The sequence below is a fragment of the Paenibacillus sp. RC84 genome (assembly GCF_041260495.1).
Lineage (GTDB): Bacteria > Bacillota > Bacilli > Paenibacillales > NBRC-103111 > Paenibacillus_F.
This window is the reverse complement of sequence record NZ_JBGBYL010000005.1, coordinates 402,647-460,317: the sequence shown is the minus strand read 5'-3', so window position 1 is coordinate 460,317 and position 57,671 is coordinate 402,647. Positions and strand designations below refer to the sequence as shown.

Sequence of the window (57,671 nt, the reverse complement as noted above, 5' to 3'; positions counted from 1 at the left end):
CTCGGTAACGCAAAAATCACGAAACAACTGTTCTTTCACCTGCCGGACAGGGTAATGCTCGGGATAGGTCGAGATCATCAGGGAAATCCCGTGGATGGCGGAAGAAAAATGAAGCGATCTGATTTCGGGTTCGGGAACTCCGAGTTTACGGAACATCTCACATTGGAGCTGAAACTGCCGGGCCATTTCCTCATTGAGCATCTGGCTGTACCGGGACAGCAGCAGATCTTCTTCGGGCTGAGTTTGCAGATGCAAATAAAACCGGTAAATTTTCGGGTGCTGGAGCACATTGTCGATAGCGCCGTCGATGATATGTTTCAACTGCTCGGACGGGGTGCCCAGAGACGCCGCTTTGTGCATGACGTCTTCGATTTCTTCTATCCGGCTTTGTACCATGTCGCCGAGAAGTTCTTCTTTTCCTTTATAATAATTGTACAAAAGTCCTTTAGAAACCCCCGCTCTCTTCGCTATATCGGCAATAGAGGCGTTATAGTAGCCCTTCTCTATAAAAACTTGCATGGCCGAAGTCCGGATGTTTTCTTGGGCAAGCTGGCGGACGCGCTCGTTTTCTTCTCTTGAACGCGGCATCAGACAAGGTCCTTCAGGAACTGTTCGATAGAACCGGCAGTTTCCGCGGGATGAGTCAATGTCAGCATATGGTCGGCACCTTCTATCCGGATGATTTTACACGAAGGCACACGCTTATATTCCTCCGCAACGCGTGCCATATCCCCCCATTCCACCGTTCCTTGCAGAAACAAGGTTGGCGCGCTAATCTCCTCTAAACGCTCGATCGCGGGAGGCTGAGGCCAGTTTACTTCGAAACTCTTCCATTCCGTAAAGACTCTGCGCATATAGTCCGTATGCATCTCAATCAGAAAATCACGCTGCGGACTCGACATGACGACCCGGTAATTAGGCCCGGCCAAGGAAGTGCCGATCATTTTGTCGAGATCGGGGGCGAAAGAGTTTACTTGGGCCAGCCATTCCGTAAATTCTTTCGAGTAGGAAAAACCGGAAAGCGAAGGGGCGAGCAGAATGAGCTGGCTAACCATGGAAGGATAAGTCAAAGCGAAATCCGCTGCCGCCTGTCCGCCCATGGAATGACCGATCAGGACAGCCTGTCCGATATTCAAATGATCAAGCAGGCGCTTCAGATCTTCGACCAGATTGACCGGAACGGTCGGAGCCGGGGATTTTCCGGTCCCCCGGCCGTCGAACGTGATCACCTGGAACGACTGCGCCAAAATCGGAGCGATGAACTTCCATTCGCGAGAGTCTACACCGGGACTGTGAATGAGCACGACCCGAGCGCCTTTTCCCTGTACTTCATAATACAAATCCATATACATGAACTCCTTTCTGTAGGTAAAATATTCCGTTCAGTACCTTTATTTTATTATTGAATGAACGTACAGTCAATATAAAATCTAACGTCGGCTGAAACAACGAGGTGGCCGGGCCTGTTTCCATCGTAACAAAAAGACCCTGACAGCTATGTGTCAGGGTTCTTTTTAGTTACAAGAAATGTTAATAGATGTCCCGCGCATCGGGAGCAAGAAGTTGAACTTGCCGCAAATACGGTTTGATCTTCTCCGCTTCTTCCGCAGGATAAACATATCCGAATTCCGCCGCCACTTTAAGGGCAGCAGGTTCAAAAAGCTCTCCCATCACATACAAAGCGTTCCAAATCTGCTCATAACTGCCGTTTTCATAGGTCGACAAAAGCTTGTTCCAAGATTCTTCATCCAGGTACCGCTTTAAAAATTTGCCGTTCTTCCCGATACTGAGCGAGAAGCCGGTATCAATTCCGACCTTCCATTCCAGCATTTTGAGCAGCATCGCCCGGACCAGGTTCAAATGATCGATCGCATACAAAATCTCCTGTCTCCACAAACCTTTGGCGACATAGGTGGACACCCACCAGAATTCGTTGCAGCAATCGGCGTAAAATTCGGCGCTGGGACGCTGCACCCAGTAGTCTTCATCGGTCGGAGGCGGTATGACCGGCATAGCGTTGTCCTTGTCGAGCAGGATCACCGTCAGCTTGTCTTCCCGGCAGTACATCTCTTTCTCCTCAAGAGGAATAAGCATCAGGTCTATCCGATTCCCGTCTTCAAATAACATGAGATAGGTAAAACGGTTTCCCAGCTCGTTAGGAAACAGAGCCATCTCTTCCGGCGTCTGCATAATCATCCGTTCCCCGAAAACGTTCACCCATTCCGGATCGTTTAGAAAAGACTCCATATCCGTGACGAGATAGACGATATCGTAATCTCTGAAAATGTCTTTGGGAACATTCGGATTCGTCCTCGAACCGTTCAACCCGACCGCCCTTACACGGCTGTCATTCTCCGCCACTTTCAATACCAGATTAAATATTTCTTGTTCCGAACGCATGGATCGGCACCTCCTGAGTTTTCATGTTCACATTTTGAAAGGAAAACGTTTCAAGGAGGTCCCCGGATATTCGTTAAACGGAGTTATATAAAATGTTCCGCAAATGTCATCAGCTTATCCTCCCGAATAAAAATTGTAAGACAGGGCCGTTTAAAAGCCCGATTCAGTTGCATATGTATGTGACGGCTTTCTTGCGTTGGCCCGGTGCTAAAAAGCCGGCCGTATCTTAAATGCGCTGCGCCAAATTTGCGGCAGTTAGGTTGAAAACCGACTGTGCAGCTTCTAATATATTTTACTCTATTTGTGGGACGGATGGAAATTTTCCCTTTTTGAGATGGGAGCTGTCGCTGAACAAGACTCTTACCTTTATAGGTGAGGGTTAGTGGTTCGAGCTTTCAACTGGTCATAAAGAGAAATACGAATGAATAAAAAGAACCCGCTTCCCTTATAAAACGGCAGCGGGTTCTATTTTAATCAGGCTTAGGGATCGGGCAGTTCTGCCCGTAAGCTCTGTCTGTTTACGCCCGTTTACGCGACTCCGTATTTACCGTGAGGCCGAGCATCGGCACGTTCCGCGGCGGGCTGCGCCCGTTCCGGCTCCTCAGCCGTATCCACCGTTTCATTCAGCCGTTGCATAGCGGCCAGGCCTGCCGTATTAAGGAGGTTCCACGGTTTGTTATAGTGCGGCTGGAAGAAGAAATCCACAAAAGCAAGCTCCTGAACGGTCATCCGGTTCTGGATGCAAACCGACAGCGTATTGACGGCCTGAGTCAAATCCGCTTTCGACATCACTTGCGCTCCCACCAGGCGGCCGCCTTCCGCTTCGAAAACCAGTTTGAGCATCACATCGTCATAGGTCGGCATAAATTCCGGCCGGTTGTTCTCATGAATGACGACGGCCTTCACATTCATGCCCGCCGCAGCCGCGGCTCCTTCCGTAAGTCCTGTCGAAGCGATATTCCAGTCGAACAGCTTAATGGCCGACGTGCCCTGGGTGCCCTGATACCGGACGGCCGGCTTCAGCAGGTTCATGGCGGCCAGCGTTCCCATGCGGACGGCATTCGTCGCCAGCGGGATGTAAGCCGCTTCGCCCGTCGGATTATACCGGACGGCACAGCTGTCTCCGGCGGCCAGCACGTCGGGATGGCTCGTGCGCATATAATCGTCCACGAGGATAGCGCCGCCCGGCAGCATATCCACCTGGCCTTTGAGCAGATCCGTTCCGGGACGGAATCCGATGCACAGCACGACCATGTCGGTCTCGAAAGTGCCGTCGGTCGTCACGACTTCGCGGACCTTGCCGTCCGTACCGCGGAATCCTTCGACGGTCCGTCCGAGTGCGAGCCGTACGCCCCGTTCCCGGAGTTCCTTGTCGGCCAAGCCGGTGAACTCGGGGTCCAGGTACTTAGCCATGACGCGGTCCATGTTGTCGATCAGCGTCACATCTTTGCCCAGATCGCGGAACGCTTCGACCAGCTCGATGCCGATATAACCGGCTCCGATTACCGTGATGCGCTTCGCGTCCGCCGCACGGGCGATGATTTCACGGGCATGGCCGTAGTTTTTGCACAGCTGGATGTTCTCCAGCCCGATGCCTTCCATCCGGGGAATAACCGGCCACGAACCTGTCGTCACGACCAGTTTGTCGTAGGTGTCGCCGAACTCTTCCCCGCTCTCCAGGTTGCGGGCCCGGAGCGTTCTGGCCTGCACATCGACTTCCAGCACTTCGTGGCGCATCCGGGTAACGACACCGAGCCGGGCAAGCTCTTCCGGGCTGCTGTAGAAAAGCCCCTGCGCATCCCCGATCACTCCGCCGACATGAAGCGCGATTCCGCACGAAAGGAACGAAATAGTATCATTGCGCTCGTAGACCGTGATTTCCGCGTCGGGATATTGTGTTGCAATGTTTTTAACAGCGGCGGTTCCTGCGTGTGTGCATCCGATTACGGCAACTTTGAATGTCATGATGATAGCCTCCCAAAATTTTAATTAGTGAATTAATTCACATACTTTCTTTAAAAAAGAGCTGTTGGCGATTAACCAAAGCGGATAAATGAATAAAAACGGATCAGGTTTAGTCTGTGAAATAAATCACAATGTCTTCATGGCCTTATCTTACACTTTTGCTACAAAAGATGCAAGAGGTATTTATGCCGGTGCGCGATGCCTGCCACAGGTATACGGCAAAAAGCCGCACCTGAGTGCGGCATGCAATTATCATTTTTATCTCTTGTTCTTGTTCTTGTTCTTGTTCTTGTTCTTGTTCTTGTTGTTACCCTCGCCTTGCCCTTGCCTATCTCTATCTCTATCTCTATCTCTATCTCTATCTCTACCTCTAACTTGCTATCCCTATCTCTTACTGTTAGCGATCCGTTCGGCTCCGGTTGTCTTCATCCGTCTCGGCAATCCTGCCCGTAACGGCCCTTATCATCAAAGCGTGCGGAACGTAAGTCCCCGGCAGTCTACGGGAATGACAAACGCCTGCTCCGCCCCGCTGTTGCTGCGGATTGTCACATTCAGAGTGAGACGCTCGGGAGCTTCCTCGCTCCACGCACCGCTGCTCAGCCAGCCATATCGCTCCTTGCCTGGCTGGATCACCGCCTGCTCGAAATCCGGGTTAACCTGCGCAGCACGTACCTTCTCCGAGTGCCGGCCCGGCAGGCCTTCATTCGTAACGACCGAGATGCTTGCCAGATCCGGCGCGATCGACTCACGGTCCGAAAGATTCCGGATCGTCACCTCGAAATCCGCCGTGTCGGCCTTCAGCCTGACGGCATGCACGGTTATTTCGATGTTATTTGCGGTTTGTGTCACGGGCAGCTGAGCGTAAGTCTTCTCGCCGCCGGATTCAACGTTTCCGGCAGGCACCGGCACCTTAATATCTGAGGTGCCGCCCGCTCCCGGAAGAGCCGCCTTGCCATCCGCCATACCGGAATCCGGCAATGCGGGCTGCACGGCCGTTCCGTTCAGCATCAGGCTTCCGGAAACAATCAAAGATCCGAGCAGCACGCTAACGATCATTTTGTTCATCATAAAATTTCCTCCCTCTTCCCTTACCGAGGACTCTTCCAACTGTGTACCGTTAGTTCCAGCCGGCCGTCAGCTTCTGCCTTGTAAAAGCGCGTAACCGCCTGTCCGGCCTGATCCGCTTCCACGGCTCCGTCCCCCCGGCTGATCCGGTACTCAAAAGCCGCAAAAAGGGGAACGGCGAGACGTGCGGAATATACGGCGGGTTCGTCCGCTTCTCTGTGAAGCGGAATCCAGGTGTACAAGGCCGCGGTTTCCGGCGTATCCGCAGGCACGTGCACAAGCAGCTCAAGCGTGACATGCTCCTTGAGCTCTCCGGCGACACGGATCGGCCGTGTAGCGGACAGGCCGCCGTAACTCACCTTAACGGCGGTCTTCCCTTCACGCCCGGGCACCAGGGTGCCGTCTTCACGCACCTCCAGAATCGTCCCGTCTTCGGCCGCGTAATCCGCCCTTAGCAGCGACATTTTAAACCCGCTGTCAAATTCCGCGATCGGATTCAGACGCATTCCCGGCCCCCGGATACCTGCGATTCCTTCTCCCTCCAGGCTGAGCTTGGCAGGAGTTCCTTTTTTCCCGAACATATGCAGAAGCGGAGACGCCACTCTCGCGGCCCAGTCCTTTTCCGAATGAGTGCAAGTCGGGTCCAGGTAATAAACGAGCTCGTCATCCGGTTTATAGCCCAGCCGCAGAAGGCTTTCCGTCGCTTCCCGCACATGCTTTTCCAGAATCAGCGTCCCCTCGCAGTTTCCCAAATCGATCCAGATCCGGGATAACGGGACTTTGTCCGTCCAGGTATGATACTGACGCGCTTCCTCCAGAGTTACGGGATCGACGCAGTAAAAATAGGGCGACAGGATGGCCAGCTTCCCGAACAGGTCCGGCCGGCGCATACCGATGTGGTAGGTCACTTGGCCTCCCCGGGACGATCCCATCATAGCCGTGTGCTCCGGCCCTTTTTTCGTGCGGAACAGCGAATCGATATACGGCATCAATTCATCGGTGATGAACTGTTCGTAAAGCTGCCCTTTCGGCCGGATTTCCACTTTGTCGCGCAAATAATCGACGCCTTCCAGCTCGTGAGTGAATTCATCCGACCGCTGCATGCCCATATTCGCGATGCCGACCACGATGATTTCTTCCATCAGGCCGTTTTGAACGAGCCGGTCCACCGTTTCATGAAGGTTCCACGAATAGCCGTTGAAGGCAGGATGAAAAATATTTTGTCCGTCATGTACGTACAATACCGGATAACGCCTGCCGCTCTCTTCGCTGTAACCGGGCGGAAGATAAACGAACAGATCGCGGCGGTTGTTCAGAAAGGCCGAATAAAACTGTTCGATTTTCAACAAACTCGACAGACTCTTCATCCGTTTGCCGCCTCCTTTGCTTCCGTTACTGGCGGAACGTCTACCCAGTGTTCCACTTGGTAAGACAGCTCCAGCCCCTCGCGGGCCGTAAATTTGCGGTAAGGTATTTCCTTTCCGCTTGCGTACGTTTCGTGCTTGCCGAGGCCGCGCGAAATGCGGAACTCGAAGGAAATCCCCCGCGGCACTTGGAACGTGCCTCCGTAGAGCCTCTCTCCGATCATCGGCAATTCGATACCCGCATAGAGCGTATCCGTCTTCGGCGTGCAGACCGGCACTTCGACGAACATCGTAACGCTGACCGTATCGGAAAGATGCGGAACCACGGTCAAGTCCAGACTCGCCGTCAGCCCCTGCCCGTTGTAGCGGACGGTGACGCTTCCTTCCCGCTTAGGAAGGAGCCTGCCTTCCGCCGTCACCTCGACGATACCCGGGTCCGTTACTTCATAGTCCGCGTCCAGATCGGTCATCATAAAGCCGCTGTCATAATGAACGACAGGATTAAGCGCGCAGGACGGACCCTGCAGACCGATTCTTTCCGGGCCGTGAAGATCTATGCGTACAGGAGTTCCGATTTCGCCGAAAAAATACAGAAGAGGCGCATGGACCCTGGCCGCCCAGTCTTTCTGCGAATGGCCCGAGCCGACGGCGAAATAGTACATGAAATCGCCGCCCGGCTTGTAGCCCGCGTCCATCAGCGTATCCGCGACTTGTCTCACATGCTTCTCCATAACCGTGAAGCCTTCCGCGTCCCCGACATCCATCCATATTTTCAGCGGTTTTTTATCCGTATAGACGCAGCTCAGCCACCGGTCTTCCATCGTGGCCGGATCTACGCTTACGAAGAAAGGGCACAACGCTCCGATCATGCCGAACGTTTCCGGCTGCCGGAAGCCGATGTTGTAAGATACAAGTCCTCCGGCGGACGAACCCATCAGAGCGGTATGCTCTTTCTCCGTCAAGGTCCGGTAGGTGGAATCGATGAACGGCTTCACTTCACGGACGAGAAACGTTTCGTATAATTCGCCTTGATTCGTGGTGTTAAAAATGTTGTGGCCGTCCGGATTGGCGTGCATATATTCGGCGATGCGGGCGTCTTCCACATGCGAAACGGCGACGACGATGATTTCTCTCATCCTGCCCTGCGCAGTCAGCTCGTCGACGGTGAGATGAACATCCCAGGACTCGCCCTTCCGGTCTTTGAAAAAAACATGCTGGCCGTCCTGCATATACAGGACGGGATACCTTTTCCGGTCGTCCGAGTGATAGCTTGGCGGCAAATACACATAAATCGTCCGCTCGTTTTTCAAGGTATGAGAATAAAAAGGATTGATTTCAATTAACCGCGATGAACTCACCGTGAACTCTCCTTTGAAACGGATCGTTACGGAGTGCCGGACAAGTAGTAAAATTTTTCAGGATCTACATAGTCCGCATCTTGAATGTAACGATCCATTTTATGAACTATTTCCTGATAGTCATTCAAATCGAACGTAATCCTCCCTACCGTACCGGGGAGGACCTGCGGACAATGGCACGTGCATACGGCGGCAATGCGGGTCGTTTTTTTCAGCACTTCAAGCGCCAGAAATTCGTTGATCACAATCCCCGGCTTCCCTTCAAAACGCGCCAGAAAATCGTTCAGCTGTTCCGGACTGTCATACGCGCAAATCCGTTCATCCTCCAAGCCGGACTGTTCCCGAATGAAACCGGCAAGCTTCGCGTTGTTGTAAGCATCCGTGACCAGAAACTCCGGCCGGCCGCCAAGTGCAGCCTCGCAAGCCCGGAAGCTTTGCGCGAAATCCGGAATGATTTTGTGAAACAGCGAATCGTCGATATAACTGTCGATGACAAAAACGGGTATACCGAAACCGAAATAATTCGAGATCGTGCCGAACCGTTCCTGATCCGCATTAAGAAGGAAAACGCCGTCCAAATTCCGCTCCATGATCATTTTGTAATCCGAAAGCTGGCTTCGGACCTGCATAAAAATGATATGGTATCCGAGTTGTCCGCAAATCTGTTCGATTTTGCTTACTGTTTTGGCATATTTAAAATCGGACCAGTACTGGTCTTCGTGCTCCTGAAACAGCAAAATGCCGATCAGGCCCGTTTTTTTGATTTTTAACGATTGCGCGGTCCGGTTCGCCACGTATTTAAGCTGCCGGGCGGCTTTCATCACCTTGACGCGCGTTTCGTCCGAGATGGACTGGGTCTTCACATCGTTCAAAATATACGAAACGGTGGCAATGGAGACGCCCGCCGCTTTGGCTATATCTTTGATGGTTGCTTTCTTCATCCTAATCGCTCCTACTTAAACGTTTAGGTTGATTAAAGCATATCCCCTTGTCCGGTGTCAAACCGCCCCAGGGGCACCGATGCGACCAGCCAGCCGAACGGCGGCAGCGCTGCCGAAAGGCCGTTCTCGGTCCGGACAAACGACCCCTGGCCGAGAATCACTTCGGCTTCCGGCCGGATGCGGCTGCCTCTCTCCCGGCCAGGCAGAGGCCCGCTTTGCGCATCCGCCGCGGAAGAGCCCGGCTCCGGCTCGAAAACGCGGCAGGACGCCTCCCGGCTGCTGTTGTTCACGCAGATGTAAAGCTCCTCCTCCGCGTTCTTTCTCAGCACGATAAGCTGATCCTTCTCCGCGTAAACAAACCGGAAAGTGCCTTCACTCAAAGCGCGGCGTGTCCGCCGCAGCTCGATCAGCAGGCGGTAAAACGCGAGGAGGCCGTGATTTTGCCGGTCCGTATCCCACTGCATCGGCTTCCGGCAATCGGGGTCGGGCCCGCCCTGCATTCCGATTTCGTCCCCGTAATAAATGCAGGGAGTTCCGGGGAGCGTGAACTGGAGCAGAACCGCCAGCTTCGCTTTCGCCTCGTCCGGTATCCGGGTCAGAAGCCGCGGGGTGTCGTGGCTGCCCAGGATGTTGAAGGCCGCCTCGTTCACCTGCTGCGGATAGGAAGCGAGCAAGCGGTTTATCCGGCTGCCAAGCTCACGGGCATCGATTTCGCCCTTGGCGAAATAGTCGAGAATGGCGTCGGTGGCGGGATAGTTCATGACCGCGTCGAACTGGTCCCCCTGAAGCCACGGCATCGCATCGTGCCAGATTTCGCCCAGGATGTAGAAATCGGGCTTCAGCGCTTTCAGCTTCTTGCGGAATTCCCGCCAGAACTCGTGATCGACTTCGTTGGCCACGTCCAGCCTCCAGCCGTCGATATCGCACTCCCGCACCCAATACTCCGCCACGTCAAGCAGATAGTTTCTGACCTCGGGATTGGCCGTATTGAGCTTTGGCATGTGGGACTCGAACGCGAAGCAGTGATAAGACGGTCTCGGTTCCGTCCGCAGCGGATATTCCTTGATGTGGAACCAGTCCCGGTAAGGAGACTCCTGACCCTTCTCCCGCACATCCCGGAACGGGGCGAATCCTTCTCCGCTGTGATTGAACACCGCATCGAGGATCACGCGGATGCCTCTTTCGTGGAACGCGGCAACCAGCTTTTTCAGCAGCGCCGTATCCCCGAAAGCCGGATCGACTTTCCTGTAATCGGCCGTATCGTACTTATGGTTCGTCGCCGCTTCGAACAGCGGTGTAAAATAGATCGCGTTTACGCCGAGCGAAGTCAAATAGTCGATGCGGTCGTACACTCCCTGCAGGTCTCCGCCGTAAAAATCGTACGGCCCCGGATCGGAGTCGCTCCAAGGGCGGACGCCCGGGGGATCGTTGGCCGGATCTCCGTTCGCGAATCGGTCGGGGAAGATCTGGTAGAAGACGGCTTCCTTCACCCAAGCAGGCGGCTTCAGCACCTCTTGCGGCCACAAAAACGGATAATCGAAAAAAGTGAGCGGATCCTGCGATTTTTCCGTGCCGAACCCTTTCTCCGTCAACCATACGACCTCTTCTCCCGAAGTCAGTTTAAAAGCGTATCTCAATCTGTAATGCGGCGGGACAAGCTCTCCTTGCCAGTAGTCGAACAACTGGTCGCTGCCCGTTTTGTACAGCCTTGTTTCAAGAGCTGTCCGCTCCCAATCGTATTTGTCTCCGTGCAGCGCGTGCACGGCGTCAACATCGTCTTTTTTCGTGCGCAGCCGGATATGCACGGTACGCTCGTCGTAGGCATAGCAGTAAGCCTGCCCCGACCGGTGGTCAATCGCTTCCAGTAACATGGTCTGCTCCTTTTTCTCCTAGTATTCCGCTCTATTCTCTATCCTTTGTCCGCCCCTGCCGTAATTCCGTGGATCAGATACTTCTGGAAATACATGTACAGGCACGTAATCGGAAGAGCCACAAGCACGGCTCCGGCGGCGAACAGCGTAAAGCTCGAATTCGTCTCAGTGGCTACCATGCTGTACAAGCCTTGGGCCAGCGTCATTTTTTCCGAAGACCTCAGTACGATTTGCGGCAAAATAAAATCCATAAACGGCGTGATGAAACTGTTCAGGGCCACGAAAGTAACCGCCGGCAGCGACAGGGGGAAAATGATTTTAAAAAACGCGTCGGCGTGGCTCCCCCCGTCTATGAATACCGCCTCCTCCAGGCTCTTCGGAATCGTATCGAAATGCCCCTTCATCACCCAGGTTCCCATCGAAACGGAGCCTCCCGCATAAATGAGAATCAAGCCCATGTGCGTGTCCAGCAGCTTCGTCTGAAGCAGCAGAACAAATAGGGCCATGACCGATAAGAAGCCCGGAAACATTTGCAGGATAAGCAAGGTCATCAATCCCTGCTGCCGTCCCTTGAACCGGAACCGGGAGAAGGCATAGGCCGTCGCGGCCACAAGCGTTGTCGAAACGACGGCGTTCACCAGGGCGATCTTGACCGTATTGCGGTACCACAGCACAAAGTCCGTCTGCTTGATCAATTCGGCATAGTGGGCGAAAGTGGGATGATCCGGGATCATCCGGCTGACCAGGAGACTCTGCCCCGGATTCAACGAAGTGCCGATCACCCACAGGATCGGGTAAACCGTTGCGACAAGCAGCGCGATAAAAACGAGATAGATCCCCGTAACGGTCAGATTGTCTTTAAATTTCCTCATGCAGACCCATTCCTCTTCTCAAAGTGCCTTCATCCGTCTGTAATTCCATAAGGAGAACAGGGCAATGAACACAAACATAATGATGGAGACGGCCGAGGCCATATTGAACTGGCTCTGATTCAGCGTCATTTTGAAAATCCACGAAATCAGGATATCCGTACTTCCGGCGTAATAATAATCGGGATTGTTCGGCTTCCCGTCCGTCAGCAAATAAATCAGATTGAAGTTATTGAAGTTAAACGCGAACTGCATAATAAAAATCGGTGCCGTGGCGAGCTTCACAAGCGGCAGCGTAATGCCGAAAAATTTCTGCGCCGCGGTAGCCCCGTCCACATCCGCCGCTTCGTACAGATCGCGCGGCATCGTCGTCAAGATCCCCGCCATCAGCGCCATCAGAAAAGGAGTCGAGAACCACAGATTCACGAGCAGAATCGACGCTTTGGCCATCGTCGGATCGGACAGCCAGGATACCGGCGGCAAGCCGAGGCTGGCCAGAAACCCGTTGACGGGACCGAACGAGCCGTTGAGCAGCACGCGGAACACCAGAATCGAAATGAATTGCGGTACGGCCCAGGGAAGCATAAAAGCGGTTCTCCAGAACTTTTTGAAGCGGATACGCGGGTGATTGATCATCATCGCCAGAAGGAGTCCGCTAAAAAAGACCGTAATCGTAGAAGCCGCCGCCCAGACGATATTCCACAGCGAAATGCCAAGGAAGGTCGACCGCCAAGCTTTCTGGGCGAACAGGTCGTAAAAGGTCCGGAGTCCGGTCCAATCGACCAGCGAACGGTCCGGAATATGGCCGGGCGCCGAATAGTTCGTAAACGCGATCATCACGTTAAACACGAGCGGGATCACCGTTACGAAAAGGACAAACACGAACGCGGGCAGCAGAAGCAGGTACGGGAAATGCTTGAACTTCGCCTGCTTCACCGACGCCCGAAATCCGGGAACGGGCTTGCCTTTATCCCGAAGCTCTCCGTTCTTCCATGCGTCCGCAATGTTCAGGGCGTAGAACCCGATGAACAACAGCACGATTACGCAGGTCATCACTCCGTTGATCATCAGAAAGATGGAATGGTCGCCGGGTATGACTTTGCCCCGGACCACTTTGGTCGGCACGTCACCCAGGCTGATCAGTCCGGCGATTCCCCGCAGGGCCAGCGGGCAGTAGCTCCAGATAAACAGCTGTGCCGAAAGGAGAAACAGAAGCCCTTTGACAATCTGCCTGTTGTAGAGCTGCCCCAGGCCGATGAGTACCGCCGAGCCCGCAGCGGCCCGTATCCGGTGCCGGCGATTGTTTGGATTTACTTGCATACGTCAGACCGCCTAACTTAGGTTTTGATGTTCCGCTTATTTCGTTGTTTTCATCGCGGTTTTGATTTGTTCCACGGCCTTCGTCAAAACGGCGCCCGGGTCCTGGTTCTCGTTCCACAGCGAGGAAATAGCGGTTCCGGCCGGCACCCAGACGTTGCCCATCTCGGGAATCGAAGGCATCGGCACCGAATGCTTCGCCTGCTCCAGGAAAGCGGGCGCGTAAGGATCGGAGGTAAGGACCGGGTCGGCCATGACGTCCTGCCTCGGAGGGAGCTGCGCCGTCATTTTAAACCGCTCGATCAGATGGTCTTTGCTTGTCGCATAGCTTGCGAACAGCTTTGCCGCATCGGGGTACTTCGTGTACGAATTGACGTACAGGGCCCGGATGCCGGAGAAGCTTACGGGATGCTCCCCGTTTGGCAGCAGCGGCAGCGGAGCGACGCCGAACTCGAAGTCGGCTTTGGACAAGCTGGAAATAAGCCAAGACCCGTTAATGACGGAGGCTGTTTTTCCCTCCTGGAAAAAGCCTGTGATGATATTGTCGTTGATATCGTGGATATTCAGCGGCAGAATCTTTTTAAGCGATTGCAAATACTTGGCTCCTTCGACCGCTTGCGGGCTGTTCAGCCCGATATCGTTCGGATCGGTGCCTTTGCCGCCGAAAACATAACCTCCGTAGCCGGCAAGGAACGAATACGACTGGTACAACTGTCCGACGTCCCACATCAGGGCGAACTTTTTGTTCGCCGGATCGTTATAGGTTTCGGCGAACTTTACGATCTCCTCGTATGTTTTCGGAGCTTGGGGCATCGCTTTTTTATTGTAAAAAAGCGCGTACGTGTCGATGGCCGTCGGATATCCGTAGAGGGCTCCGGAATAGCTGACGCCTTCCAAAGCCGAAGGCAGCAGCTGCTTTTTGTCCTCTTCGCCGAAAGCGTCATTTTCCAGCACAAGGCCGGTCATGACGGCATTGCCGAGCTGGTCGTGCGGCGCGGAGAAGACGTCGGCTCCGATTCCGGCCGGACCGTCGGTGGTCAGCTTTTTCACGGTATCGATGGCCGGGACGGGTTCCACCTTTACGGGAACTCCGTATTCCTTCTCGAAGCTTGCGGCGACGGTTTTTAAATAATCCAGTTCGGGACCCTTCGATTCCCATACGACGAGTTTGGCACCGCTTTCGGGTTTGAGCTCCTTCTGCTGCGCATTTCCTCCGCCCTGTTCCTGCGGCTGCGCGGAAGGCGAAGGCTGATCGTTTCCGCAACCGGTTAAGCCGGTCACGCTCAAGAGAACGGCAATTCCGGCGGAAAATAAGCGTTTGGACATGATGTTTCCCCCTTCATTTGAGTGCTGAATCGTTTAAGTACTGAAACGTTTAAGTAAAGCTTAACCACATCATAAAGGGTAGCTTTCCAAGGAGTCAATGATAAAAAATGGTAAATGCGTATGCCCTTATTCATAGGGTGGTCTTCCTTGCAACCGTTCAAACATTTTTGATCGTCATAAATTTTGACACCCCCATAGAATTTGGTTTACAATCTATTCAAATTGTTCTCTTCGCATGTATAAAGAAAGGGGTATCCGATCCATGAAGAAAAAGTCTTTGGGGTTTCTTTCCGTCGGTTACGGATACTCTACCGCTGTTTTTTTCTAGAATTCACTTTTACGGGTGAAGTCTGTCCAAAAGTGAGTAGTGAAAACGGCAGGTCATTTATAGAATGCGAGGTCATATAAAATGGAAAACTCCAAAATAACTAGAAAAAATCCGGCAGGCGTGTGCAGCCCCGTAGGCAACTACACTCACATTACTAAAATTCCAAGAAATTCAGAGCTGTATGTTACTTCCGGTCAAATCGGAGCGGATCCGCACGGTAACATTCCCGATAGCATGAACGAACAAATCCGGAATACTTTCGATAATATCCGAACCGTCTTGCACGCTGAGGAGTTATCATCCGAACATATTATTAAAGTCAATATATGGGCTACCCAAAAAATAGATTGGGATTTTCTATATGAAAAATGGGCCGAATTATTCGGCCTCAATTATCCCGCCATGACGGTCGGCTATATCTCGGAATTAGGATTGCCCGAACTCAAAATTGAAATTGAAATATGGGCGGCTAAAGTCTAACCCCGTTCCCCCGTTCCCTTCATCTCCCTCACGCAAATGATCATGGCGTGGGGGTTTTTTGTTGATTTTAAGGCCGGACGGACACGTTTCTTCGTAAAAACTTGCGTCAGTCTGAGCTCTCGCCATCTTTCGTCTTACGCCATTCCTCACACCACATCATTAAAATAAAAAGACCGCGGTTATCGCGGTCCTGTAAGTGTGAATCCTGCGGTTTCGCCGGTATTTTCAAGGGAACTGCATCCTGTACAGTTCTTTATACCTTCCGTTTCGGCGAAGAAGAACATCATGCTTTCCATATTCCACAATTTCTCCATGTTCCAGAACGACAATCTGATCGGCATTCTGAATCGTGGATAGCCGGTGGGCAATGACCAGACAAGTCCGGCCGGGAAGAAGGCGTGACAGCGCCTGCTGGATTTTTTGCTCGGATTCCGTATCCAGGGCTGCCGTCGCTTCATCCAGGATGATCAGACGGGGATCTTTCAGGAAGGCTCTGGCGATAGACAGCCGCTGTTTCTGTCCGCCGGACAGTTTGACGCCTCTTTCCCCTATCGGAGTGTCGTAGCCTTGCGGCAAAGCGGTTATAAACTCGTGCGCGTTCGCGGCTCTTGCGGCCGCTTCGATTTGTTCGCCCGATGCGGCAGGCTGTCCGTACGCGATATTTTCGCGGATCGTGCCGTTCAGCAGAATGACTTCCTGCGATACGATTCCCAGTTGGTTTCGCAGAGACTGCTGTGTGACCGCCTTCAGCGGATAGCCGTCGATGTAGATATCTCCCCGCTGCACGTCGTACATACGGGCGATCAGGTCCGCAATGGTGGATTTACCGGAGCCCGACGAACCGACCAGAGCCGTCGTCTCATTCCCGCGAAGCTTCAAAAAGAAGCTTTCGAGCACAGGCTGCCCTTCGTCATAAGCGAAATCAACGTCATAGAAAACGATTTCGCCTTTAACGGGCGGCAGCACAATCGCGCCTTCCTGATCGCGGACCTCCGGAACCGTCTCCAGAATATCCCGGATACGTTCGAAGGCCGCTGCCGATTGCTGGATTTTCGTAACCAGCCTGCTGAAGGAACGGATAGGCGCCTGCAGCAGGCGCAGGTAAGCGAGATACGCGACGACTTCCCCCACAGTCAGGTTACCCTGCATCGTCTGCCAGGCGCCGAACAGAAGAACAAGCGTCATCCCTATATAATTGAGCCAATCGGTCAACGGTGAAAAGAGCGCCGAAAGCCGCGATGCCGAAACCGCTGCGATCCGGTTCCGGTCGCTCAGTGTCACGAACTGCTTTTCTTCGTTTTCTTCGCTTGCGAAAGATTTGATCATGCGGATACCGGACAGGGTATCCTGCAGGAAGTTGTTCAGCTCGGCGGAGATTTGACGCACCCGTCTATACGCGCTTTTGATCCGCAAGCTGAAAAACCGGGACGATATAAATAAAAAAGGCAGGGTCACAACCGTCAAAAGCGCCAGCTGCCAATCCACATAAAACAGATAGCCGCATATCGCGACGAAAGTGACAAAATCGGCAAGAATGGATAGGCTCTCGGCTGAAACCAGCTCCTGAAGCTGGTTAACGTCTCCGGTCAATCTCGCCATAAGATCCCCTGTCCTGCTGCGGTCAAAAAACTTCACATCCAGCCTTAGCGTATGGGTGTACAGTTTATTGCGCAGCCCGAGAATGGCCTTCTGGCTGACAACGGTCATAACGTAATTTGAAGTAAAATGAAGGAGTCCGAGCACGAGAGCCGTCAGAACAAGCAGCCCGCCCGTTTCCAGCAGGGCGTCTACCTTTTTGCCTGGAATAATGTCGTCGATAACGGTTTTTGTCAGCTGCGGAATGATAAATTCACAGAACGAAATGAACAGGACGGCCAGCGCCCCGGTCAAAAGCAGGCCCCAGTGGGCCTTTGTGTGTACAAACATCTCTTTGAGCATGCCGCGTACGCTCATGATAGAGTGTGACCGGTCCGGCCGGTCTGTTGTCTGCTGCCTTTCTTTCATGGAGATCACGTACTTTCAACTATATTTAATTAGATTATCTAACTATAAAAGCACAATTTTCTTCACCTCTCTTCATCCCGCTCTTTTTTAGTTAGATAATCTAATCACATGTCCAATATAGCTCATTGCTCCGAATATTGCAATTCCTGTCCTGCCGTTCACCGCCCGCTCTCCCGGATGAAGAGACCCGGCAGCCCCGCATCGGACGAGGTCTCCCGGTTTAGTCATCTCCTCTGAATGAATCCTTTCCAAGACGCGTTTCCAAGTAAGTTTAAGCGTTTTAATTTAAAAACAGTTATGTACTCCATAAATTTGAGTTCCGGCTTCTCCCGCTTCCGCCGTTTAAACAAAGCCGCCTTTCCGGTAATCCGAAGGCGTGTAGCCCAGCTCTTTTTTAAAAGCGCGGATCAGGCTCGTTACATCGTTGTAACCGACCTCGCTGGCAATCTGCGGCATCGGCTTGTCGCTTTTAAGCAGCAGCTCTTGAGCCCGTTTCAACCGCAGTTGGGTACGGTAGGCCATGTAAGAGATCCCGGTTTTCAGTTTGAACAGATAGCTGAAATAAGGAGCGGAATACCCCACGGACGAAGCCAGTTCTTCCAGCGTGATTTCCTTGTTGTAGTGCTGCTGGATATATTTCTGCGCGTTATAGATCATGCGCTGGTTATCCGTATAAGCCGCCAGTTTCACGGCATGCTGCAGAGCTTTGAAATCGGCTATGATCCACTGCGTCAGCTCGGCGCCGGTTTGTCCGTGATAAGGCTGCAGCGAGCACTCGACCTCTCTTTCGAGCTTGGCTGCGGCGCTCTGCAGAAGGATGCGGTGAAAGGCGCTGTGCCACTTCAGGCACAGATAAGGGGGCGCCGCTTGCAGTGAAGCCAGCCATTTGCGGCCCGTCATCTCCTGGACCGGGCGGTTCTCCTGAAGCACCGCTTCGACCCAGGTATCCGCAAGCCCTCTCCATCTGTCCGAGGTCTCGCCGATAGTATGAACCGTTTCCGGCAGCTCCTCCAGCGTCCTGCGTACGGAAGACAGAAAGCGGTCTTTGCACAACGGCTTCAAGAGGTAATCTTTCACTCCGCAGACCAGCGCCTCTCTCACGTATTCGAATTTATCGTGCTCGGACACGATGATGGCGGGCGTGTACCGGAACTCCCTGGAAAGCTGACGGCACAGCTCCAGGCCGGTCATATAAGGCATGCTTATGTCGGTTACGACAAGATCGGCCCCGTACTCGTGCATCATACGGAGCGCCTCTTTCCCGTCGGAAGCCTCCAAAATGCGCAGAACCGGAAACCTGGAATTCTCCAGCATATAACGCATCAATTTAATCGTCGTTGATTCATCGTCAACCAGTAAGATTGTATACACCTTACGAATCCCCTTTTCTAATGTCGGAGTATCCTGACGGACCCGTTTACAACCGTATCTTAGCGCCATTATAGGCTCCTTCATCCTGCAGAGGCTATCATCAGAAGCTCGAATGAATCATTAAAATACGGAATAGGGCCGCTCAGGTCATGAAGCGGAAGATCCGGCCGGCAGTTTCACCGGTTATTCGTTCAGATACGCATTCACACGATCCTGGATCTCCTTGGCCGCTTCTTCCGCCGACTTCTGTCCGGCGAAAAACGCTTTGGACTCTATAAGCAGCGCATCCTCGACCATGGAGGCATTCGTAGGGATCGGGTGGCTCAGCCCGGAAATCAGCTGCTTCTGGTACTCGATATCCGCAGGGTTAACGTCCACGGTTCCGCCTTCCTCGGGACCGTCCTCGATCTTGACTCTGCCGTTCTTCAACACTTGATCCAGCTGCCTGCCGTAAACGTCCTTGTTCAGCGGAAACCCGCCTAATCCTTTGACATCCTGTATGTCATCGGACAGCATAAATTTGATAAACGCCCAGGCTTCCGTTTTCACAGCGGAATTCTCATTAATGCCGAGGGTCTGATAAGGCAGAAAGAATCCCCCCGGCTTCTGCCCGACGGCCAGCGGACTCCGATAAAGCTTGGGCTGCTTGTACAAAGCCCGGGGAAAACTGAAAAATTCCTCGGGATTTTGAATGTAGATGCTTTTGAAGGAAGCGTCTGCCGCCTTGTCCGCCATCACGTTCCCGTCGAATAACGCCTTAACCTCGTTAAGCAGCTTGATAAAAGAAGCTTGATCGAATTTCGTCTTCCGGTTCGGTTCATCCACAAAGGCCGGATAATCGGCTTTGACCCTCGCATTCAGCATCCTTGGCGGGCTTGCGGTATAGGCTGCCGGAGAACCGCTTTTTTTCATAGCCTTGGCTGTCTCGGCAAATTCATTCCAGGTCCAGACGTTATCGTCTATGCGGACCCCGGCCCTCTTGACCGCCCCTTCATCCCCGACCATGGCTTCCAGTACGAAACGCATCGGCATTCCGTAGAGGGCTCCGTTTATGGAGAGATTGTCCAGGATATTGCCGAAGTACAGGTCTTTATGGAAAGAAGGATCTTGATCCATGAGCCCGCTCAGATTAGCAAGCACGTTATTGCTCGCATATTTCCCCATAGGCAGCGGGTCCAAAACGAGTACGTCAGGACCTTTGCCGGACAGCATCTCGGTGTTCGTCGATTTGACGAACTTCTCCCGATCGCCTTCTTTCCAGTTGTCTTTGGTTTGAACGTACGTAAGCCGAATCTCGACATCCGGATGCTTTTGCTCGAATTTCTTTTTCGCTTCCCTGAACACCTCATCAAGAAAAAGCATCGAAACGACCACGGTCTTTTTACCGTTCTTGTTTTCTCCACGTGAAGTGCCGCCGGAATCCGGGGCTTGCGTCCGCCCCCCTCCACCGCAGGCAGCGGTCGTCGTAAGAAGCAGCAGGGTCGCGAGCAGCAGAAACATTCTTTTCATTCCGGCATCCTCCCCCATCCACATTTCTTCCGCCGGCGCTAGCGGGTGTTATCTATAGTTATAAGCCCGGCTTGTAAAAGAAAGCTCTCTAACTTGTAAACAAAATGTTTCCATTTTGGAAATCCGTGCCTGAACGAAAAACTCCCTGCACGCCGTCGGGGCGGAGACAAGGGATTGTCTTAGTCCATGAAAGAGTTAAACATGCACAGCTAAAAAAGAAAATTGAAGTTCTTGAATAGTGGAATTCAAAGCTTCTTATTTTATCGGAAATCCATTTAACTTCTTTTGATGAAATCATAAAAAGTAATTGATGGCTTTAAATCCATTCTTAATGTTCATTATCTTAAACGATCAACTCGTAAAAGTGCCTCAGAGCCTGGAACCTTTTGCTTCCCATGAATGGCGTATTCAATAGCACGCCTTGTATTCTGTACACGAGGCCACACCGGGGTTTCGCCAGGAGCCACTTCCCACCCATCTTCGTGATCCATGCCATTGAAAGATATCCATTTTTCTAATAGGCGAACTGCTCTGTTTCGATCCATTTAGATGTAATCTCCTCCAGTTATCTTGGAAAGCGGGGTATTGTGCTTTTTGCAGTCATAAATAAAACACGAACCGGACCATAAGGTCGGAATTATATGGTATTGTTATCTTGAATCTATTTAATCCAAAGGAGTGAGTAAAATAGCTACTACAACATTTAAGGCATCAGCACACTTGCAAGAAGGTGTTGTTGTAAAAGTTAGTTCAAGAAATTTTGAGTTTACTATTGACGAACCTAAAAGTCTGGGAGGAACGGACACTGGGATGAATCCAGTTGAAGCGCTCCTAGGTTCGTTAGGTGCCTGTCAGTCAATAGTAGCCCGAGTTTATGCGAAAAAGTTTGATATCAATCTTGAAGACTTTCGAGTTGAGGTGGAAGGGGATCTGGATTTGGATGGGTTCTTTAAAAAATCCGATGTTCGTCCAGGCTATTCTGACATTCGTTATACTTTTTATATCAAAACAGACGCACCCAGAGAACGAGTTGAAGAATTTATTCAATTTTTAGAAGAAACTTGCCCTGTTGGTGATTCAATTGCAAATTTGGTCAATCTCAAATTAAACCGTATTGTAATCGAAAATTAATCTTAAGATAAATTTACTTAGCACCCTGTTTGGGTGTTTTTTGTTTCCTGTCTATTCTATAAAATTTGAGAGTGGTGGATTAGTCAATTGGTTACTTTTCTTAAAAGGTGTCGATAAATCCAATTGGGAGGTGCTGACGATGAACGAGCCTGTATTGAAAAAAGCAATGGACACATTGGAATTTCTTAGTCAGGATGCCGAGGCACGCCGATTGTATGAAGACAGGCAAAAGTATCTGCATGATGAAGCTTCTATGATTGAAGGGGCTCTGGCTGAAGGGGAAGCTCGCGGCGAGAAAAGGAAAGCGATCCAGATGGCTCTGGAGCTTCTCAAGCATGGGGTGGATACAGCTGTCATAGCTAAGTCCTCCGGGCTGTCTGAGGAAGAAATCATCGCCTTAAGAAAACAGTGATAAAATGGATAAAAGGACCCGGCGATATGAAAGCTAACGACGGACTTACTGTTGTCAACGTAAAAGAGTTCGTTGTCCCCGCCCAATTTGCATACTCTAATAAAATGAAATGAAATGAAAATAGGACAAAATTTTCCGTGAAATAAGCACCTCTCCCTCATGCTAGCGTAGCATTTGGAAAGGTGCTTTTCTTGTGTATATCACCACGAATTTGTCCGCGAAGGAGGTACGTTTCTTTGGCGCTCCATATTGGGAGAAGCTGATTCTATTTGAATTCGATCACAAGCGGAGTTTGTTCCGGATTGCCGGTAGCAGGGGCTCTGTCGTAAGACTTCCAGCCCGTTATCAAAATTTTCTTATTATCGGGACTCCAGTCCATTTGGGACAATACAAGACCTTTGTAGACCAATTTCTCCTTGATCATGTTATGGCCCTGCAGCTTTGCGACGTAGAGAGACTCTTCGTCCTTTGCGTAGGCGATCGTTTTATTATCGCCGGACAGGCGGAAAGTGCTGACCCCCGCAGACAGTGCGACCGTATTCTCATCGCGCTCGTCGTAAAGCGTCAGTGTGTTTTTGGCGTCGAGGAAAATAATTTGGCTGTCGTTCACATAATCAAACTGCCGCTCACTGGCCGAATGTTCGAACTTGCGGGTCCATTTATCCTCTGTTACCGCTCCGAGAGTAACATACGAACCATCTTCGCCTATCCGCCCCATCAGGGCCGTGCTGCCGTCGTCCGCAAATTTAACCGAAATCACCGTATATTTGCTATCGCGTTTCAACACCCGTGGAGCGGGCGCCTCGCTGTTTTCCTGCCATCTCGGCAGAGGAATTTCCTGCGATGTCCGGCTATTCATGTCATATACGACAATGGATTCGGTCCCGTACTCTCTGCTTTTCACCGTAAAAGACAAGTACCGGCCGTTGTTGGACCAAGTCATGGCGCTGGTAATCCCTTTCCCTTTATCCGGTATCCCGGGGGCGAAGCTTTGCGACGTGTTTAGATCGAGTATATACAAAGTCTCCCCGGTAGAGGACTGGCCCGTATAGGCCATATACTTCCCGTCGGGTGAAGGTTTCCCGGTCTGCGCATCCCCCGCAAGCGGGGTCAAACTCACGGCGGACAAATTCCGGTAATCCACCAGTTGGATATCCGGTTTCGTCTCCTGATTTTTGTAAGAACCGAGCAGAAGTCGGGAAGACATCCATCCCCATACATCCACCGCCTTGTTTCCGGGCAAGGAGAGTTTGTAAATTTTGTTCGTTTCAAAATCGGTGCTTTCCTCTTCCGGTTGCGCGTCTACCGCAGTATCTCCCATCACGATGGTTTTCGCCTTCGGCAAACCCGCGCAGCCGGCCGGCATAGCTAATGCCGCCAAAAGAAGCGGCAAGCTCAGCATAGATCGTCTTGTCATCCTGCTTCCCCCTCCCCGGCCGCCTCGTAAGGCAATTCGATGAGGACCGCCGTCACCTGTTCGGCGCTCCTTATCCCGATCGTACCGCCGAGCCCGTCTACAATCGCTTTGCTGATGCTCAGACCCAGACCGCTGCTGCCGGCTTCCCCGTCGGCCGGTCCGCTTACCCGGTAGAACGGCTCGAAAATTTTAGCCAATTCTCCGGACGGGATCGTTTCCCCCTCGTTCTTCACGGAAATCCGGACGAATCCCGGCAGTTTCTCGGCTTTGACATGAACCGTGGACGGAGACCGGCCGTATTTGATCGCGTTGTCGATAATATTGATGTAAAGCTGCCTGATTTTAGCCGGGTCCGCGACCAGGGACAGGTTTTCGTCCGCCTCACAATGAATGAATTTGTTGTACTTCTGGGCTTTCAGCAGCATTCCGTCACATACGTCACGCAGAATAAGGCCCGGTTCGATCGTTTCCGCCGCATCCTGTCCGCCGGTTTCCCTGGATAGGGTGAGCAGTTGAAGCACCATTTCGTGCAGCCGTTTGCTTTCACTCACGATATGATTCATTCCTTTGGCAAAAAAAGCTTCGTCCCGGCTGCCTACTTCACGGATAAGCTCGGCGTACCCGATGATTGAAGTAAGAGGCGTTTTCAGTTCGTGCGTGACATGATCGAAAAATTGCTTCCGATGCCGGTTCAGTTCTTCCAATCGGTCACGATCCTTCTTGATCCGCTGAATTTGTTTCTTGATCTGCACGATCATATTGCCGAAGTTGTGCGCAAGCTGCCCGATTTCGTCTTTTCTGCGGAAACCGATCTTGATATTCAGGTTGCCGTTCGTTACTTCCGAAGACGCTTTAGTGAGCTTGATGAGGGGAATCGTAATGTTTCTGGACAGCAGATAGGAAAAAACAAACGCCGCAATAAAAATGGCGATCGTCACGGAAGAGAAAACGTCCAGAATGTGTTTTCTTTGTTCGTACAGCAATGAAAAATCTTTGCCGAACCGCAGAATGCCGACTTTCTTGCCTTCGACAATAACCGGATAGGCATAAAACACTTCCGCCTTCTCGTCCGTGTATTGAATCCGGTAGGCTGTTTTTCCGTCCAGCGCATACTGAAGATCGTCCGCGTTCGCAGACAAAAACTTCGCTTCATTCGAAGCGAAGATCAGATCTCCCGCAACCGAATAGGCGCTTGTATCGCTGGAGGTGACATGGTTCAGATCCCGGACCATTTCCTCCGCCATCTGCTGGAAGTACATGTCATCCGTGTTGAAATGGTTAATCAGAAATGCTTGTTTGACGTAAATGCTGCTGTTGTTTTTGAGCTGGATCAAGTCTTGGGTAATGATCTTTTCATTACTGGTTTCAATAATCCGGACGACGAAATGATTCAGCAGCAGAAAAGAAACGGAAAAGATCGCGAACAGCCCGATCAGAAATTTGGCTCTGATGGTCGAGAACATGCCGTTAATCCACCTGTTTTTCAAATTTGTATCCCACCCCGAACACCGTCACGATCAGATCGCTCGCTCCCAATTTTTTGCGCAGCCGTTGAATATGGATGTCCACCGTTCTCGTATCTCCGGTATAATCGTAGCCCCATACGAAATCCAGCAGTTCCGTCCGGGTGAAAATCTTGCCTTTGTACTTGCACAGCGTGAGAAGAAGATCGAATTCTTTCGGTGTCAGATCGACAGCCTCGTCGCCGATTGTGACGATTCTTTCGTGCTCGACGATTTCGATGTCCCTGAACCGGATCACGGCACCCGCCTGCGCTTCCGGCGTTACGTTCGCTTGGCTGACTCTCCTCAGCACCGTCCGGATGCGGACAGCCACCTCGCGCAAATCGAACGGTTTTGTCATATAGTCGTCCGCCCCGTATTCAAGCCCTTGAATCTTGTCAGTAATATCCGATTTGGCCGTAATCATAATGATCGGGATTTTATAGGCGGCCGTGACCTGTCTGCATACTTCGAGCCCGCTCAAATCCGGCAGCATCCAGTCAAGCAGAAGCAGATCGGGCCGTACCTGGCCGATCTTGAGTAAGCCTTCCGCCGCCGAATGGGCGGTGAAAGCCTCAAACCCTTCCCGGTTCAGCCCGTAAGCAAGCAAATCCGCAATAGCCTCTTCATCTTCGATGATCAATAATCTGGTCTTCTCTCTGGTCTTCTCTCTGGTTTTCTCTCTGGTTTTCTCCATACCTTCACTCCGTTCTAGATGAAATCGTAGCACAATCTATGCCGCCGTTACCAGAAGCTTATTTACATTTATTTGCATCCGGCGGACAAAAAAAGGCCACCCGTTCGCTCATACGGACAGATGGCTCCCTTTTCATTTCCCGGTGTTTGTTGAAGGCGCGTTGTTAAAAACCTCCCGGCACAAGCCGACGCGTTCCCTTACCGCGATTTTTTAATTTCCAAAGGCTCCTCCCGGCCAATCAGACAGGCAGCAGCCAAACCTATGCACAAAATGGAAGCGAGCAGAAGGAACGTAACGGGACAGCTGAAGCTTTTCATAAAAGAAAGCGACAACACCGGACCGAAGCTCGTTCCCGCAAACAAAACGAACGTATAGACGGACACCGCTATTCCGCGCAGTTTACCGCCCAACTGGCCGACGAGAGAGACGAGTGAAGGAACCGCCAGCGCGATGCTCGCCACGAATACGAGACTTACCGCAACGAGAACCGGCAGACTGGAGATCAGCCCCATCGAAGCCAATCCGGCTGCCGCCAGCGCCAGAGACCCCCGCAGTGTCATGTGTATTCCGAAGCGTTTCGAGACACGTCCGGCAAACGGCGAAAGAAGCATGGCCGCGATTCCGATGGACCGGACAACCAAAACTCCCTGTTTATCCAGACCGAAGGGAGCTCCGCTTAAATAACTGCCCAGCACCGTATACATGTTCACAAAAGACATGAGCAGAACGAAAGCGACCACATAACTGAGCACGAGCTGCTTGCGGACAAAAACTTGCCCGATCTGTTTGATCGGCTCCCAAATATTCGCGTGAGCCTGCTGGGTGCCTCCTTTTGGAAGAAATACATAAACCAGAACCGCAGTCAGCGCGTAAACACCGGCAAGCACATAAAAGACCGCGTTCCATCCGTACTGCTCGCTGATCAGACTGCTGAGCACCTGTCCCACGATTCCGGCTGTCAAAAATCCCGTACTGATAAAACCGATGGTCGTCACGCGTTTTTCCGCCGGATACATTTCCACGGCATAGGCAAGCGCTACCGGAGAAAAAGTGGCCGCCGCCGCTCCTTGAAGTCCTCTGAGAACTACGATCCACGCAAAAGTATGGACAGTGCCCAGCAGGAGCGAAATAAGCATCAGAACAAGAAGACCGGTAAAAATAACCTTCTTTCGCCCGTATTTATCGGACAGAGCGCCATATATGAGGCACCCGAGAGCAAAGCCGATCGAAAACGTGCTTCCCGAAGCGGCCGCCTCTGTCAACGTTATGTCATACAGCCTGGCAAAAACCGATATCAAGGGAATTGTCACATACAGACTGGACATGACCGCCAGACCGGACCAGCACAAAATCACGGTCATAAGAGAATAGTTTCTGCGCATGACAGAAGCATTCGTAAGATGGGTTTGATTACTCATACTTTCACCTCAAGTTGATTGGATTTAAAACAGATATATGATTAGATTATCTAACTACATGATCAAAAAAATTATCTGCCGGTTCCGAGCCGTTTTTCTATGCCTCTGTTAAGCTTAACGAGCATCCTATTAAACAGCTCCTGCTCCTCTTTATCCAATTCCTCGACGAGGGACGCGCAGGTGGACCAGAATTCGGGCAGCACCCGCTTAACCAACTCGCTCCCTTCGGGACTAAGCCGGATATGTGTCATTCGCCCGTCTTTGCTGTACGGCTCGCGGATGATCAGGTCTCTCTTGTCGAGCCAGTTCAATAAAGACGTCACCGAGGAGCGGCGTATTCCGAGCCGGTCCGCTATGGAAGAAGGGGTAACGAGCTCTTTGTCTTGATGAAGGGAGATCAGCAGCAGAATATCCATCTTGCTCTCCGTGATGTCATAATCGGACAAATGAATATCCATCACATCCAACACACTGTCCCCCAGCCAGAGCATAAGGAGGCCGGTAAGCGCGGAATCGCGGTCCGTATCGGAATTCGCGGTCCGTTCCAGCAAATCCAGGTAAGGCTTCGTCCCCAGTCTCGGCAGCTGCTGTTCGGTCGTATATTCCTTGGCGGGTTTTCTGTTCACGGTCATGCACCTCCCTTCTCCGTTATCCGCCTTTTCGTTGTTCGATCTTTCCCGGTGCAGCCTTCATCGTTCCTGTTAGTTAGATAATCTAATCAAAACCACTATAACGTATCGTTTTCGTTTTGGCAAGCGGCAGCACGGAGTTCGTAACCGAGCGGACCGGGTGTCCACTTTTCACGTCAGCCGGGAAAGAGCTTTTTCAAAAAGATGGTTAGGTCTGCCCTCATCGTCAATCTTTTGCTATACTAAACCTATAATTGATAATCATTATCACTGAAGGAGAGAAAATCATCGCCATGACCGATATCTCCAGCCCCCATACAGAGCCGGTTTCTACGGCTCATCTCTTTTATATCCCCTTTCGTATTACCGAAGTGGACAGCCAAGTTAAAGAGCTTGGCCGCAGCGAACGCACGGGTTGTTCCCGGATTTTCGTCGTTCTTGGCGGAAGCGGTGTGCTGCGCATACATGAAGAACCGTACGAAGTTTCCCGAGGAAGCATATATCTTTGCGACGATTTTCAGAAGCTGGACGTGACATCTCACGGCTTGCTGAAGGGTGTGCTTATCGAGTACCGGCGCTTGGGCACGGCAGACCCGGACACCGGTGTCTTGCAATGTCCCGAACCTCTGCACGGTTGCCCGGAAAAGCTCTTGAGACAGGCCGGCGAGCTGCAAAAACTATGGCGCGCGCCCAAGCTGGGCGGTCCTTTCCGGATACAGCAGCTGTTCACCGAATTGATGAACGGGCTCTACGAAGAGCTGGCTTCCAGGGAGAGGACCGGCCGCTCCTGGCTGAAGCAGAGCGTTAGTTTCATGGAAGCGCACTTTGTCGAGGACCTTACGCGGGATCAGCTGGCCGAAAGAGCGAATGTGAGCCCGGAGCACTTTTCCCGCGCCTTCCGTAAGTATACCGGGCGAACTTTCAACGAATATTTGACGCTGCTGCGGATTCGCGGCGCCCAGAAGCGGATTTTGACCGGTTCGCCGGACTTGAATACGCTCGCTCACGAGATAGGGTATAAAGAAGGCGCGTATTTAAGCCGTAAATTTAAAGAATCGGTAGGCGTTTCCCCTACCGTTTACCGGGGGAAGTCCAAGCGGATCGCCGCGCTTAATCAAAACTATACAGCTATTCTGACTGCGCTGGGGATTACTCCCGAGCTTGGCGTTTACACAGGCTGGACCGAGAAAATCGCGGGGGGTCCCGAAATACCGGAGGGGCAGAAATTCAACCCTTACGGCCGTACTTCCTCCAGTTTTTACGAAGCGGTTGCCGCCGCCCGTCCGGACATCATTATCAGCTATGATACGGAAGAAGAAAATAGGTCCCTTCTTCCGCTTGCCCCGGTGCTGGAACTGCCTTTCAAAACGATGAGCTGGCGGGAACAGTTCCGGATGATCGCCGACATCGTAAACAAACGCCGGGAGGCAGAAGAATGGCTGGCGCTCTACGACAAGCGGCTCATTCCGATTAACCGGCAGCTGGACCGGCAGCTTGGAAGCCGGGGTACGGCGGCCGTCTGGGAAATCGGCCCGGACAAGGCTTACGGCTTCGGAAGCAGTCACGGCAGGAGCTGCCAGATTTTGTATGACGACATCGGGTTTCGTCCGCCTGAGCGGATGCTCGAGCAGGGCTTATCGTGGCGCGGGTACGTGGAGACCTCTGTGGAAGCTATCGTGCAATATGCCGCCGATCATATTTTTATTACCTCGCTGCCCTGCGATTCTCATGGACGGCAGCGTCTGATGCGGCTGTTCCGGTCGCCGGAATGGCTGGCGCTCGATGCCGTCCGCCGGCGCAGGGTTTACCTGCTGGATCAACCGGAGCTGTTCTTCGGCTTCGATCCGCTCTCCTCGCTGGAACAGCTGCGCGTTTTAATGAACGTATTGACGCCGGATCACAAATTTACATGATCGGATATCATGTATGTGTATCGTTCTTGGGATCTTTCCGCTGTACATTTAATGAGAATGATTATCATTTTTATTTAGGAGGACAACCCATGTTTTCTCATCAGCGATTCGCCCGATACCGTTTGCAGGCGGCAGCAACTGCCTTCCTTCTGCTCGCGGCCGTTATTCTATCCGGCTGCGGCGGACGCGAGGACTCGGCTGCCGGCAATACCGTGTCCGGCACAATGAACGTACAAGCTTCGGATGTGAGCGGGAATGGAACCGGTACAACGAAAGAAGAAAAATTCAAAAAGGTCTCCACTGTCAAAGGGGAGATTCAAATTCCCGCCCATCCGCAGCGGATCGTCGCAGAGGAATATCTGGGCAGCTTGATCGCCCTTAATGTCATACCCGCCGGAGCGCCGGGATTAACCCTGAACAATTATTATTACAAAAAAGCGTTGAACGGAGTTGCGGATACGGGAACTTACGGAAAACCTTCCGTAGAGCGTATAGCCGGGCTGGAGCCCGATCTCATCATTACCGGGAACGCCGAGACTTACGAACAGCTCAGCAAAATCGCACCGACCCTGGTCATACCGTACGGCACATTGAAAAACGCGCGCGAGGAACTGGAATACTTCGGCACCTTGCTCGGCAAAGAAACCGAAGCCAAGTCATGGCTTGCGGATTACGACCGGCGCATCGCCGCGGCCAAGTCCAAAGTCGATGCCGTCCTGCCTGCCGATGCTTCTTTTTCCATCATGGAAAGCTCGGATAAAAACATATGGGTTTACGGGGATAATTTCGGACGCGGAGGTCAGCCGGTGTACCAGGCTCTGGGCCGAAAACCCCCTGCCGAAATCTCCGACGAACTCATGAAAAAACAGTGGGCCGAAATCTCGGCCGAAATGCTGGGACGTTATGCGGGAGATTACATCATCGTGACCGCTAACAACAAAACCGCCGAAGACTTCCGCACCGATCCGGTTTGGAGCACGCTGCCTGCCGTCAAGAACGGAAAACTGTACGTGTGGCCGGAAGAACGTTCCTGGTACTACGACCCGCTTGCCGTACTTTCCCAGACCGAAGAATTAGCGGAGTGGTTAGTCAAGACCGGCAAGTAAAAGATCGGGCCGGAAGAGACACCTGTTTAGGCTCTCCCCCTTACTGTATCTCTTCTTCATCCATCTGCCCCCTCTCCATCGCATAGGTTTAACCGGGCCGCTCTTCTGGCAAGAGCGGTTTTTCCGCTTAGAAGGATTTGGGAAGACAGCGCTGTTTTGCCGCTGTCTGCTCTCCCGACCAGACCCTCCGCCGCTTTGCGACTACGCCCGTTCTGCGTCGGTAAGATACAGCGCAGCGCTATATGTAACAACGGTTCTTTTCCATGGAGGAGAGATAAAAAAGACGGTATCCGGGCAATATTACCCGGTACCGTCTTCCTTTATTTGCATTCGCGCTTTTTAGGATAAGCGAAGTCAAGAGGGTCCCTAGCGGTTCGGAAAACTCCGCTTCCATCGGATGCTCTTTCTCGTTACTCCCGCAGACTGGCCGGCCTCATATCGGTCCAACTGCTCTCGATATAGTCGAGACATTCCTGGTGCGTGCCTTCCTCCAGAACGGCCGTCCAGCCGTCCGGTGTCCGGATAAAAGCGGGCCAAAGCGAATACTGCCCTTCGACGTTGACAAGAACCCGGAAGGAACCGCTCTGATCGTCAAACGGATTGCCCATGGAAACTTCCCTCCCCTTCCTTCATGTTTGCGGATGACAGCTTTCCGGCCAGCATACGGCCGATGATGGACAACGGTCCCGGTTGGCACAAATCTTTGTGCCGGCATTCGATATCGTGACGCTCGATTTGTCCTCCCACATAAGGAATCCACATATCGGGATCGATAGGATCGAACCAGTCCGGAATGATCGTCGAATGGAAAAACAGAAGATCGCCCTCGTATTTCTCCGGCACATAGGCCGCCAAAATTTTGACCGAGTTTTCGTAGGTTACACGCAGCTGGCGGATCGTCTCGACACTCAGCGAAGCCAGCGCGCTGTTGTCTCCGCGCAAAATCTCAATCGCGGTTTCCATCGTCAGCGGCTCGTCTCCGATGCTGTCGGGGTCGTACCCGCCGAGAGCGAGCAGAGCAGTCAGCGCCTCTTCTTCATCCGGCTCTCCCCGCAGCGGCAGGTAGTGGCTCGGATAGGCGTCCAGCATGGCCAGAAACTCGACGGATTCGCCTTCCTTCTGAAGCTGCACCGCCATGGCGTGAGCCACGTTGCCTCCCAGCGACCATCCGAGCAGGCGGTACGGACCCGCCGGCTGGACGGTTCGGATGCAGCGGATGTAATCCTCCGTCATCTCGCCCAGCGTCTGCGGAAGCCGGTCGGGACCGGCTATGCCTCTCGCCTGCAGCCCGTAGATCGGAACGTCCGGATTCAGATGTTTCATCAAGCCGGCGTAGCACCAGCTGAGTCCTCCGGCCGGATGCACGCAGAACAGCGGTGCGCCGGAACCGTTGGACCGCAGCGGCAGCAGCATCTCCAGCGCCCCGTCACCCGTATCCTCTTCAAGCCTCGCGGCAAGTCCGGCCACTGTAGGCGTTTCGAACAGAAGACCGATACCGGGATCTTTGCCCCATACCTCCCGTATCCGGCTCATGAGACGGACGGCCAGCATCGAATGCCCGCCCAGTTCGAAAAATCCGTCGTCGATCCCGACATCCTCCAGGCCGAGCGTTTCCGCGAACAGTCCGCACAGCACTTCTTCCTGCGGCGTCCGGGGACTCCGGCTTCCGTTTGCGGAAGCGTAGACGGGTGCCGGCAGCGCTTTGCGGTCGAGTTTGCCGTTAACGGTCAGCGGCAGACTGTCCAGCACGACGATGCCGGAAGGGACCATATGATCCGGCAGCGCCGCGGAGGCGTGCAGGCGGATCATACCCGTGTCCGGCACTTCGCCGGACGGAGCGGGAACGATATACGCCGCCAGCCGTTTGTCACCCGGCTGATCCTCCCGCAGGACGACGGCCGCCTGCGCAACCGCCGGGTGCTTCTCCAGCACGGCTTCGATTTCGCCCGGCTCGATCCGGAAGCCGCGCAGCTTCACCTGCTGGTCGGCCCGGCCCAAGTACTCCAGAGAGCCGTCGGCGAATCTCTTGGCAAGATCCCCCGTCCGGTACATCCGGCTTCCCCGAGTACCGAACGGATCGGCGACAAAACGCTGAGCGGACAGCTCCGGCTTTTGCCAGTAGCCTCTTGCAAGTCCCGCTCCGGACACGTACATCTCCCCGCTCACGCCGAAGGGAACAGGCTCCAGGTTATCGTCCAGCACGTATACGTCCAGGTCGGGAATCGGTACGCCGATCACGCTGCCGGACCCCGCCTCCGCGCTGCGGCGGTCTAACGGATAGTAACTCACATGCACGGTTGTCTCCGTTATGCCGTACATATTGACGAGTCTCGGGAAATGATCCGGATGGCGGCTGTACCACTCCTTCAGTTTTCCGGGATCGAGCGCTTCCCCTCCGAAAATGACATGCTTGAGCGAAAGAGCAGAAGCTCTCTCTGACTGCTCCCGGTCCGCCTGAATCAGCTGATAGAAAGCGGAAGGCGTCTGATTGAGCACCGTAACGCCCTGCTCTTCCAGCAGACCCAGGAATTCGGAAGGCGACCGGCTTACGGAGAACGGCACGACGACGAGCTTCCCTCCATACAACAGTGCGCCCCATAGCTCCCATACGGAGAAGTCGAAGGCGTACGAGTGGAACAGCGTCCAGGTGTCCGTCTCATCGAAGCTGAACCATTCCTCTGTCGATTCCATCAGCCGGATCACATTTTCATGAGGAATAACGACCCCTTTGGGGCGGCCCGTCGAACCTGACGTATAAATGAGATACGCGGGATGGAGAGCGTTATGTCTTCCTGCACGCAGAGCCGGTTCGGGATCAGAAACCGGCAGCTGCCGCAGGCGCTCCTCGCAGTAAAAATCGCCCAGTACCACGACTTTCAGGCCGCTTCGTTCCGGCAGACCTGCAGCGGCGTCCGCCGAAATAACAAGAATCGAAGGTCCCGCATCTTCCAGCATGTAAGCCAGCCTGTCGGCCGGATAATCGGGATCGAGGGGCAGATAAGCCGCTCCCGTTTTCAGCACGCCCAGTACGGCGGCCGGAAGATCCGCCGATCTCGGCAGAGCCAGGGCTACGAACTGCTCGGGTCCGGCTCCCTCCTCCATCAAGAGGCGGGCGATCCGGTTGGCCCGTTCGTTGAGCTGCCGATAGCTCAGCGTCTGCGTGCCGTACACGACAGCGGGAGCATCCGGCCGGAGTACCGCCTGCCCTTCGAACAGCTCCGTGAGGGTGCGTCCGGTGGCGGACAGCTTGCCGCCTGCGGTCGTTTGCTCGGCAGCCTCCGGTTTCGGCTTGGCCGTGAGCGCAAGCCTCTCTTCCTCCAGCAGCACGCTTATGCGGCCGACCGGCTGATCGGGCTGCGCCGCAGCTTGTTCCAGCAGCTTCAGGAACCGCCTGGTAAATGCTTCAGCCGTGTGCGGCAGGTACAAATCCACGCTGTATTCCAGCAAACCTTCTATGCCGCATGGTTCTCCGTCCGAGCGCCGGTGTTCTGTAAGTTCGAATGTAAGATCGAACTTCGATGAACCTGTCCCCCGCAGCTCCAGCTTCGAGACGATTCCCGGCAGATCCAGCCTTGTGGCCGGCGTATTTTGCAGCACTAGCATAATCTGAAACAACGGATGCCGCGAACGGGACCGTGCCGGGCTCAGCGCCTCGACCAGCCGCTCGAACGGCAGCTCCTGATTCTCGTAGGCGCTCAGATCCGTCTGCCGGACACGTGCGAGCAGCTCGCGGAACGTGGGCTGTCCGGAAAGATCCGCCCGGAGCACGAGCGTGTTGATAAACATGCCCACGAGCGATCCGGTCGCTTCGTCCGGCCGGCCCGCGGCGGGACTTCCGACCGGAATATCCTCGCCGCCGCCCAACCGGGACAGCAGCGCCGCCAGCGCCGCATGCAGCACCATGAACAAGCTGGCTTTCCCTTCGGCCGCCAGTTCGAGCAGCTGCGCATGCAATTCTTCGCCGATCCGGAACGGAATCACACCCCCGGCTTGTCCGGACACGGACGGGCGCGGATGGTCGGCCGGCAGCGGCAGCTCCTCGGGCAGACCCCGCAGCACCTCTTTCCAGTACGCCAGCTGGCTTCCCATCAGACTCTGCGGCTCCCCTTCTTCTTCCAGCAGCTTTTCCTGCCACAGTGTAAAATCGCCGTACCGGACCGGAGTATCGCTGAATGACGGGTCACGGCCTGCAATCCGGGCCGCATAGGCGGCGGACAGATCCGACGCGATAACCGAGAGCGACCAGCCGTCTGCCGCGATATGATGCACGACGAGCAGCAGGACGTATTCCTCTTCATCCCGTTCAAAAAGGACCGCTTTCAGCGGGATCTCGGAAGACAGCTCGAATCCGTGACGAACTTCCCGGTCGAGCGCTTCCTGCCAGTCGTCTCCCTCCAGGCCCGCTGCCGGAACAACCTGAAACACAAACATATCGGCCGCTGCTTCGCGATCCATTATGCGGATCTGCGGCATGCCGTCAGGCGTTTCCGGAAATACGGTGCGCAGCGGCTCGTGACGTCCGGCAACGTCGAGCAGGGCCTGCTTCAGCGCCTGACGGTCCAGCTTCCCGGAGAGTGCGCACACCAGCGGGATGTTGTAGGTGGAACTCGGGCCCTCCAGGCGATATAAGAACCACAAGCGTCTCTGGGCCCTCGATAGAGGGACAGCGACCCCCGGAGCGGCCGGAACGACCGGCGGGATAGGCGTTCCCTTCCGGCCCAGCAGCTGTGCAAGTTCACGAACCGTCGGCGCTTCGAATATGCCGGACAACCGCACATCTATTCCCGTCGTTTCGCGTATGCGCAGAACCGCTCGTCCGGCCAGAAGCGAATGCCCGCCCAGACGGAAAAAGTCGTCGTCGATGCCAACCGAGGACATGCCGAGCACCTCCGCGAATACCTGGCAAAGCAGTTCCTCGTGAGGCGTCCGTGCGGAATCTTCTTTTGCGGCGCCGGACATTTGCGGAACGGGCAGCGCCTTGCGGTCGACTTTTTTATTAGGCGTCAGCGGAAGGCTCGCCAGGGTAACCCAGACAAGCGGGACCATATATTCAGGCAACTCCTGCTGAAGCTGGTTTTTCAATTGGGCATGATCCGGTTCATGAAGCTCCTCGGGCACGACATACGCGGTGAGCCTCCGCTCCCCCGGCCTGTCTTCCCTGACCACGACAACCGCTTGAGCTATGCCGGGCTGTCCGGCGATACGGGATTCGATTTCGCCGAGTTCGATCCGGAAGCCGCGTAATTTTACCTGATGATCCGCCCGGCCCAGATAATCGATGCTTCCGTCCGGAAGCCAGCGGGCCAGATCGCCCGTGCGGTACATGCGCGAACCCGGTTCTCCCCACGGATCGGCTACAAAACGCTCCGCCGTTTGAACGGGTTTGTTCAAATAACCGCGGGCCACTCCGGCGCCTGCGATGTACAGTTCCCCTTCGGCTCCCGGAGGGACGGGCTGGAGCCCGGCATCCAGGATATACGTCCGGGTGTTGGCGATCGGCGGACCGATCGGAGGCTTGATCATCGAACCCCCTGGAAGTGCGGCCGCGGTAGAATAGATGGCCGTTTCCGTCGGGCCGTATTGGTTGTGCACCTCGCAGCCAAGTTCCTGCAGGGCAAGCTGGAGGCTCAGGGGCAAAGCTTCCCCTCCCGCAATGACACGCAGGCCATCGAGCCTTCCCGGTCTCGCCGATACGAGCGCCTGCCACAAAGTCGGCGTCGCCTGCATGATGGAGGCTCCGGTTGACCGGATTCTGCGGGCTAGAGCTCCCGGCTCGAGAATCAGCTCCCGGGATGCGATATCCAGGCAAGCGCCTCCGATCAGCGGCAGTAAAATCTCCATTACGGAAATATCGAAAGCAATGGTCGTCACCGATAAGAAGCTGTCTCCTTCTTGAAGACGGAACTTCCTCTGCATGGCGTCGAGCAGATTGGCGAGGCCGCCATAGGTTACGGGCACGCCTTTCGGCCTGCCGGTGGAGCCGGAGGTATAAATCACATAAGCGGGATGGAGCGGAGACGGGCGCAGCGGATGACATTCGGCATCTGCATGGTCTCCGGTTTCCGGAGTGGAACCGGGACTTTCCGCGCGGTCTCCCTTGCCCAGTTGATCGATCAGCAGCAGGGACACGTTCCCCGTATCCGGCAGCGAACGCATCGACTCCGTATCCGTCAGGAGGCAGGCCGGCTGCGCATCGTCCAGCATGTAGGCGATGCGCTCCGCCGGATAGTCCGGATCAACCGGCAAATAGGCCGCTCCCAGCCGGAGAACCGCCAGGATGGAAACGACGGCCGCCTCGCTCCGCGGGAGCGCAATCGCGACGAGCCGCTCCGGCCCGATCCCGAGCCGTCTAAGCTCCGCGCCAAGAACCGCTGCCTGCCGGTCCAGCTCCGCGTACGTCAGCGTCCGTCCGCCGCACAGAACGGCAGCCGCATGGGGCGAAAGCTCCGCACGCCGGCGGATCAGCTCCGCGGGTGAATCTCCGGGCACGTCGCAAGCGGTATCGATCCAGCGGTTCAGGAGCAGGTCCTTCTCCGAAGGCAGCAGGGTGTCCAGCAGTCCGGCGGGCGTATCCGGGTTAGCGAAGGCGGCCGATTCGAGGAAGCTGAGGAAACGGCGCCGGTGGCCCGAAAGTTCCTGCTCGCTGTAAATGCCGGGATTCGCATCGAAATCGATCTGCAAGCCGTCACCGTCCGAGGCTTCATAAATATGCAGAGACAGATTGTCGGCGGGTCCTGCGTAAATGGAGTGCCGAACCGTTCCGGCCGAGGCGAAAGAAGGGGTTTCAACGAACGGAATGATGTTGATCATCGGCCCGTAAAGCCTTCGCCTCTCGCCCAGCAAACCCAGATCTCTTACAAGATCATGCTGCCGGTAGCGCTGATGCCTGCGGAGTTTGCGCAGTTCCGCCGCAACTTGCTGTCTCAAGTCTCCCCAGCTCGTTTCCGGCTTGACGGTCAGGCACAGCGGCAGGACGTTCATGACCATACCGGGTACATTCAGGGCGGAGCTGCCCAGCCGGTTCATCAAAGGAAGGCCGAGCCGGATATCCGCGGAGCCCGTCATCCGGTGCACGTAAGCGGCGGCGGCGGCCAGCACCGCTTCCGCCCAGCTGCATCCGGCCTCGGCGGCGGATTCGGTCAGCACGCGGCTTGCCGCGGCAGCAAGTCGTCCAGACTGCCGAAGAGGGCTGCCGTCCGGGCTGTTTCCGCCTCTGCCCATGACGGAAGAGTCGGGGGCGTCCGCGAGCTTGTCCAGCCAGTACGCCCGGTCCTGTCCGTGCTGCCCCGATGCCCGGTATGCTTCCTCCTCGCGGAGAACTTGCTCGGGAGAACCGAAATTATGCGGCGGAACGGGTCGGCCGGATGCGAGAGCGGTATAAATCTGAGACGCTCTCCGGTGAAGCAGCGCATAGCCGTACGCGTCGATCAGTATATGATGAATGCGCTGATACCAGCACCAGCGGTCGGAAGCCAGCCGGATCAGCGCCTGGGTAAACAAGGGTCCTTCCGCGAGTTCCACGGGCTTCTGCAAATCCTGGCGCATCCAGGCTTCCGCCTCGGCATGAGGATGATTCATCCGGCTGACGTCTATTTTCAGCAGAGCCCAGTCCGTTTCGGGTCCCAGCTCCTGCCACGGTCCGTCGCCGTCCTCGCCGAAACGGGCGTGCAGCCACTTCGCTTCCTGCACCGTCAGCCGCAGCGCTTGTTCCAGTAGTTCCTCGTTTATGTCTCCGTGAATCTCCAGCCATTCCGCCGTGTTGTAAACGGAACGCTGTGCGTCCATTTGATGGGCGTACCAGATTCCTTGCTGAGCGCCGGAAAGCGGCAGCCGGAGGGCGCTCTCTATCATCAACGCTCCCCCCTTGCGGCCGCATCGTAATAATCCCCGTTCGGGACGAAGGTTACGGTTCTGGAAGCCAGCAGTCTGCTCCAGGCAAGCAGCGTCGGTTCTTCGGCAAGCTCCGCGAACGTGACGGACGCCCCCAGGCTTCTCCAGCGTTCGGCCAATGTCATAATCCGGATGGAGTCGAGTCCCCAATATTCCGGCAGATTATCCTCGTCTCCTATCGCATCCGGCCGCTCCCGCAAAAGCCCGGCAACCTGCTGCCGCAGAGCCGACAAAGCAAACGCGTACGGGTCGGGAGCGCCCGTCGCTTCCGGCCCGTCCGTCGGGCCGTCGGCCGCGGCGGTCTCGGCGGCTGCGCCGTTTAAGGAGACGGCTGCGCTTGAAACAGTCCCCGTTTCCGCCTGCCCGAGGTTCACACCCTCCGGAGTCTCTTTTGCCCACTGCGCCAGCAGCTGCTCCGTCGTCAGTGTGAACGCGCAGCGCTCGGCCGCGTATTCCAGCGCCAGGTCGTGTTTTTCCCGCGAAAAATCGGCGAGAGCGTCACTGACCATAAAGGCCTCGATATCTCTCATAAAAGCCTCGCAGGCCGTCATCAAACAGCCGATATGGGCATAAATTCCGACGATAATCAGTTGGTCCCGTCCCATCGCTTTCAACTGCTCGGCCAAATCCGTTTTCTGAAAAGCGCTGTAGCGCCATTTGGTCAGCCGGATATCGTTGTCCCCCGGTTCCAGTTCCGCAATGATTTGCTGTTCCCTAGGGTCTGGGCCGATACCGGACCCCCAAAAATCTTGAAGCAGCCTGCGCTGTTCGGGTGTCTGGGCACCGGGCTGGGCCGAATAAATAACCGGCACACCCAGTTCTCTGCAGCGATTTGCGAGCAGCCGGATATGCTCCGTCAGCTCAACCCCGGGCGATTGTCCCGGTTCGAAGCAGTCCATAAAATACTGCTGCATATCGTGAATAAGGAACGCCGCCCGGGACGGGTCGGGTGTCCAGGAAACCCGGTTTACGGGTAAATCCTCCGCCGTAGGCATCGGGTATGATTGTACGGATGGTATTGCCATTTCAATCCTCTCCTTGTCAGGCTCTATAAAGTTAGCCGGGCTATCCTTGTCCGATGACCCGCTGTGCGAATCTAGCTTTTAACTCCGGCTTCTTCCAGCAGCAAAGCCCCAATACGCTGGCGAAGATCCTTCTTGCTCACCTTGCCGACTCCCGTCTGGGGAAACGAGTCGATGAATTCGAACCGGTCCGGGATTTTATAAGCGGCCAGGCCGCGGAGGCGGAGGAAGGAACGCAGTTCGTCGCCCCCCGTATGAGGATCCCTCGACAAAATAAAAGCGCAGGAACGCTCGCCCAGAAATTCGTCGGGCATCGCCACGATCGCGGCGTCCCGGACGGCGGGATGGGCAAGCAGATGGTTTTCCACTTCCTCCGTGCCTACTTTGTCGCCCCCCCGGTTAATCTGATCCTTGGCTCTGCCTTCCACCACGAGATTACCCTCAGGGGTCAAACGTGCCAGGTCTCCCGTCCGGTAAAAGCCGTCCGGCGTAAAGCTGCGCGCATTGTGCTCGGGGGCTTTGTAATAGCCGCGAATGGTATAAGGTCCCCGGGTAAGCAGATGACCGATCGTTCCCGGAGCCGCCGGACGATCCTCGTCATCGAGAATAAGCACCTCGTCAAGCGGTGACATGGGCCGTCCTTGTGTGCCCGTAATGACGCTTTCCGCATCATCCAGCCGGGTGTAATTCACAAGACCTTCGGCCATGCCGAAAACCTGCTGGAGCGTACAGCCCAGCTCGGGCTTGACGCGCTTGGCCGCCTCCTCGCTGAATTTGGCTCCGCCTACTTGAAGAACCTGGAGCGGATGAAGGTTTTCGCCTCTCGTCCGGGCGGCTTCCAGCCAGACAAGCGCCAGTGGCGGAACGACGGCCGCAATGGTGCACTTTTCCTTCCTGATCAGCGGAAACACCTCGTCCGGACTGCCCGAACGCGCAAGCACGACCGTGCCTCCGGCGTACAAGGTTCCGAGCGCCCCGGGCGAGCTCAGCGGAAAATTATGCGCGACCGGCAAAGCGGCCAGATATACGCTGCCGCCGTCCAGCCCGCATACTTCCACGCTGCGCCGAAGGCTGTATATGTAATCGTCATGCGTACGCGGGATGAGCTTGGGAAGCCCCGTGCTTCCGCCGGACAATTGCAGAAAAGCGGTGTCTCCGGGAGCGGGCCCGGCATCCCGCGTATCCGGCTGATCTTCCGGACCATCGGATGCTTGTCCCTCGGATCTATCCACCTGTAAGGGATGTAATTTACCCGGAATAGCCGGAATTTCGTGTACGTACGTTTCTTCCAGGCTCTGATGATCACCCGGATTTCCGGCGACGAGTACGTGACGGAGGCCCGGAACTTCGGCTTTCACTTCCGAAGCCAGCGTGCGGTAGTCGAAGCCGGCGTACTTGTCGATGGTGATATAGGCCGCCGCTTCCGAATAGGAAGCGATATGAACAATCTCGCTCCGGCGATGGAGCGGCAGTGCAAAGACGGGAAGAGCGCCAAGCCGGAACAGCGCAAAAATCACATCAAAGAAAACCGGCACGTTCGGAAGCTGCACGACGACCCGGTCGCCTTTCCGGATTCCGAGTCTTTTCAAACCGGCAGCCAGCCGGTCGGCGTTCAAATCCAGCTCGGCGTAGCTGACACGCGCTTCACCGCCGACAATGGCGGTCCGGTCCCCATGAGCGGCGGCGCGTTCGCGGAGCATCCCGCCGAACGTTTCACCGCGCCAGCAGCCCGCTTCGCGGTACTTCCGGACGAACTCGTCCGGCCAGTACGGATAATCTTCGCTCATACGCCTTTCCCTCCCCCGCCGCTTCCCGTCTCCGGGTCCATTCCCATCGCGAGAAGCAGCGTTTTGAGCTTCGAGGAGGTTTCGGCCAGCTCGGCAGCGGGGTCAGAACCTTCGACAATCCCGGCGCCCGCGTATAAAGTCACGGCATCTTCCCCGATCTCCGCACAGCGGATCGTCACCGCCCACTCGCCGTCGCCCGCCGCATCGCACCAGCCGACCATGCCGGTAAAATACCTCCGGTCGAACGATTCGAGCTCGCGGATGGCGGTTCTCGCGGGACCTGTCGGGGTGCCGCATACCGCTGGCGTCGGGTGCATGGCGACCGCCAGTTCAAGGGAACTAGCCGCCGGTTCCAGCAGCTCTCCGGTCACCTTCGTGGACAGATGCCACATCGTTTTGGTCCCGATGACCGAAGGCTCGGCCGGTACGTCGAGCTTCCGGCAGTAAGGCCGGAGTGCGGAGGCTACCGCTTCGACCACAACCGCATGCTCGTGGCGGTCTTTGGCCGACAGCAGGAGCGCGTCTGCACGCCGCTTGTCCTCGGCGGGATCGCTGCTGCGGGCGGCCGAGCCTGCCAAGGGGTTGGCCGTGACCAGCTGGCCCGAGCGCGCCACAAGCAGCTCCGGACTGGCGCCGATCAGCGTGCGAGCGGCAGAAGCCGGCGCCGCGCCTTGGCCCTGTCCGGCGTTGTGGCCGCTGCCGGCCGCTGCAGATTGCAGCCCCCGCAAAGGAACGGCAAACGTGTAGCCGCCTGTGTTGCCTGCCGCGAGGCGGCGCAGGAGACGTTCCGTTTGCACGGGCGGGCAATTTTCCAGCCGCAGCGAACGCGACAAGACGACCTTGCGCAGTTTGCCGGACCGGAGCTGCTCCAGTCCTTTTCGCACCGCCGCCTCGTAATCGGATTCCGTTGGAAACGAGACGATGTTGAAGGTTCCGCCAGCGGATTCCCCGGCAAAAACAGGACGGTCCGTATCGCCCGCAATCTCGGCAAGGGCCTCCTCCGATTCCGGCAGGGGACCCGCCCACAGGGTTTGCAGCGGAACGAACAGCTCGGGTCTGACACTGCTGTTCACGGTGAACGGAATCGCGCCGACGATAACGGGTTCGGCGGCATTACCCGCACGGACACCCGTCAGCAGGTCCGCGACCCGGCGGGGCAGCCGCTCCAGGTCTTCCCCTTTCCCGTCAACGGAAAGTCGGACAAGCTCCCCTTCCGCAAGCAGCGTCCGGCGGGGCGAGCCGAAATAAAACGCCGAGCCTTCGCTGTATTTATCGAGCAAGTCGGCCGGGGATAACAATTTTTCTTTTTGTCCCAGCATCATGTTTATCCACTCCTTTTTATCTGTCAGCGGCCTAGCGTGGCTCCGCCGTCGATTCGAATATCGTGAAGCGTTATATGACCCGCCTGATCCGACGAGAGAAAAGCCGCGGCCCAGGCGATATCCTCCGGAGTCGCCAGCTTCCCGAGCGGAATGCCCAGCTTGTACAGTTCCGGCGACCCCGAAATCGTCTTGAATTCCCCGCTTTCGTCTTCCCACATGCCCCGCTGCATCGGTGTGTCCGTCGATCCCGGGGAAACGATATTACAGCGGATTCCCTCCGCGGCATGTTCAAGACCCAGGCATTTCAGCATCATGGCCGCGGCGGCTTTGGAAGCGGCGTAGGCGCTCATGCCGTAACGCGGCACGGTCCCCGCGTTAGAGCCGATCAGCACGATCGACCCCCTGCGGCGCTTGGACATGCGGCTGATGACGGAGCGGCACACATAGAAGGCGCCGCTCGTGTTCACGGCGAATGTCCGCTCCCACTCCTCGTCGCCGAGCGTTGCTCCGGTTCCGTGCTGCAGCACTCCCGCCGCATGCACGAGTATATCGACCGGGCCCTGCTCACGCTCGATACGGGCAATGACTTCTTCCACGCTCCTGCTGTCCGACACGTCGGCTGCATAGGCTGCGGCGGAAGCGCCCGAGCTGGCCAAAGCTTCGGCTGACCGCTCCACCTTCTCCCCTTGGAGATCTACGGCGGCAATTACGGCGCCCAGGCCCGCAAGAACGGCTGCCGCCGCTTCACCGATGCCTTGAGCGGCTCCGGTCACGACGGCAACTTTGCCGGAGATTCCCGTGTACGGCGCACCTGCAAACGGGCTTTCTTTCATCCTTCAATTCGCTCCCTTCCATTGGCTGTATTTCCTGCTGCTCAGCCCGCTTTCGTCACGGACGGGAAGCGAAACGCAGTCCTCGGCTGACCAGTCCCGGCAGGACGGAGACATGCCCTTCGTCTTCGAACGAATGCCACTGCACGCTTAAACCGCGGCTCTCCATGTTAGAGAGCCTGGCGGCCATCTCTTTCGCCATCCCGTAATTGCCCGAGGGATGCGCATTTTCCAGTTCGCCCATCGCAATCAGTGCCCGGATACCCGAACTCCTCTGCAGCGAACCCGCGTCAAGCGCAGCCGTAAACAGCTTCTCCCGCACGTCAAGCCATTCGCGGTTCCAATGGATAGACGGGCTGCCGGCGATATAGGTACGGAAATATTCCGGTCTTGTAAAAAGCGTATGCAGGACGAACAATCCTCCAAGGGAATGACCCATGATCGTCTGATTCGTAATGTCGACGGGGTACTCCCTAGCGATGACCGGTTTCAGCTCTTCCTGAATGAAATCGAGAAAGGCAGCCGCGCCTCCCTGCTCCGGAAGCACAGTTCCGTCCGGCTTGCGCGTATACTTGGCTGTCTTTTCCGGCGTGTAATCGAAGTATCGCTGCGGATGAAACGGTTCGTCCGTCGGATACCCGATGCCTACGACAAGCGCCGCTTTGACGCCCGTCACTTCGGGACGTCGGCATTGAACCCGCAAAGCCTCCGCTACGGTGGCAAATACCGAATTGCCGTCCAGGACATAAAAGACGGGGTAGCCCGTCGCAGGAGGCGGTCCCGGCGGAAGTGCCGTCATAATCCGGTAAGAAAGATTCGTTCTGGACGAACGCATCACCCGCTGTTCGGTGTTCGGAATCTCCACGCCGCCATACGCCGTCTCTCCCTGAAATGTTCTGCGGGGTGTTTCAACACGTGAAACCATTCTTTGCGGCCTCCTAATAAAGAAATGTAATCAATCATTAAGTGATATTGATAATCATTTTCATTTAAAATTATATAGGCTCCTCTCTCCCCGGCACATGGAAGAAATCCGGAATTTATTTGGTCAAAATCCATTTTTAGCAAATAAATTTACAGAAAAAAACCGGGTCCGGGCTATTCCCGAACACGGTTCTCTCAATCATTTTGCAATCAGCTTGACCACATCGTCGATCATCATTTCGTCGGCAATCATTCCGCTTCCCAGCCAGTATTCGCTGTTCACCTCATAGGCGTGTCCGGCCTGGACAGCAGGTATCTTTTTCCAAAACGGACTTTCGGTGATTTCTTTCATCCGCTCCGTCCCCTGGCCGTATTGGTTCATCATAAATATGTAATCCACATCCAGATCCGGCAGCACTTCAAGCGAGATGGCCGCGGAGTTTTTGCCGTCGACCAGCTTGGACATTCCGAATCCGAGCTTATCGTGGACGACGGCGCCGGCCAGATATTTGCCGCCCATCAGGCTGACGCCTCTGCTCGCGAAACGGATGACAGCGGCCTTTTTACCCGGCGCAGCCTGCTGCAGCTTCGCTTTCGCTTCCTGCACTTTCTTATCGTGGGCCTGCAAAGCTTGCTTCGCTTCTTCGGTCTTGCCCAGCAGCTCGCCGAGCTTGCTTAGTGAAGAAGCCGGATCGCTTGAAGCGTTTTTGAATACATACGTCGGAGCGATCTTGGAGTATTTCTCGTAAACTCCGTTGGATGCGTACGATTCCGTTTGCAGAATAATCAGATCGGGCTGAAGTTCGGTCACGACTTCCGGAGAAGGGGCCCCGCTCGAAAAGTCAAGCTTGGGCACTTGACTCAGCTTCTCCTTCAAATAACTGTTGCCTTGTCCTCCCGCAGACCATTGGGCGATCGGGGTCACTCCAAGCTTTGTGAGCGAATCTTCCAAGTAGGGCGCAAAGACCCTTTTTGGAGAAGCGGGCACTTTGACGGTATGGCCAAACTCGTCCGTAAACGTCCGTTCCTGTCCGCCGGCCGCACCGGTCGGTGCCGCCGAAGCGCTTGTGTCTCCCGCTTTGCCGTCAGCGGATCCCGCATTCGGATTAGCTCCGCAAGCGGTCAGCATCAGAGCGGTGCATATAACGGCGAGCACCTTCACCGTAACGATTTTATTCAAGAATGAATTGCGCATAACTAAGCTCTGCCCCCTATGATAATGATTCTCATTCACAGGAATTATAAGTCAGCGGGAGGGCTTCCGCCATGCACATGATCCAGAAAGGCGTTTGGACATTTTCCCGTAAACAGCAGCATCGCTTCATCCAGCATACGTGCGACGGCGACCGGGGAGTATTCCAGCCAAGGATCGGCCGATATGGGATAAATGCTTCCCGAACGGACCGCTCCGATCGTTTTCCACTCGGGTGAATGCTGAAGGGCAAGCCAGTAAGCCCTCGACTCCGATTCCGGGCAGACCAGGACAAGAATCCGGCTTGGATCAAGCGCTTTGATATCTTCCGGCCGGATCGGGGAGGACTGCTTACCGGGCGAGACCTGCCGCAGGTTCAAATCTTTGAAAAGCACATCCTCCATTCCCCGGTTCGTGTAGGAATACAGCCCTTTGCCGTAAAGCCGCACGATCAGGATCCGGTCATCTCCAAGCGCCCCCTCCGACTGAATACGGGCCTCATCCGCAAGCTTGTCGTAGCCCCGGATCCACTGCTCCGCCTCGTCGGTACGTTTCAGAAAAACCGCGACAAGGCGCAAATACTCCCGCCAGCCAAGCTCACGTGAAGTCGGGACAAAAAGAGCGGGCGCGATTTTACGGATCGTATCCTGCTGCTCGTCGCTTAATCCGTCCCCGGCCACGACGGCATCCGGCCTCAGGCGTGCCATCAGATCCGCATTTTCCTCGAAAGTTCCCGTAATATAAGGGTCCGTCAGCTTCAGCGCGTATCTGATTTTTTTCCGGTACGAGTAGTAATAATGAGCCGTCCACTTGGGATCAAGCGGAGCCGCCAGCGGCGTCAGGCCGAGGGCGATCAGATACCCGGTCATGTCGGGGGACCAAGCCGCGATCCGGTGTTTCGAACTCCGCGCGAACTCCGTAGGAGACATGCCCACTTCCTTTTTAAATTTCCGGCTGAAGTAGTATTCGTCCTTGTATCCCACACGCTGGGCGATTTCCCTCAACAGAAGCGGTTCGGGCTCGGACAAATAACGCTTGGCCCGGTTGATCCTCAAATCGGTCAAATAGTCCATGGCACTCTGGCCGAACGTTTTTTTGAACAGATCGACAAAATATTTCGGACTGACATGAACGCGTTCGGCAAGCTGCCGGACGGTCAGCTGCTCGTGATAATGCGAATCCATATACACCCGGATGTCAGTCAGGTATGGTCTCGTGGCCGCCGCGCGCTCTCCGCGACCTTCGATGCGTGCCGCTGATTTGCTCGGCTTCATCTGCATTCCCCCTCATCTGGGATTTATAATAATCGACGTCGTGATTCCCCTGCTTCTCTCTATTTTAATTTAAATGATAATGATTATCAATGATAACAAAAAAAGAAAAACGTCCCCCTTCAAGCATGGAACGCTTTCCAAAATTCTCCCTCCCGGTCGACGATGGCGCCAATCTGGGCAAAAGGGATGGTAAAAGTCGGAAAACCTGCGGCATACGGGCCGATATCGTACGGAAAAAAATAGAGATGAAGCGCATTCTCGGTCACATAAAACGGCTGATCCGGCTTAATGCCCGTATAGCTGTCCGTAAACACGTACGCATATTGCGGGTCTTCTTTAATCTGCCTGCCCACGATACCTCTGAGTATGCGGACATAGTCGCTTCCCGGTTTAAACAAATCTTTGAGCGCATACATGCGGCCATTCTCCAGGTTAAGGATCGCATACGTTTTGGAAGGCATGCCGTGGGCGGCGCCAAACGGGTATTTGTACCCGGTCAGTTCCAGCTCAAGCAGTTTTTCCTTGTAAAAAGCGACCTCGAAATCGCCGGAGTACGAATAATCAAGCTTCCGGTCTCCGGGAACGGGCTTCACCTGGCTCCATTCCTTGAGCTTGGTGTTGACACTCCGCTGCACCGTCTCGTCCTTCATTCCTTCGACCTGCGGATAATAGACGAGATAGTCCCGGTTCGGCTTATATTTCTCTTCTCTTACGCTGTAAGGCGGTGTCAGGGAAATGACCGTGTTCTGATGCCAGATCACCTTGCCGGCCCGGTTCAGATAAGCCAGCCTGCGATCGGTGTATGCTTTGATCAGTCCTCCCCGCTCGAGCGTGAGTGAGCCGCTTCCTTCCACTCTCGGATAGCCCGGCGCCGGTTTGCCGCTGCGGTTGATGAAATAGGTTTGTTCAGCTCCCGCCACCGAAGCTAAACCGTCCTTGAAGTCGGAAACCTCGTCGTACAGAAAATCCGACAGCAGCGCTCCGTTCCAGTCCGCGATCGCGTAGACCGAACCGAGGAAAGGCTGTTCGGGATCTAACGCCCTGCCGAGTGCAAACCGCTTCTCTCCCAAATCCCGGATGTCGTTGTAAGCCGGCTTGATCACATATCGGCCCGCTTTGTCGATGACGCCGTATGTCCACTTGTAGTCTTCCGACGTGCTGACAACGGCACGGCCGTCATGGAACGGCAGCCCCACCGTAAAGGACGGCGCAATAACGACTTTCCCCCGCTCATCGATGTAGCCATACTTGCCGCCGGAGGTCTGCTGAAACGCAAGAAGGCCGTCTCCGTGCGTTCCGACGTAGGCGTAAGGGTAGGACGCCAGCTTGCGACCGTCCGGCGAGATAAGCGCATAATCGCTGTCCCGGATTTTAACGACGGCACGGTCGTCGCTAAAATCGTTCGCTTCCTCGTACTGCGCCGGAATCACCTCTCTGCCCTGCGCATCGAGATAGCCGTATCTGCTCGTTCCGGTATCGACGCTTCCCCCGCCGGTGACATAGAAAACGGCTCTCCCGTCCTCCATATTGGCGATGAACGGGTAGGCACGCCCGGTCAGAACTTTACCCTTCTCGTCGATCAGCTTGAAGCCTTCGCTGTCGATGACGACGACCAGCCGCCCGGAAAACGGATTGATCGAATCGTAAACAGGCGGCACGACAAAGCGCGCCGACCGGTCGATCAGGCCGTATTTCCCGTTTCGTCCGACGACGGCGAGTCCGTTCTGCTGGAAATCTGCGGCGTCCTCGTACATCGGCCGGATCGCCAGCCTTCCTTCCGGATCAATGTAGCCCCATTTCAGTCCGGACGTTGTTTTCAATGAAGCGGGAAACAGGGCCGGCATCCGTGCTTGGCGTGATCTGCCGAGCGCCGCCAAAATGTCCAGCCTTAGCTCCAGCAGTTTTTCACGCGAAGGAAAAGGATTCGGAAAAGACAGCGCTTTCCGGACCGATACCAGCGCCGCCTCCGGCAGCCCGGCCCGGTACTGGGCGTCGGCCAGATAATACCAGTAAAACGTATAATCCGGATGCCGCCGGGTCATCTCCTCGTAGTACCGGACCACACGCGGAAAATAATAGGGATAGACATCCGGCGCCGGCACAAACGCCCCGTTGCTCCACCTCAGCACCTGGACGCGGTAGGCTTCTCCCGTATCATGAATCCAAAGCGCCACTTCGGCTTTTCCGTCACGTCCGGCAAGACCCGGCATATCCCCCACTTCGATATAACTGTAGCTCATGTCCGCGGGAGCGGCATCTTTAAGCCCTTCCGGCGTCCATTCGTAAACCGACAGCTTCGACCAAATGGAACCGATCTGCCAGCCTACGAGCAGATTGTCGAGACCGGCCCGCAGCACGGGGGCGGACGACAGCAGCGTTACGGCGTAGCCGGTTCCTTTTACGGCCGCCGCTTTCTGCCAAACGCTGTCCCGGTACGTTAATACAAGCAGGTACATTTCACCGTTTAACCGGTAAACCGCCGCAATTTCCGGTATACCGTCTCCTGTTAAGTCGGCCGAGTGAATCGCAGTGTGCGGAGAGGGTTTCTCTATCGTCATCAGTTCCGCCCCTTGCGGTAAAAAACCCGATACAAGCGAAGTCACCTGCATCTCGTCAGCCGGCATAGGCCATCCTCCTTTTTCCCGTTTCTTCGCCTAATCGTATGCGTTCCTTCGGTAGATATGCTTGCAAACGGTGAAATTCGTTTTGGGGAAGTTGGGCTGGGACGGCCGAACGGATTTATCCGCCCGAGCATCCTTATCTGGAAAATACGATTCCCTCTATGGAAGCGGCTTTTCAAGCGGGTGCGGACAGTATGGAGCTGGATATCAAACCGACTAAAGACGGTCAATTTGCCGTTTTTCACGACTGGACCCTGGATTGCCGAACCCCGGCCTCCGGTAAAACCAGTGACTACACGATGGCGCAGCTGAAAGAACTGGATATCGGCTACGGCTATAGCGGCGGAATCTGGACGAACCGCATAGACTGAATCGCTCCGTTATACGGAAAATAAGGTTATGGAGGCGCAAGGCAATTTGCTGCGCCGCATAAGTAAAAACGAACCGGTCCCCTTGAAAAGGGCCGGTTCGTTAATGTTTCGTAAGGACGATATCCTTCCTTCGATTATTTAAGCGCTTGGGCGAGGCCGGTGAAAATAACCCCCAGCGCATGCGCTCCCGCATCGGGATAGCCGATACTCCGCTCGCCGACGGTTCCCGCTCTGCCCATCCGGGCGACAATCGCTTCCGTCTTCTTCGCTCCCTCTACCGCAGCTTCTGCGGCGGCGGCTCCGGCGGACTTCAAGTCCGCGCCTGCGGCGGCGCTCGCCTTCCAGGAGTCGGCGTAAGGAACAAGCGCATCGATCAGCGTCTTGTCACCGACTGCCGCTCCCCTGCCGAACGATCTTTCTCCCGTATCCTGAATTCCTTTGACCGCGGCTTTCAGCATTTCAGCGATATCCGCCGCATCAAGATCGGCTTTGCCTCGGATGCTTCTGCCCGCCGCCCGGAAAGCCGATCCCCAGATCGGGCCGGAAGCGCCGCCGCAGTGCTCCATTATAATCAGGGAGCAGGCATCCAGAAACGATCCGATGTCCGAAGCCCCGGCGGTCAGTTCGTTCCATTCCGTTTTCAATTGCCTGAAGCCTTTGGCAACGCTCATGCCGAAATCGCCGTCTCCCGCATGCGCGTCCAGCTCGCAGAACGGCACCTCGTTTTCGATAATGATTTCACTCATCGTATCGATCAGATAGATCATATTGTCCAGAGACAGCCGGCCGTTATGAATAACGGCGCTCTCTTCCGGAGTCACAACGCTGAAGGAAACCGGCTTGTCCCCGTGCGCCTCCTCGGCAGGAAAGACTTCCGCGAAGCTCGTAGGCGCCGTATATTCACGGACAGTGAGAGCCGGTGTATCGCATTCCGCGCGGAGCAGATTTTTCAGCTCGTCGTCCAGCTTCATCAGGGTGAGCGAGGCGCCTTCCATATCGATGCTGGTCATGTAATTGCCGACAAGCACTTTATATACGGCAACATTCCGTGAGGCGAGCTCCCTTTGTACGGAATGGTTAAGCAGATAAAGCTCCTGCAGCGGAGTGCCTCCGAACCCGTTGACCAGCACCGCCACTTCCGGCGGATTATCTTCGTCTTCAGGCAGGCTCTGCAGCAGCTCGGCTACCATTCTGCGGGCCAGGTCATCGGCCGTAAGCACACTTTCACGCCGGATACCGGGTTCGCCGTGGATGCCCACCCCGTACTCCATTTCATTCTCTTCCATGGAGAATGTCGGGCTGCCTTTGGCCGGTACCGTGCAGGACGACAAAGCGAATCCGATGCTTTTCGTACGGTCCACGGCCTTCTGCGCCGCCTGCTTTACTTGCTCCAGGGACATCCCCGCTTCCGCGGCCGCGCCCGCTATTTTATGTACGAGAACCGTTCCGGCAACCCCTCTTCTCCCGACGGTGTACAAGCTGTCTTCTACGGCAATATCGTCGTCCACTTTCACAAAATCGACTTGTATGCCGTCTTCGCCCGCAAGATGCGCCGCGTTCTTGAAGTTCATGATGTCGCCGCTGTAATTTTTGATAAGGAGAAGCGTTCCCTTCCGGCTGGCGGTTGAACGGATCGCCTGATACACCTGAATCTGGGACGGTGAAGCGAAAACATCGCCGCAGACCGCGGCATCCAGCATCCCTTTGCCCACGAATCCCGCATGTGCGGGTTCGTGCCCGCTTCCCCCGCCGCTGATCAACGTCACTTTATCGGGACGGATCGTTTTTTTGCGGATGATCGTATATTTACGGTCCAACTCCAGATTCGGATGAGCGAGCACAAAACCGCCACACATCTCTTTCACCAGGTTTTCCGGCTTGTTCATAATTTTCTTCATCGTTCCGCTCCTCTCCTTGATCTATTAAAAGAATTGGCCTGCCTAATTCCGCAGGTAGTCACGATTCGATTACGAACCCTGAAGAATCAGTTCCCTTCGACGAGATTTTTGAGTGCAGAGAGCACCGGTGAAACCTCCTCGTCTTCCGTTACCCCGCTACCGGCGTCCGGACGGTTATCCGTCTTCTCGATCGTCAACATAGTCCAGTCCCCGTCATCCTCCAAAAGATAGCTCATGACGAAGTAATTTTCCGGCTTGTCTTCCAATCCGGGGCGAGGCGCGAAAAGCGTATACCGGATCAGCCGGTCAGGCACGATTTCCTTTACGGTTCCCCACTGCTCGAAAACTTGCCCCTCCCACTCGTTACAAAAACGAATCTCGCTGCCCGGCCGCCAGTCCGTCACAAGCTCGCTTCCATACTGCCACTGCTTCACGAGCTCGGGGCGGGTAAGCGCGTCCCACACGTTACCTACGGGTGCAGCGATTTTGATGCGGGAAATTTCTTTGGCCATCATTTTTCCTCCTCAACTTTCCTCCTCAAATAGTAACCTTACCCATAAACGGGCAGATCGCCCTCGCCGGGTTCCAAAACCTTGTGAACGCTGCCCTGCCGGTTGGGTCATCGGGTGTCGGCAAGCATGTATATGCTGCTATTATACCAATTCCTCCCTGTATTCTGTCCAGCAAAGCAGGGCCGCACAGCGCCTGGTTTTCCATGTGCTTTTCAGGCAAAAGAACGTACAACAAATGAAACGAAGACTTTCAGACGCTCGTACTAGTAAAATCTAGTAAAAAGGAGCTGTCCGCCATGAATGAAGCACAGCCTTATCTGGAAGCCGTCCGGCAGCATTATCCCGAGTTGCCGCTGGACACGGCGGAAAAAATCGGAGCCGGGCAAAACAACGACGTTTGGCTCATAAACGGCCGGCTGATTTTCCGGTTCCCCAAATACGAATCGGCCATCCGTGACATGGAGAGAGAAGTCGCTTTCCTGCTTTACGCGGCGGATCATGTGTCGTTGGAAATTCCACGACCGGTTTTCATCCATGCATGCCCCTCACTTAAAGAACATCCCTTCATCGGGTACAACAAAATTGCGGGAGAACCGCTTGAAGCCGATCTTTTGCAGGCCGAGGCGTCAAATGAATCTCAGGATGAACACGTTCCGAATGAAGCATTTCTGCGTCATATAGCCGGACAACTCGGTGATTTCTTGCACGAATTGCACGGACTGGACCCGCAGGGTCTGGCGTGTGCGCAGTATGAACCCGGGTATGACGGCTACCGCGAATGGTCGGATATGTATGAACGCATGCAAAGCCGGCTTTATCCCTTCATGAAACAAGGCGCGCGTACTTGGACAGACCGGCATTTCTCCGCGTTTCTCGGCTGCAGAGCGAACTTCGAAATCGCCCCTTCGCTCATTCACGGGGATTTCGGGACTTCGAATATTTTGTACGAGCCCGCATCCAAACGGGTAAGCGGAATTGTCGATTTCGGCTCGGCCGGCATGGGAGATCCGGCAGTCGATTATGCGGCTTTACTTGCCTCCTACGGGGAATCTTTCTTCCGGCTTGTTCTCGATAAAAATCCGGAAGCCCGCGAAATGCTGAGCCGGATAATCTTTTACAAGGGAACGTTTGCCCTGCAGGAAGCCTTGTTCGGCGTGGAAAACGAGGATCCCGAGGCGCTGAAGAGTGGACTGGAAACGCTGGAAGCGCTGGAGTGAAGCTAAAAAGACAGTTGCAATTGTTGGATCAGCCGCTTCCGCCACAAAAAAAGAAGAACCTGAGAAAGGTTCTTCTTTCAGATTGAAGACAAACACATTGTTCAATTAAATAATGTGTTTGTTTTTTTTATCTATTTCTCTATTTTTGAATTAAAACACACAAATAGGCAAAAAAATAGAGTCCTTTTGGTCTCTTAATTTCAGGATTTTTGCTAATTTTTTTATATTTAGACAAGCAAAAGTAAGCCCAATTTTCATGTGCATTTTTTCTTTACCAATCATATTCGTATAGCGAAGACCATGAAATTCTTTAGCTGTTTCAAATAATCGTTCTATTGTTTGCTTTCTAATTCCATAAAGTTGTTTCATTCCAAGGGAATGACGGATATCCTCACATCGTTCCATTTCATCTTCCCATAAATGTCTCATAATTAACTTAGTTTTATTCTTTGGTTCTGTACATGATGTAATGAATGGACAAAACAAAGAATCATTGGGATTACTTTTATATTCTTTATAACCTTCTCTATTAGTTGTTGTATAATTTAAAGTTTTCATATTAGGACAAATGTAACGATCAAAATATTCATCATAAACATAATCATATTTTTTGAAAAATCCTGGTCGTTTGTAGGGGAAAACAGGAATTAAATCATCTTCAAATAATTTATGTGCTATTCCAGGCGCTTTATATCCAGCATCCATTATTAGTTTATCTAAAAATTTATCATAAAGAAAAATAAAAGTTCTACTGTCATGTTGATTTCCAGGATGTGTTGTATAGCCTAATACCCATCCATTTTTATCACATGCCACTTGTGTGGCATAGGCAAATACTGGTTTATGTTCTCCCTTATGAAACCAACCACTTTCATTATCTGTCGTACTTTCATTCTTCTTTTTTACTTTTAAATCACTTCCTATTTTTCTTTTTAAGGGCTTTTTTAATCGTTTTTCTCTATCCTTCTCAACCTTTTTTATTCGGTTTTTTTTATTTTCACTCAATATTTTCTACATTTAAACACTTAGTTTCACAGTAATAGCCTTTGCCGCCAACATAAACTTTTTCTATTTTATTCTTGCTATTGGTTGTTAATTTAACTAATATTTCGGAAGGCGAGTGTAAAGAATAACCTTGTTCAAATACATAGACTTCTTTTTGCAAGTAGTGCTGTTCATAAAGGTAGCAAGCTAATGCACCGTTTGAAGTTCCAGTCGCTGCTTCTTCATTGATGTCGTATAGTGGAGCAAAATTTCTGCATATAATTCGATTGTCATTAAAAGTATATAGATGCATCCCGACAACATTATAATACTTGCTGATTTCTTTAATTTTTTCAAAATTAGGTTGCAGTGCATGTAATCGTGTTTCGCTTTTTATAGGAATTAAAATATCTTTTAAGCCTGTGGAGACAATTTGAATTGGGTATTTATTGTCTATAGCTTTAATGTCAAAACAGTCGATGAACTCGTTTGGAGATACAACATCATAGAATATCGGTTTGTTTTGTTCCATGAATATGATGTCATCTTTTATGGTAATAGTAAGAACACCGCTGTTCGTTTCAATCGTATAGCGATTCCTGAAAAGTTTATTTAAATGCATCAGTATCGCGAAAGAGCCAATTGTGGCATGACCACATAAATCAACTTCTTCTTTTGGTGTAAAATACTCAAATTTATAATCAGCAATTTCAGATTCTGATATAAATGCGGTTTCCGCATAGCCCAGTTGTTTGGCTATTGCCATTTTTTGAGTAGTGGTCAATGTATTCTCAATAAATACCACTCCTGCTTTATTTCCGCCTTTATGATCCTTGCTAAATGCACTTGCAACATAAACGGATAATTTCATATGACACCTTACTTCCTCACTTATAGTAAACTGTAGCATAGAAAGCACTACGTATAAATGTTGTTGGATAAATTTGCTATAAAGCAAGAGACAAACTATTTTTTAGCATCTGAACTCTCCAAAAATAGTTTGTCTACAGTCTGAAAGAAGAACCTGAGAAAGGTTCTTCTTTTATAATTTCATGTCTTGCTCCTTTGATTGAATAAAATAAATATTCCCATCATCGGACTTATAATAGCCGACATTGAATTTTTCAAGATCAATTAAATCCTTAAACGTATTCGGTAACTTATAATGCCAATCTATTGATTTAAGCTTATGGGGGAAATTGTCACCGTTCGGATTGGGTGTATGAATATAAACGGCATCCAAACCCGCGTCTTGTTCATGAATGCAGATCCAGCTTTGAGAAGGTTTTTTAAATCGTTCCAGCTTTTTCAATATACTGTTGTACAAGGCTATATGAGCTCTAATATGCTCTCTTCTGAGCTTTAAATTTTGTTCTCCAATTCCATAGAAATCAAGGTGGGTATGCGAAAAATCAAACCAGGACTCGTTATCCGGTTCTAAATAATAAGTGTTAACCTTCTTCCATAAATTACGGAAGTATCTTTTCTTTCCCCGAAATTTTTTCATATTTAATCTCCATTTTCATATTGAATCTCTATACTGGATATATCGTTCAAGACAAAGCCGCGGCTCCTTTATTGAACCAGATATGATAAAAATCGACCCACCCGTATGAGTTGATTCTCACTCCGCGGACGGATTGGTGGAAGGCGGTGTTCGTCGTTTTGTGAACGAGGAACAAAATCGCGTGGGTCTGCCGGACCCACCGTTCGAGATCCGCAAATCTCTCCCTCCGCGCCGCCTCGCCCGGCTCGCGCAAAATCGCGGCCGTCTCCCGGCGGATGACCTCTTCCGTAGCGCTGTCCCACAAGGCGGCAAAAAAATTGTTCTGAAGATAGACTTCCAGCTCGCGCACCTCGTCGCCTCCCAGAACAATTCCGTAAAGCTGGCAGTCGTAGCGCTGCAGCGAAGCACGGTCCGACCATTCCTCCGCGTTCCGGACCCGGATTTCAATGCAAACGCCGAACGTACGGGCGCGTGCCTGAATCCAGCAGGCGTCTTCTTCGTGATGGGAATACGTGACGAGTTCCAGTACCTCTCCGGCATATCCGCTTTTCTCCAGCAGCGCCATAATTTCAGATCGGCTCTTGACGGGATAAAACGCTCCCTCCCTCTTCCCCATATCTTCCTGCGGATGGAAACCTCCGGCGGGACATAATCTTTCGCCTTTCAGATCGGCGATCAGCGCTTCACGGTCGAGAATATGATGAAACGCTTCCCGGAACAAAGGATGATTGTGGGGGCCGTTTTTCCGTTGGTTGAAGACGAGCATGCTGCTGCAGCTGAACATCGTTTCCATGTTCCGCCATCCCCTTCCTCCGCTGACCAAAGCCTCCCGCCTCGCGCCGGATGTCTCTCCGTGTGACGTCATGATGGACGTCCAGTCGGGCTCTTTCAACCGCCCGGATTCCTCTCGCGGAAAAATGAGCACTTCCACGCGGTCCAGATGGGCCCGACCCCGGAAGTGAGCGGGGAAAGCTTCCAGCACGCATCTACCCTCATTGCGGCATACGACCCGAAAAGGCCCTGTGCCTACGGGCATCTCCCCAAATGCGGCCTCGTCCCGGCGCACAACATCCTCCGGTACGATTGCGGCCGCGATCGTACACAAAAATCTCAGGAACAAGTAATTCGGTTCCCTTAGCCGGATGACGACCGTTTTCCGGTCGGGAGCGTCCATCCGCTCAATGTCCCGGAACATCCACCCGCTGTCATAACGGCCTTGATCGTGCCTGAGACGATTTAGCGTAAACATCACATCTTCCGCCGTAAGTTCCCGGCCGTGATGGAACAGAATGTTTTTTCTCAAATAAAAGGTCCACTCTCTGGCGTCCGCACTGCTTTCCCAGGAATGCGCTATGCAGGGAATAACCGTCTGCAGCTCTTCGTCATATTCGACGAGGGTGTTGAACAACTGCCGGGCCATATGACAGTCGAAAGCATAGTAGACAAGTCCGGGGTCCAGCGTCGTAATCGAGCGGAAAACGGGCATACAAAGCGTCTCCTGCGGGGAATCCGGCACTCCTGCTGTCGAGAAACCGATGCCTTCGGAAATCCAGTCCATAAACCGGTCCTTGACGGCGGGACCGCCGAACCGGTTCATCAGCTCCATCGCTTCATGAACCTCCCCCTGCTCCGTGCGCCGGCGGACTTCCTCCAGCAGAAGCTCGTCGGAATCCAGCACGAGGGTCAGTTTCGATTTGTTGCCGCGGCCCCTGCCGGGCTGCCAATCGATCCATCCCTGCTCACACAGTGTGCGGACGATCAGCTTCACGTAGCGGGGCGTGCAGTGCCAGATACCGGCCAGCTCGTCGACCGTAACGGAAAAAGGCTTCTGCGGCTCCCGGTCTCTGAAAAACAGCCGGAGTTCCAAAAAAGGCAGCACGGTCTGCATGTTTTCGTTCCTCCGTTTCAATAAATCCGTTATAAAAGG

40 protein-coding genes and 3 pseudogenes (1 of these 43 cut by a window edge) are annotated in these 57,671 nt (G+C 54.0%); 7 read left to right on the top strand and 36 right to left on the bottom strand.

The features are described from left to right. The 12 genes from ABH899_RS14620 to ABH899_RS14565 all read right to left on the bottom strand — a co-directional run. Nucleotides 1–588, bottom strand: the 5' portion of a protein-coding gene (locus ABH899_RS14620) for a TetR/AcrR family transcriptional regulator (protein WP_369997385.1). Its footprint begins 3 nt before the window's first position; the window shows 588 of its 591 coding nt (coding positions 1–588); the start codon lies at nucleotides 586–588; the stop codon falls past the left edge of the window. Then, the gene (locus ABH899_RS14615; RefSeq protein WP_369997382.1) at nucleotides 588–1,346 is read right to left on the bottom strand and encodes an alpha/beta fold hydrolase; all 759 of its coding nucleotides are present in this window, start codon (nucleotides 1,344–1,346) and stop codon (nucleotides 588–590) included. The genes ABH899_RS14620 and ABH899_RS14615 overlap by 1 nt, the downstream gene beginning before the upstream one ends. Nucleotides 1,347–1,530: 184 nt before the next feature. Then, nucleotides 1,531–2,400 (bottom strand): aminoglycoside 6-adenylyltransferase, encoded by an 870-nt coding sequence (locus ABH899_RS14610; protein ID WP_369997379.1) that lies wholly within the window; start codon nucleotides 2,398–2,400, stop codon nucleotides 1,531–1,533. A gap of 528 nt (nucleotides 2,401–2,928) precedes the next feature. Continuing rightward, nucleotides 2,929–4,365: an FAD-dependent oxidoreductase gene (locus ABH899_RS14605; protein WP_369997376.1), complete on the bottom strand. Its 1,437-nt coding sequence runs from the start codon at nucleotides 4,363–4,365 to the stop codon at nucleotides 2,929–2,931. A gap of 465 nt (nucleotides 4,366–4,830) precedes the next feature. Then, the gene (locus ABH899_RS14600) at nucleotides 4,831–5,433 is read right to left on the bottom strand and encodes a hypothetical protein (protein ID WP_369997373.1); all 603 of its coding nucleotides are present in this window, start codon (nucleotides 5,431–5,433) and stop codon (nucleotides 4,831–4,833) included. Nucleotides 5,434–5,453: 20 nt separating this feature from the next. Beyond that, complete coding sequence (locus ABH899_RS14595; RefSeq protein ID WP_369997370.1) at nucleotides 5,454–6,797, bottom strand: alpha/beta hydrolase; 1,344 nt, start codon at nucleotides 6,795–6,797, stop codon at nucleotides 5,454–5,456. Further along, the gene (locus tag ABH899_RS14590) at nucleotides 6,794–8,152 is read right to left on the bottom strand and encodes an alpha/beta hydrolase (protein ID WP_369997367.1); all 1,359 of its coding nucleotides are present in this window, start codon (nucleotides 8,150–8,152) and stop codon (nucleotides 6,794–6,796) included. The genes ABH899_RS14595 and ABH899_RS14590 overlap by 4 nt, the downstream gene beginning before the upstream one ends. A 26-nt stretch (nucleotides 8,153–8,178) precedes the next feature. Beyond that, nucleotides 8,179–9,093 (bottom strand): LacI family DNA-binding transcriptional regulator, encoded by a 915-nt coding sequence (locus tag ABH899_RS14585; RefSeq protein WP_369997364.1) that lies wholly within the window; start codon nucleotides 9,091–9,093, stop codon nucleotides 8,179–8,181. 32 nt (nucleotides 9,094–9,125) lie between these two features. Next, nucleotides 9,126–10,964: a glycoside hydrolase family 13 protein gene (locus tag ABH899_RS14580; RefSeq protein WP_369997361.1), complete on the bottom strand. Its 1,839-nt coding sequence runs from the start codon at nucleotides 10,962–10,964 to the stop codon at nucleotides 9,126–9,128. A 38-nt stretch (nucleotides 10,965–11,002) separates the two neighbouring features. After that, complete coding sequence (locus ABH899_RS14575) at nucleotides 11,003–11,836, bottom strand: sugar ABC transporter permease (RefSeq protein ID WP_218228805.1); 834 nt, start codon at nucleotides 11,834–11,836, stop codon at nucleotides 11,003–11,005. Nucleotides 11,837–11,854: 18 nt separating this feature from the next. Beyond that, nucleotides 11,855–13,153: a carbohydrate ABC transporter permease gene (locus ABH899_RS14570; RefSeq protein ID WP_369997357.1), complete on the bottom strand. Its 1,299-nt coding sequence runs from the start codon at nucleotides 13,151–13,153 to the stop codon at nucleotides 11,855–11,857. A 36-nt stretch (nucleotides 13,154–13,189) separates the two neighbouring features. Beyond that, nucleotides 13,190–14,476, bottom strand: coding sequence for a sugar ABC transporter substrate-binding protein (locus ABH899_RS14565; RefSeq protein ID WP_369997355.1), 1,287 nt, complete (start codon nucleotides 14,474–14,476; stop codon nucleotides 13,190–13,192). A gap of 409 nt (nucleotides 14,477–14,885) precedes the next feature. Here ABH899_RS14565 and ABH899_RS14560 point away from each other — a divergent pair, with 409 nt between their 5' ends. Continuing rightward, complete coding sequence (locus ABH899_RS14560; RefSeq protein WP_369997352.1) at nucleotides 14,886–15,284, top strand: RidA family protein; 399 nt, start codon at nucleotides 14,886–14,888, stop codon at nucleotides 15,282–15,284. Nucleotides 15,285–15,509: 225 nt separating this feature from the next. Here ABH899_RS14560 and ABH899_RS14555 read toward each other — a convergent pair whose 3' ends face one another. The 3 genes from ABH899_RS14555 to ABH899_RS14545 form a co-directional block, all read right to left on the bottom strand. Beyond that, nucleotides 15,510–17,222: an ABC transporter ATP-binding protein gene (locus ABH899_RS14555; protein WP_369997349.1), complete on the bottom strand. Its 1,713-nt coding sequence runs from the start codon at nucleotides 17,220–17,222 to the stop codon at nucleotides 15,510–15,512. Nucleotides 17,223–17,630: 408 nt separating this feature from the next. Further along, a complete protein-coding gene (locus tag ABH899_RS14550; RefSeq protein ID WP_369997347.1) occupies nucleotides 17,631–18,659 on the bottom strand; it encodes a response regulator transcription factor in 1,029 nt (342 codons plus the stop codon). 183 nt (nucleotides 18,660–18,842) lie between these two features. Further along, nucleotides 18,843–20,168, bottom strand: coding sequence for an ABC transporter substrate-binding protein (locus ABH899_RS14545; RefSeq protein ID WP_369997345.1), 1,326 nt, complete (start codon nucleotides 20,166–20,168; stop codon nucleotides 18,843–18,845). A gap of 687 nt (nucleotides 20,169–20,855) precedes the next feature. Here ABH899_RS14545 and ABH899_RS14540 point away from each other — a divergent pair. Both ABH899_RS14540 and ABH899_RS14535 read left to right on the top strand, forming a co-directional pair. Continuing rightward, the gene (locus ABH899_RS14540; RefSeq protein WP_036739767.1) at nucleotides 20,856–21,299 is read left to right on the top strand and encodes an OsmC family protein; all 444 of its coding nucleotides are present in this window, start codon (nucleotides 20,856–20,858) and stop codon (nucleotides 21,297–21,299) included. Nucleotides 21,300–21,369: 70 nt separating this feature from the next. Beyond that, nucleotides 21,370–21,711 (top strand): annotated as a pseudogene (locus tag ABH899_RS14535) (Rpn family recombination-promoting nuclease/putative transposase); the annotation flags it as partial. A 265-nt stretch (nucleotides 21,712–21,976) separates the two neighbouring features. Here ABH899_RS14535 and ABH899_RS14530 read toward each other — a convergent pair. From ABH899_RS14530 to ABH899_RS14510, 5 genes are all read right to left on the bottom strand, one after another. Further along, nucleotides 21,977–23,128, bottom strand: a complete 1,152-nt coding sequence (locus tag ABH899_RS14530) for a TolB family protein (RefSeq protein ID WP_369997343.1) — start codon at nucleotides 23,126–23,128, stop codon at nucleotides 21,977–21,979. Continuing rightward, nucleotides 23,125–24,591, bottom strand: coding sequence for a sensor histidine kinase (locus ABH899_RS14525; RefSeq protein WP_369997433.1), 1,467 nt, complete (start codon nucleotides 24,589–24,591; stop codon nucleotides 23,125–23,127). The genes ABH899_RS14530 and ABH899_RS14525 overlap by 4 nt, the downstream gene beginning before the upstream one ends. Nucleotides 24,592–24,595: 4 nt before the next feature. After that, a complete protein-coding gene (locus ABH899_RS14520; protein ID WP_369997340.1) occupies nucleotides 24,596–25,327 on the bottom strand; it encodes a response regulator transcription factor in 732 nt (243 codons plus the stop codon). 197 nt (nucleotides 25,328–25,524) lie between these two features. Beyond that, the gene (locus tag ABH899_RS14515; protein ID WP_369997337.1) at nucleotides 25,525–26,745 is read right to left on the bottom strand and encodes an MFS transporter; all 1,221 of its coding nucleotides are present in this window, start codon (nucleotides 26,743–26,745) and stop codon (nucleotides 25,525–25,527) included. A 71-nt stretch (nucleotides 26,746–26,816) separates the two neighbouring features. Continuing rightward, nucleotides 26,817–27,377: a MarR family winged helix-turn-helix transcriptional regulator gene (locus ABH899_RS14510; protein ID WP_218228798.1), complete on the bottom strand. Its 561-nt coding sequence runs from the start codon at nucleotides 27,375–27,377 to the stop codon at nucleotides 26,817–26,819. A 290-nt stretch (nucleotides 27,378–27,667) separates the two neighbouring features. Between ABH899_RS14510 and ABH899_RS14505 the strand changes: the two genes are divergently transcribed. Continuing rightward, nucleotides 27,668–29,287 (top strand): ABC transporter substrate-binding protein, encoded by a 1,620-nt coding sequence (locus tag ABH899_RS14505; protein ID WP_369997334.1) that lies wholly within the window; start codon nucleotides 27,668–27,670, stop codon nucleotides 29,285–29,287. A gap of 89 nt (nucleotides 29,288–29,376) precedes the next feature. Continuing rightward, the gene (locus ABH899_RS14500) at nucleotides 29,377–30,393 is read left to right on the top strand and encodes an ABC transporter substrate-binding protein (protein ID WP_369997331.1); all 1,017 of its coding nucleotides are present in this window, start codon (nucleotides 29,377–29,379) and stop codon (nucleotides 30,391–30,393) included. A 410-nt stretch (nucleotides 30,394–30,803) separates the two neighbouring features. On the opposite strand, the gene ABH899_RS14495 is transcribed toward ABH899_RS14500, so the two are convergent. From ABH899_RS14495 to ABH899_RS14450, 10 genes are all read right to left on the bottom strand, one after another. Beyond that, a complete protein-coding gene (locus ABH899_RS14495) occupies nucleotides 30,804–31,001 on the bottom strand; it encodes an MbtH family protein (RefSeq protein ID WP_009676635.1) in 198 nt (65 codons plus the stop codon). Beyond that, a complete protein-coding gene (locus ABH899_RS14490) occupies nucleotides 30,985–38,244 on the bottom strand; it encodes an amino acid adenylation domain-containing protein (protein ID WP_369997328.1) in 7,260 nt (2,419 codons plus the stop codon). Before ABH899_RS14490 ends, ABH899_RS14495 begins: the two co-directional genes overlap by 17 nt. Then, the gene (locus ABH899_RS14485; protein ID WP_369997325.1) at nucleotides 38,244–39,308 is read right to left on the bottom strand and encodes an isochorismatase family protein; all 1,065 of its coding nucleotides are present in this window, start codon (nucleotides 39,306–39,308) and stop codon (nucleotides 38,244–38,246) included. Before ABH899_RS14485 ends, ABH899_RS14490 begins: the two co-directional genes overlap by 1 nt. Nucleotides 39,309–39,379: 71 nt before the next feature. Further along, nucleotides 39,380–41,092, bottom strand: coding sequence for a (2,3-dihydroxybenzoyl)adenylate synthase (locus ABH899_RS14480; protein ID WP_369997323.1), 1,713 nt, complete (start codon nucleotides 41,090–41,092; stop codon nucleotides 39,380–39,382). Continuing rightward, nucleotides 41,089–42,414: an isochorismate synthase DhbC gene (gene dhbC, locus ABH899_RS14475; protein WP_369997320.1), complete on the bottom strand. Its 1,326-nt coding sequence runs from the start codon at nucleotides 42,412–42,414 to the stop codon at nucleotides 41,089–41,091. Before dhbC ends, ABH899_RS14480 begins: the two co-directional genes overlap by 4 nt. 23 nt (nucleotides 42,415–42,437) lie before the next feature. Continuing rightward, the gene (locus tag ABH899_RS14470) at nucleotides 42,438–43,247 is read right to left on the bottom strand and encodes a 2,3-dihydro-2,3-dihydroxybenzoate dehydrogenase (protein ID WP_369997317.1); all 810 of its coding nucleotides are present in this window, start codon (nucleotides 43,245–43,247) and stop codon (nucleotides 42,438–42,440) included. A gap of 55 nt (nucleotides 43,248–43,302) precedes the next feature. Further along, on the bottom strand, nucleotides 43,303–44,169 hold the full coding sequence (locus ABH899_RS14465; RefSeq protein WP_009676604.1) for an alpha/beta hydrolase: 867 nt from the start codon (nucleotides 44,167–44,169) through the stop codon (nucleotides 43,303–43,305). A gap of 198 nt (nucleotides 44,170–44,367) precedes the next feature. After that, nucleotides 44,368–45,363 (bottom strand): ABC transporter substrate-binding protein, encoded by a 996-nt coding sequence (locus ABH899_RS14460; protein WP_369997314.1) that lies wholly within the window; start codon nucleotides 45,361–45,363, stop codon nucleotides 44,368–44,370. Between the two features lie 44 nt (nucleotides 45,364–45,407). Continuing rightward, the gene (locus tag ABH899_RS14455) at nucleotides 45,408–46,634 is read right to left on the bottom strand and encodes an AraC family transcriptional regulator (protein WP_009676645.1); all 1,227 of its coding nucleotides are present in this window, start codon (nucleotides 46,632–46,634) and stop codon (nucleotides 45,408–45,410) included. Between the two features lie 119 nt (nucleotides 46,635–46,753). Next, a complete protein-coding gene (locus ABH899_RS14450; protein WP_369997311.1) occupies nucleotides 46,754–49,258 on the bottom strand; it encodes a WG repeat-containing protein in 2,505 nt (834 codons plus the stop codon). Between the two features lie 101 nt (nucleotides 49,259–49,359). On the opposite strand from ABH899_RS14450, the pseudogene ABH899_RS14445 reads away from it, so the two are divergent. Then, nucleotides 49,360–49,596, top strand: a pseudogene (locus ABH899_RS14445) (glycerophosphodiester phosphodiesterase family protein); the annotation flags it as partial. A gap of 164 nt (nucleotides 49,597–49,760) precedes the next feature. Here ABH899_RS14445 and dhaK read toward each other — a convergent pair. Both dhaK and ABH899_RS14435 read right to left on the bottom strand, forming a co-directional pair. Next, complete coding sequence (dhaK, locus tag ABH899_RS14440) at nucleotides 49,761–51,524, bottom strand: dihydroxyacetone kinase subunit DhaK (RefSeq protein ID WP_369997309.1); 1,764 nt, start codon at nucleotides 51,522–51,524, stop codon at nucleotides 49,761–49,763. A gap of 86 nt (nucleotides 51,525–51,610) precedes the next feature. After that, nucleotides 51,611–52,039, bottom strand: coding sequence for an SRPBCC family protein (locus ABH899_RS14435; RefSeq protein WP_369997306.1), 429 nt, complete (start codon nucleotides 52,037–52,039; stop codon nucleotides 51,611–51,613). Between the two features lie 293 nt (nucleotides 52,040–52,332). Here ABH899_RS14435 and ABH899_RS14430 point away from each other — a divergent pair, with 293 nt between their 5' ends. Further along, the gene (locus tag ABH899_RS14430) at nucleotides 52,333–53,253 is read left to right on the top strand and encodes a phosphotransferase family protein (protein WP_369997304.1); all 921 of its coding nucleotides are present in this window, start codon (nucleotides 52,333–52,335) and stop codon (nucleotides 53,251–53,253) included. 150 nt (nucleotides 53,254–53,403) lie between these two features. Here the strand turns inward: ABH899_RS14430 and ABH899_RS14425 are convergent. The 4 genes and pseudogenes from ABH899_RS14425 to ABH899_RS14410 all read right to left on the bottom strand — a co-directional run. Beyond that, nucleotides 53,404–54,231, bottom strand: a pseudogene (locus ABH899_RS14425) (transposase); the annotation flags it as partial. Nucleotides 54,232–54,250: 19 nt separating this feature from the next. Continuing rightward, complete coding sequence (locus tag ABH899_RS14420; RefSeq protein ID WP_369997301.1) at nucleotides 54,251–55,108, bottom strand: PhzF family phenazine biosynthesis protein; 858 nt, start codon at nucleotides 55,106–55,108, stop codon at nucleotides 54,251–54,253. Nucleotides 55,109–55,279: 171 nt separating this feature from the next. After that, the gene (locus tag ABH899_RS14415; RefSeq protein ID WP_369997298.1) at nucleotides 55,280–55,744 is read right to left on the bottom strand and encodes a hypothetical protein; all 465 of its coding nucleotides are present in this window, start codon (nucleotides 55,742–55,744) and stop codon (nucleotides 55,280–55,282) included. Between the two features lie 46 nt (nucleotides 55,745–55,790). Next, nucleotides 55,791–57,632 carry an SgrR family transcriptional regulator gene (locus ABH899_RS14410; RefSeq protein WP_369997295.1) on the bottom strand — a complete coding sequence of 614 codons (1,842 nt, stop codon included), beginning with the start codon at nucleotides 57,630–57,632 and terminating at the stop codon, nucleotides 55,791–55,793. Between the last annotated feature and the right edge of the window lie 39 nt (nucleotides 57,633–57,671).

Excerpts from the sequence above, each read along its gene's own strand:
- ABH899_RS14555 (WP_369997349.1), bottom strand. The coding sequence starts at position 17,222 with ATGCTCAAAGAGATGTTTGTACACACAAAGGCCCACTGGGGCCTGCTT.
- ABH899_RS14610 (WP_369997379.1), bottom strand. The coding sequence starts at position 2,400 with ATGCGTTCGGAACAAGAAATATTTAATCTGGTATTGAAAGTGGCGGAG.
- ABH899_RS14570 (WP_369997357.1), bottom strand. The coding sequence starts at position 13,153 with ATGCAAGTAAATCCAAACAATCGCCGGCACCGGATACGGGCCGCTGCG.
- dhbC (WP_369997320.1), bottom strand. The coding sequence starts at position 42,414 with ATGATGCTGGGACAAAAAGAAAAATTGTTATCCCCGGCCGACTTGCTC.
- ABH899_RS14470 (WP_369997317.1), bottom strand. The coding sequence starts at position 43,247 with ATGAAAGAAAGCCCGTTTGCAGGTGCGCCGTACACGGGAATCTCCGGC.
- ABH899_RS14580 (WP_369997361.1), bottom strand. The coding sequence starts at position 10,964 with ATGTTACTGGAAGCGATTGACCACCGGTCGGGGCAGGCTTACTGCTAT.
- dhaK (WP_369997309.1), bottom strand. The coding sequence starts at position 51,524 with ATGAAGAAAATTATGAACAAGCCGGAAAACCTGGTGAAAGAGATGTGT.
- ABH899_RS14525 (WP_369997433.1), bottom strand. The coding sequence starts at position 24,591 with ATGTTCTCGACCATCAGAGCCAAATTTCTGATCGGGCTGTTCGCGATC.
- ABH899_RS14450 (WP_369997311.1), bottom strand. The coding sequence starts at position 49,258 with ATGCCGGCTGACGAGATGCAGGTGACTTCGCTTGTATCGGGTTTTTTA.
- ABH899_RS14600 (WP_369997373.1), bottom strand. The coding sequence starts at position 5,433 with ATGATGAACAAAATGATCGTTAGCGTGCTGCTCGGATCTTTGATTGTT.
- ABH899_RS14410 (WP_369997295.1), bottom strand. The coding sequence starts at position 57,632 with ATGCAGACCGTGCTGCCTTTTTTGGAACTCCGGCTGTTTTTCAGAGAC.
- ABH899_RS14565 (WP_369997355.1), bottom strand. The coding sequence starts at position 14,476 with ATGTCCAAACGCTTATTTTCCGCCGGAATTGCCGTTCTCTTGAGCGTG.
- ABH899_RS14545 (WP_369997345.1), bottom strand. The coding sequence starts at position 20,168 with ATGAAAAGAATGTTTCTGCTGCTCGCGACCCTGCTGCTTCTTACGACG.
- ABH899_RS14615 (WP_369997382.1), bottom strand. The coding sequence starts at position 1,346 with ATGGATTTGTATTATGAAGTACAGGGAAAAGGCGCTCGGGTCGTGCTC.
- ABH899_RS14415 (WP_369997298.1), bottom strand. The coding sequence starts at position 55,744 with ATGAAAAAATTTCGGGGAAAGAAAAGATACTTCCGTAATTTATGGAAG.
- ABH899_RS14430 (WP_369997304.1), top strand. The coding sequence starts at position 52,333 with ATGAATGAAGCACAGCCTTATCTGGAAGCCGTCCGGCAGCATTATCCC.
- ABH899_RS14500 (WP_369997331.1), top strand. The coding sequence starts at position 29,377 with ATGTTTTCTCATCAGCGATTCGCCCGATACCGTTTGCAGGCGGCAGCA.
- ABH899_RS14460 (WP_369997314.1), bottom strand. The coding sequence starts at position 45,363 with ATGCGCAATTCATTCTTGAATAAAATCGTTACGGTGAAGGTGCTCGCC.
- ABH899_RS14530 (WP_369997343.1), bottom strand. The coding sequence starts at position 23,128 with ATGACAAGACGATCTATGCTGAGCTTGCCGCTTCTTTTGGCGGCATTA.
- ABH899_RS14485 (WP_369997325.1), bottom strand. The coding sequence starts at position 39,308 with ATGGCAATACCATCCGTACAATCATACCCGATGCCTACGGCGGAGGAT.
- ABH899_RS14435 (WP_369997306.1), bottom strand. The coding sequence starts at position 52,039 with ATGATGGCCAAAGAAATTTCCCGCATCAAAATCGCTGCACCCGTAGGT.
- ABH899_RS14420 (WP_369997301.1), bottom strand. The coding sequence starts at position 55,108 with ATGAAATTATCCGTTTATGTTGCAAGTGCATTTAGCAAGGATCATAAA.
- ABH899_RS14490 (WP_369997328.1), bottom strand. The coding sequence starts at position 38,244 with ATGATAGAGAGCGCCCTCCGGCTGCCGCTTTCCGGCGCTCAGCAAGGA.
- ABH899_RS14520 (WP_369997340.1), bottom strand. The coding sequence starts at position 25,327 with ATGGAGAAAACCAGAGAGAAAACCAGAGAGAAGACCAGAGAGAAGACC.
- ABH899_RS14465 (WP_009676604.1), bottom strand. The coding sequence starts at position 44,169 with ATGGTTTCACGTGTTGAAACACCCCGCAGAACATTTCAGGGAGAGACG.
- ABH899_RS14560 (WP_369997352.1), top strand. The coding sequence starts at position 14,886 with ATGGAAAACTCCAAAATAACTAGAAAAAATCCGGCAGGCGTGTGCAGC.
- ABH899_RS14495 (WP_009676635.1), bottom strand. The coding sequence starts at position 31,001 with ATGGGCAATCCGTTTGACGATCAGAGCGGTTCCTTCCGGGTTCTTGTC.
- ABH899_RS14585 (WP_369997364.1), bottom strand. The coding sequence starts at position 9,093 with ATGAAGAAAGCAACCATCAAAGATATAGCCAAAGCGGCGGGCGTCTCC.
- ABH899_RS14595 (WP_369997370.1), bottom strand. The coding sequence starts at position 6,797 with ATGAAGAGTCTGTCGAGTTTGTTGAAAATCGAACAGTTTTATTCGGCC.
- ABH899_RS14455 (WP_009676645.1), bottom strand. The coding sequence starts at position 46,634 with ATGAAGCCGAGCAAATCAGCGGCACGCATCGAAGGTCGCGGAGAGCGC.
- ABH899_RS14605 (WP_369997376.1), bottom strand. The coding sequence starts at position 4,365 with ATGACATTCAAAGTTGCCGTAATCGGATGCACACACGCAGGAACCGCC.
- ABH899_RS14480 (WP_369997323.1), bottom strand. The coding sequence starts at position 41,092 with ATGAGCGAAGATTATCCGTACTGGCCGGACGAGTTCGTCCGGAAGTAC.
- ABH899_RS14515 (WP_369997337.1), bottom strand. The coding sequence starts at position 26,745 with ATGAGTAATCAAACCCATCTTACGAATGCTTCTGTCATGCGCAGAAAC.
- ABH899_RS14505 (WP_369997334.1), top strand. The coding sequence starts at position 27,668 with ATGACCGATATCTCCAGCCCCCATACAGAGCCGGTTTCTACGGCTCAT.
- ABH899_RS14575 (WP_218228805.1), bottom strand. The coding sequence starts at position 11,836 with ATGAGGAAATTTAAAGACAATCTGACCGTTACGGGGATCTATCTCGTT.
- ABH899_RS14510 (WP_218228798.1), bottom strand. The coding sequence starts at position 27,377 with ATGACCGTGAACAGAAAACCCGCCAAGGAATATACGACCGAACAGCAG.